Source organism: Legionella cincinnatiensis, from assembly GCF_900452415.1.
GTDB lineage: Bacteria > Pseudomonadota > Gammaproteobacteria > Legionellales > Legionellaceae > Legionella > Legionella cincinnatiensis.
On sequence record NZ_UGNX01000001.1, the window covers coordinates 3,747,476 to 3,805,146 of the forward strand.

Below are 57,671 nucleotides of genomic sequence, written 5' to 3' on the forward strand. Positions count from 1 at the left end.
CCCTAATATTTTATGAATTGCCTCTTCAGTATGGCCTTGTGCCTGTAATTTTTCATATTGCTCAATAACTTTATCTTTGGTTGGTTCAAGAACACAATCCATACGACGAAGGACAGTCATTGGCAACATGACATGACGATACTGAGGTGGTCGATAAGGGCCACGTAATTTATTTGCAATATTCCAAATAAAACCAATTAAATGATCAAAACCATTACTCATCGACAATTTCTCCCTTAGGGGCAGCCATAAATTGGCCTTTTGTTAATTTCTCAATTTCATCACGACGAAAACGCCACGCACCACCAATTTTAAAGCCTGGTATTTTACCCTCTGCCGCAAAACGATAGGCTGTTTTCTCATTAATTTTTAAATATTCAGCCAACTCTTTGATTACCAGGATCTCATCGTCTTTCATGAAAATGTATTCCATTAAAATGAATTAAATGGAAAATAATGGAAATTATGGGAAAGTTCAAGCACTTTGTAGGTTCTTGACTATTCTAAATTCTAGAATATGGAATAGATGGAACTACAAAATTAAAATTTCTTGATTGGGTTTTGATTTGATAATAAAACAAGAACGAGCGGCTATGACCTTAATAAGTAAGCACTTTTTGGAGGGACTTTATTACCTGCATATCATGTGCCTCCATTAGCCTATCAAATGTACTCCAATGCATGCCTTTTGGCTTATCTTCGTGTCCATTGAGTAAACCAGGTTCCCATCCTAATCGAGCACGAATTTTATCAACATTCTGTATCGCTCTGTCCTCAGGAGTTTGCAGTTGGCTAAAATAAACCAACCTATAACAATGTCGACAAGCAAAGAGTGTATCGCCTAAATACAACTTCGCCACTCGTCGGGAGCATTTTTTGATGGGACAGATAAACCATGGTCGACCACCCCCATAGTGGCAATCCGTCCATGTTAGTGCCACGCTATAGCGAAGCTCTTCTCCAAGCCTGTTAAAGTGGTGCAACAACAATTCATCTATTTTGGTAACAATATACACAGAAGCTATCTTTGCTTTATCAGCGTTATACCAAATTCGAGTAACACCTTGATCTGACTTGAATAGGTCCTTTCGATATAGCGTTCGTACATCCAGTTGAGGATATTTTGATGTGGTTCTTATATTTCTTCGCCAGATGCGACCGCTCCCAAAGCCACCCATATTAATTCCTCGCTGATTTAATCGAAATCATTAGTTAAATTGAACCAAATCACTCTAAAATTGCAGTGCTACTGCTACTGCTACTGTTGCTATTTCTGCTACTGTTGCTATTTCTGCTACTGTTGCTATTTCTGCTACTGTTGCTATTTCTGCTACTGATATTTCCTGCATTCTGATACCAATAGCAATAGTAGCAACATTAGCAGGTAGTGCTATTGCTGATTAGTTTTATCCAATAGCATAGGATTAATTTCAATCCATTTTTTTCTGGATGATTTCACAATTTTTGCGCGATGATATTGCTGCAGTATATTTATAGTTTCAGATAATGCTTGCTCCGTTCTCATACTAGCAGGCCCATGTTGTAAAACGATCTTAGTAGGAATTTTATCAACATTATTTTTCTGGCAATAGGCAATAAGCCACTTTTCTAGTTTGACTAAATTGGTGAGCTCAGGAGACAAGGATAGCTCGCCGAAAAATCTCTTTGACTCATTTAAATGCCACAATACAAGACAGCTTGCCTTTTCAAATAAATCTATTTGAATTTCACTATCAATTTCCTTTTCAAATCCTTGAAACAATGCTGATAGTCTAGCAGCATTATCAGCTATTTTACTCGCCACATCACGTACATCATATAAGTCTCCTGTTTGATGAAGCTGATTTTCAATCATGTCATGAAATCTAACCCAGGCATCTTTTGCTTCAGGAGAAAATGACATTAATCTTGGTGTTAATTCTGCATGACTATCAAATGGAGCCGCTTTATCAAGTATTTGAGTAATACGTTGGTGAAAGTTACCTAAGGCAGGCCATTTTTCAGGTGAGGTAGTGAAAAAACGGGTTCCTTGAGTTGATTCTGGTTTTGCCAATAAAACACGAGCAAAATAACCTATGCCACGAGCAATGCTACCTAATTTTGCTGTAAATTCCATAAGTGCAGCTTCTTGTACTTGTATCGACATAGTCAATCGTACAGCTTGCGCAGTAAATGATTCAGAACCTATTCGATCTGTTGGAATATTTTTGCCATCCCATGCCTGATTGTAGGTTGCAAAATTTCGCATAGCCGAATCTTTTTGCATCGCATGCGCTCCTAAAACAACACCACCTTCACTAGAAACAACACCTGCAGACGGCCAAATAGTTGCTAAATTACGTTTTAAAGCTTCTGGAGTTGCATCACTGTATACTAATCGAGGAACTTTAGGATGTTTAGGTTTAATGTGCTCAAGTTCAAATAATGCGCTCTCCATGTTTTCTGTACTTTCAGACTTTTTTGCTAATTTTTTAATTTCAGCTTTTATACCATCAAATTTAGACTGCCATATTGCCATGCTTACTTCATAAGACTTTATCGATGATTTTGCAGCATCTCTTTGACGCTTTTCATAGTCATAAATTGATTGCATAAAAAATCCATCGCATGTTGATTTCCTCTCTCCAGAATCGGCTATAGTCATGAAAAATAATCCTGTGGGACCACAAAGTTTTTCATCACGCTTTACATCGATATATGTTTGAATCGCAAGTGAAATAGCAGAAAGAGCCGATGAAGCGACTAATGCCATCGGTGCTTTTACAAAACGTTGTACCTCTTCCACTGCGGCACGAACAGTATCAGGTAATGCTTCATGTGGATAAGGCTTTTCTAAAATCAAAGCCGTCAGAGGTATTGGAATGGGCCAGGAAGAATCTTCTTTATCTTTCATTAGTAAGTTTAAAATATCCTGTTTGGAAGCATGTGGATTGGCTTTGAACCAATCCACAACATCACCACCATCAGGCAAACTCAACTGATTAACATCTATATATCGAAGAGAGCACCCTATAGATTGTAAAATATTGGTCACTTCTTGTGAGTATTGAAGACCAGACTCATCAAAATCGCGCCATATTACAATGCTGCGTCCACGTAATACATCCCAATTAGCATCAGTTGCGCTCGTGCTGCTGCCTGATGTGACTGCTATAAAACCAAGCGATGTTAATAAATCTGCTTTTTGCTCACCTTCTACAACCCATACATCGCGTGCTAAGTCACTACCAATATTAGATAAAAGATACAACGGCTTACCTGATTCAAATGTTGGTTCGCCAATAATCCAATCATCTTTTTCAGTATTAAAATGAAAAGGGCGAATCCATTTTCTTCCATCTGGATGTTTTAACCGGATGCGAAAATAGATCAGATTGTTTTCCTCGTCGTTATATTGATGTAAAGCGGTTGGTTGAAAACCTTCCGCTAACTCTTTTTTTGCATATTGTTCGATAAGCCATGATACGGCCTTCAATTCATTGTTATTCATTCCATGCCCCCAATTCTGTTACTGCATCAACGAAATTAAGGCCATAGCGTAATCTGTGAAAAGCCAAGACATCACAGCCTTTTGCCCCGCATCCAAAGCAACGAAAATAACTATCAACCAAATTAATATTTAAACTCGGGCTCTTATCATCATGAAAACAACATTTGACGCTGACCTGCTCTGATTTAATTTTCAAAATTTTAAATTGGTTGCTGTAGTAAGAAATAGGTGTAGGCAAGCGAGATCGATCGAATTCACGCCTATATTTTTTTCTAGTATAATTAGTGTGCTGATTCTTTGGGAAAGCCCCATTCGCACCAACGAATGGGGGATTTTTGACATCGTTCATTTATCCCCCTCCTGCTTATAGCTAGCAAGGAGGGCATGTATATCTTCGGCCCTCCACGCTGTGCATCGAGCACTCAATTTATAGGGGCGGGGGTATTTACCCGATTTGACGCCAGCCCAAAATGCTGAGCGACTGACGGGAAAAACCGCAAGGATTTTGTCAATTTTGACGTATCCAACTTCTGGGATAGTTATCATTAAGGGTCCTCCAGGACACAAGTAGTGATTAGGAGGTCCAAGTGTATTGGAGAACAAAAAGGATACGTGAACGTCTATCCTTTGGTATCAGAAAGAAATTTTTCCGGCTATAAACCAACTTTTTATTGTATGTTCTGATGGTGCGCTATTACCGTATTTTGTGATCAGATCCCCAGATGCCTTTTTATAACAGTTTTTTTTATTTTCTCCTTTAGCTCTATAGTCCCTGCATATTTTTTGTGCCTCATCCATAAAGTTCTGTTTATTCTTTTCTTCATTAACTTCGTGTGTGCGATGCCTGCCAGCAGAGTAAAGAGCATGTACCTCATCTAAAAGAAATAGACGAAAGAAATATTCTTGTATTAGCATAACGGTATCTAGAACCGCACTACATTCATTATGAATTGGAGGCCAGGCATTGAGTAACATTCTACATTTATGATCAATAAGAGCAGCAAGATATTCACCTGTTTGCCCACCTGTTACGCGATCGCGCTCTTCAATAGCGGCAAATAAAGACAACCAAACTTCATCGCTTTTCACTACCTTGCCATTAGTAATACAAAAATGCCCTGTTGTATCTTTGAAACCTTTTCTTTCTAGATAATCTTGAGCATGTTGCATATAAAAGGTTAGTCTTCGCTCGGCAAAACTCTGCTCATTAAGGTCATTATCAATTTTGGCTAGCAACTCATAAAATTTGAACAAAGTAACTTCATGTTGTTTGGTTCTACCAATATTACGAAATTTAATTTCTTTTAGCATAGTTATTCACCTTTTAACTTGTCTAAATAATCCGCCCAGCGCTGCATCATCTTGTGCCTTTCAGGTAAATGCTTTGTACGGTTATAAGCTCGACCATTTGGATCTTTCACAGCATGAGCCAATTGATGCTCTATAAGGTGGGCTGGTTCACCTAATTCCTCATCAAGAATAGTTCTTGCCATTGCTCTAAAGCCATGCCCGCTCATTTCGTCTTTACCAATGCCTAAACGACGCATAGCGGCTAGAATTGCGTTATCACTCATTGGGCGATCACTGCTGCGTGCTCCTGGAAAAACATAACGTCCCAAACCTGTTAAAGCATACAATTCTTGCAGAATTGCTACGGCTTGCGTAGCGAGCGGAACAATATGAGGTGTATCTGTTTTTGTAACGATATAACGCCATTCAGCGGTTTCGAGGTCGATATCTTTCCATTCTGCTTTACGTAATTCTCCTGGCCTGACAAAAACCAAAGGAGCTAAACGTAAAGCACAAATAACTGTTAGCGTTCCTTGATAACCATCAAGAGCACGCAATAATTCAGCAACTTTTTTAGGTTCAGTGACGGCAGCAAAATGTTCGCCTTTAACAGGTGGTAAAGCTCCTCGCAAATCAGCTGCTGTGTCACGCAGAGCACGAGATGTGGCAATTGCGTAACGAAATACTTGTCCACAATTGGCTAAGGCGCGATGTGCCGTTTCTAACGCGCCACGTTCTTCAATCCGGCGGATCACTGCAAGCAAGTCGGGCGGGGTAATATCAGCGATAGGTTTTTCACCAAGCCAAGGAAAAATATCGCGTTCAAAACGACGAATAATGCGCTCACCATGTGAGTCAACCCAAGTGGGTGAATATTTCGCGTACCATTCTCGTGCGACAACTTCAAAACTATTAGCTAATCGCTCTTGTTTTGTTGCTTTCTGAGCTTTGCGCTGCTGGCCTGGATCAACCTTGTCTGCCAGCAATTTACGGGCAGTTTCTCTGCGCTCTCTCGCTTTTTCAAGGCTTACATCAGGATAAGTACCTAGCGACAATAACTTTTCTTTTCCATCGAAAGCATAGCGAAACCGCCACCATTTTTTCCCTTTTGGGGTAACAATTAGAAATAAGCCACGCTCATCAAAAAGTTTATATTGCTTCTCACGAGGCTTGGCATTGCGAATTTGAACGTCTTTTAAGGCCATTTTGGGGTAACTCATTTTGTGCGTTATGGGGTTACCCTAAAAGTTACCCCAGTTGAACGCTGGATGTCGTTGGACGACATGGCTCTACCCCAAAAAAGGGGGCATTTTAATCAAGTTAGTTTAGACTAACTCTTTGATTTCGCGGTCAAAAGGAAGATTAAAATGCCTAAAAGAGATTGTATCCTAAATTTGCCAGGATATTCTATTAAAAGAGTAAGTGGAGAAAACCCAGTATACATAGAGGTGAGTTATCGTTGGGTAGTTCGCTGTATTCATTGCGGTAATAAGAAGCTGCGTAAAAAGGACAGTTTTATAAGACGAATCCGTCATGAATCGATTGGATTGCGTCGGAGTTATTTGTGTATCAAAGCCCATAAGTATTATTGTCCATCTTGTGGACGCTATTTTAATCAGCGATTTCCTGGGATAGGGAAACATCAAAGAGCGACGGAGAGTTTACGAAAGCAGGTGTTTCACTACCATAGCAAAGGAGTGAGTCAAAAGGATTTGGCGCGAGATTTAAAGCTGGGAAAATCGACTGTAGAGCGTTGGTATCACTATGGTTATGCACTACGTTATAAAAAGATAGCAACTCGCTCTTGTCCTCGCATCTTAGGATTGGATGAGCATTCATTTAATAGAAAGGTTGGGTATGCTACAACCTTTTGTGACTTGGCCAAGCACAAAATCTTTGATGTGGTTGAAGGGCGTAGTGCTAAAGACTTAGAGAGCTATCTCAAGTCCTTAGAGGGTCGGGATAAAGTACTTGTAGTGTGTATTGATTTAAGCAGCAGCTATCGCTTGTTAATTAAGCGTTATTTTCCTAATGCAAAGATAGTTGCCGATCGTTTCCATGTGATTCGCTTGTTGAATCAGATGAGTCTCCAGACTTATCAACAAATTGACCCTCAAATAAAGTATCAACGTGGTCTATTAGCTGCATTAAGAACGAATGAAGCCAATTTAACGATAAAACGATTAAATAAAAGAGCCAGCTATTTACAGCACCAACCAGCAATTGCGGCTATCTATCACTTTAAGCAACGTCTCCATCGACTCCTGATGAAAAAGCATCGGACAGCAAAACAGTGTCGGCGTTTACTGCCTTTGTTTCTTAAATACGTAACGCTTTTAAAAGAAAGTCCTTTTGAGTCACTAAAAACTCTAGGTAAAACATTATATCAATGGCGGGAAGAAGTGGTTAGAATGTGGCGGTTTACTAAAAACAACGGCATTACGGAGGGATTTCATCGCAAGATGAAGCTAATTCAACGACGTGCTTATGGATTTAGAAATTTTGAAAATTATAGGTTAAGGGTTAAAGTTTTGTGTTCTTGATTAATGCCCCCGGAAATGGGGATGAGCCGACGACATTATGTCCAAATGGACGTAAAGATCAATAGGAATATGGATTTTATGAGGAGTTAGAATGTTATTAGACGGTAAAAAACGATTAATTGGTGGAGGCGGCGGGAATCGAACCCGCGTCCGCAAATCCTCTGCCTTCAGCTCTACATGCGTAGCCTTGTCTTTTGAATTTAACTGTGGATTCTCCGACGGGCAGGATGATACACAGCGACTCCCTAAGTTTCGCATCTTAACCCGGGATAGATTAGGACACTAGCTTATCTCTTATGACCGTTGATTCGATACCGATAAGCGGGCTCGGTCGAACGGGATACTGGGTTTATTGGCCAGTACACAGTGATGGTTTAACTAAAGTGCTTATTAGGCAGCAATAGCTTCCCCACCAGCAAAGTTTTCATCGTTTGCATTTATATTTAGTTGAGTCTGATTTACGAGAGTCCTCATTCTCGGCATGCACCTCTGGTTTTGCAACCCACGTCGAAGCCAGGTCGCCCCCTTACATTAAAGTATACCATAAAATGTTAAAAAATAAGCCGTCTTCTATCAAATTTCGTCGCTTTCAAAAGCACTTTCCGGGTTATTCTTTTTTCTTACCCGGAATTTAATTTATCCTTGAATGCCATTATGACGTAATAAAGCATCAATAGTCGCAGCACGCCCCCTAAACGCTTTATAAGCTTCCGCAGCTTTTTTGGAACTTCCTACTTCTAAAATATTATGTAAAAAGTCACGCCCTGTTTGCGGATTTAAAACACCTTCTTCTTCAAAGCGAGAAAAGGCATCGCTGGATAAAACCTCTGCCCAACTATAACTGTAATAACCTGCAGCATATCCACCGGCAAAAATATGGCTAAAGCTCTGTGGAAAACGATTGTAAGGAACCAAAGGAACAACACAAGACTTAGAGCGCACGTCCGTTAAAATATCATTAACAAGTGAAGCTTGATTCGGAATATATTCTTTATGAATGCGAAAATCAAAAAGAGAAAACTCCATTTGTCTTAACATGGCCATTGCTGATTGAAAATTCTTTGCAGCAATGAGACGTTCGAAAAGAGAGTCAGGAAGAGGCTCGCCAGTATCTACATGAGCAGTTAAAGCAGCTAAACCACTTTTCTCCCAACACCAGTTTTCAAAAAATTGACTGGGTAACTCCACCGCATCCCACTCTACACCATTAATCCCTGAAGCACCTAAGTAATCTACTTGAGTTAAGATGTGATGAAGGCAATGGCCAAATTCGTGGAATAAAGTAATGACTTCTTCATGAGAGAGCATTGCTGGCTTATTCGCTGTTGCCTTTGCAAAGTTACACGTCAAAGTTGCAATAGGTAGTTGTACGGTACCGTCTTCCAACCTTCTGCGGCTTTGTAAAGAATCCATCCATGCCCCACTGCGTTTATTAGGTCTGGAAAACAAATCTGTATAAATATAGCCGCGTACGTTATTATGCTCATCAACGATACAATAACATTGTACATCTTTATGCCACACATCCGTGCCCTTGATTTCCTCAATGGACATCCCATACAGTTTTTCGACAAGTTCGAACAAACCGCGCATCACGATTAACTGGGGAAAATAAGGACGTAAGTCTTCTTGGGATAATGTAAATAACGCTTGTCTTCTTTTTTCAGTCAAATAACCTACGTCCCAGGGTTTTACAAGATTTAACTTAAATTGCTCCGCAGCAAATTGCTCCAATTGTTTAAACTCATTTTCACCTTGCTTATGGGCTCGCTTGACTAAATCCTGCATAAAATCCATAACTTGGTTGGTTGATTCCGCCATTTTTGTCGCTAAAGACAATTCAGCATAATTGCTAAAGCCTAAAAGCTGTGCTTCTTCATGGCGTAACGCTAAAATTTCTTGAATCAACGGTGTATTGTCATAGGTTCCAGCATTAGGTCCCTGATCTGAAGCCCTAGTGATATAAGCATGATACATTTCCTCTCGTAAACTACGATCTTCAGCATGAGTCATTACTGCATAATAACAAGGATATTCTAAGGTAAGTACAAACCCTTCAAGACCCTTCTCAACAGCCAGTTCTCTGGCTGTATTTAATGCATGCTCAGGTACACCTACTAAGCGGGTGGAATCTTCAAGGTGCAAAGTAAATGCTTGAGTTGCATCTAAGATATTATGCTCAAATTGATTAGTTATTTCATTCAAACGTGTTTGGATCACCTCAAAACGCTTTTTGCGCTCTTTATCAAGAGCAACCCCAGATAATTCAAAATTACGCAAATTATCCGCAATCAGTTTTTGCTGTACGGGATTAAGTGTATGCTTATCGATTGATTTAATGGCCTCATATAACTCATGATTATGTCCCATTGCAGTTTCGTAAGCAGAGAGCAGCGGCAAACAAGCATCATAACATTTGCGCAACTCAGGAGAATCCATGACTCCGTGTAAATGAGATAATGGAGCCCAGAAACGCTCTAGCTCATCATCCATATCCTCTAAAGGATACATTAAATTATCCCAGGTACAGTGAGGATTATCTTTGAGTAAGTGCTCTACTTGTTGTAAATGCTTTTTTAGCATCGCATCAAGATGAGACTGAAAATGAGTTACATCAATATGGTTAAACTGTGGTAATCCAACTGGTGCTGACATGCTTTACCTTCGAAAATAGATATAAAGTATTAAGCATAACATTCAATTAATCATGCCTCTATACCTATAGGAAAGATTGTCTCCTGATCGCAATATATCTTAATAATTGGCGCTAATTAGATAGAGCAACTTGATAACTGCTCTAATACCAAATCATGCTCAGACAGAAAAATGGGGTCTTTCTGTTCCTTCTTCGCAAAAAAACCTAGTTTGGGTAGTCCACCTTGTGGAATTACCAGAGCATCTTTCGGTCGGCACTCATCAATAATCTGAAATAACGCAAAATTTATAAAACAAACTGCAACCAAACAAACTGCACCAATCGCAATAACAAACGGATTAAACGCCAATATTGGTAGAGCTACTGCCATTGATAGAAAAATAGCCGTAGTTGTCATCATATGTGAACCAAGTCGTAACCATTCAAAATCGAGTTGATTCTTTATGGTGTCAAGATGTGCTTCAATTTTTTTTCGTTCTGTCGAATTGCTTGTCTGCTTGAGCATCTCTTTGTATTGTTTTTGCAATTCATACAAACGACTTAATTCAATATAAGCTCGTGTTACAGAGAGAATAATATCAATTGCAAAACAGGTAATAGAGACATATATAGCAAATGGTGCTAATGCGCCTGTTAAAACAAATCGATTAATAAGACCTGCCGTCATCCAAACACTATCATTACCTAATTCAAACCATCTGCGCTGCATTTGCGCATTAAAACGTACGCTTAAACCTAAAGACTTTTCTTCTTTGCTCATCCAAGGACCAGGCAAAGTATGTTTCACCAATAAAAAGAGATTTACTGACAGGCGGGGGATGAAAAAAAGCCATGCCAAATCCGCTAAAATGGGATCAGTATATTTATCCAGAATTTTGACAAAATTACGATAGGATTCAGAAACAGTACCAAGCGTAGCAATAACATCAAAAGCACGTTTAGAGCGAATAAATAACAACCGATATAAATTCAGAAAGACCGTTGTATTACGAACATCTTGCGAAAAAGAAGGATTGATTTTTAATTTTTTAGGATCACCAGACAAAGGTTTAATAATTTCTGCCAGTAATTCACGATATAACTTTTGTTGCTGGCGTAAACGTACTACTTCTCTTGGGACATCAAGATAGTACTGATATATATGCTCCAAGAGTTCAGCCATCATTAACGCAGTAATTAACTGCTCTTCTATTTCCTTTTGATTAACCAGTTGTTTGGATAGAAATTTTGCTCTTAGTTGTTGCCCCAATAAGCTGTACTCTAGACTAAGTACCAAATGAAGTGGGATTACTTTGCGATAAAAATCAGGGCCTAATTTTTTAATGCTTTCGGTAAAAATCCAATTTAATGGATTTTTCTCTACCTGAGAAAAAGGCAGCTCCGATAAAATATCTTGTAAGTGTCGAGTTATTGGGGTCATAATGCACTACAATGTACTTTGAAAACAAAACAAGCATTTTATCTTGATCATTATTTTTTTGTCTATAAATAAATTTAAAAGTAAAAAATTAAACCTAAGTTTACATAAATTAAGTATAAAGAGATAATAATATAAGCTATATCCTCTATATTTAATCAAAGAAATAAATAACGTGAACTCCAGAGTCGACTCAGGCCTCTAAGCCCAAACGAGCTTTGATAATAATTGCCTTCTTTTCTCAAATTCCCATTAAATAGTGATCGCTAATTTATTTAGATCAAGCAAAAAGATGCTCTTGTTTCGCGGAGCCCTCCATAAATATGCTCACAAAACAGAAAAATAGACCAATATAAATACTTTTTGCAAAATAATGGTTAAAAAATAACTTGTATTCTTGCTGATTTTTGTCTTCTGAGCGACAATAATGCTCCCAAGTTACCGACAAGAGACCCCATGAATCTTTGCAAAGAATTAGCTAACGCCATTCGCATTTTAAGTGTGGACGCAGTAGAACAAGCTCAGTCAGGCCATCCAGGAATGCCATTAGGGATGGCTGATATAGCGACTGTTTTATGGAAGAAATTTTTAAAACACAATCCACAAAATCCCCATTGGTTTAATCGTGATCGTTTCGTCTTATCCAATGGACATGGCTCCATGCTCCTTTATTCATTACTTCATCTCACGGGTTATAATCTGTCTCTGGACGATCTGAAACATTTTCGTCAATTAAACTCAAAAACCCCAGGACACCCCGAGTTTGGCCATACACCAGGAGTCGAAACGACTACAGGCCCTTTAGGACAAGGGTTAGCAAATGCGGTGGGAATGGCTTTAGCCGAACGTGTTTTAGCGACTCACTTCAATCAGGATAATTTTAATCTTGTCGACCACCATACCTATACATTTGTGGGCGATGGTTGCTTGATGGAAGGTATTTCACATGAAGCATGTTCGTTAGCAGGTACTTTAGGCTTAGGAAAACTGATCGTTTTTTACGACAACAATGGTATTTCTATTGATGGTAAAATCGACTCTTGGTTTACTGACGATACAGCAACACGATTTAAGGCCTATCATTGGCAAGTCATTGAAGCAATAAATGGCCATGATATGGATGAGATTGAACAAGCCATTCTTAAAGCTCAAGCAAATACAACACAGCCTACATTAATTATCTGCAATACAGTAATTGGGTTAGGCTCTTCTGTTGCTGGGAGTGAGAAAGCCCATGGTTCAGCATTAGGTACAAAAGATGTTGCCAATGTCCGCGAATTTTTTAACTGGAAACATGAGCCTTTTGTGATCCCTGATTCCATTTATCAGCAATGGAACAATGTAGAACAAGGGCAAAAAGTCGAACAGCAATGGCTAATGCTGCTAAATCAATACCAGCAACATTATCCTCAAAAGCACGATGAATTTTTACGCCGCATCAATGGAGATCTTCCTGATGATTGGCAAAACCAAAGCCATGCATTTTTTGAACAATGCCGCAATAATGAGAAAGCCATTGCAACACGTAAAGCGTCACAACAATGCATCGAATATTTTGCACGGTTATTACCGGAAATGCTTGGTGGCTCAGCAGATTTAACAGGTTCGAATAATACGGACTGGTCAGGCAGTAAAGCAATTGTTGCCCACGATTACTCGGGTAATTATCTCTATTATGGGGTTCGCGAGTTCGCTATGGCTGCGATTATGAATGGTATAGCAGTACACGGAGGATTTATTCCTTATGGCGGAACATTCTTAGTCTTCGCAGATTATGCACGAAATGCCGTACGTTTAAGTGCGTTAATGAAACAGCGCGTCATTTATATCTTTACACACGACTCTATTGGTTTAGGTGAGGATGGCCCAACCCATCAACCGATAGAGCATGCATCTATGTTACGAATGACTCCTGGAATGAGTGTATGGCGACCTGCAGATTTAATGGAAACTGCTGTTGCATGGCAATTTGCTTTGGAGCATCATAATGGGCCAACGTCTTTACTGCTTTCAAGACAAAACTTACCTGCATTGCCACATGGGGAAACAGCTGCTGAATTGATTAAAAAAGGTGGTTATATCATCAAAGATTGCGAGGGCACTCCTGACGCACTGTTGATCGCAACTGGATCAGAAGTTCAATTAGCGATTGCTGCTGCCGAACAAGTGCAAACACAAGGATTGAAAGTGCGCGTAGTTTCTATGCCTTGTGCGGAACGATTTCTGGAGCAAGACCAAATTTATAAAAATCAGGTATTGCCACCAAATATCCGCATACGCATAGCAATTGAGGCAGCCAGTTCTGCCTATTGGTATCAATTTGTTGGTCTAGAAGGCACAGTAATAGGCTTGGATCGTTTTGGTGTATCTGCTCCTGCAGCCCAAGCATACCAATTCTTGGAAATTACTGTTGAGCGAATCGTTAAAACTTTAAATACATTATTGTAGTCTGGGTAAAAGATAAAGCCTTCACTTAGATTGTTCTCTAACTTCAAAAGTGAGGCTTTAATATTCCAGCAACAATAAACCTCTTGGAATAAAAGTAACTAGTTATTACTAAAATATTGGAGAAGTAATATGACAATACGTGTTGCGATTAATGGCTATGGCCGCATCGGTCGTTGTGTTTTAAGAGCAATTTTTGAATCCAAAAAACAAAACGAATTTGAAATCGTAGCCATCAATGATTTATCAGCGATTGATGTTACAGCACATCTAACCCGCTATGACACCACACATGGACGCTTTGCTGCAGATGTAAGCATTGAAGGAGATATGTTAATTATCGATGGGCATGCGATTAAAATTATCGCTGAACGCAATCCTGCGAATCTTCCCTGGAAGGAGCTCAATATTGATTTAGTTTTAGAGTGTACGGGTTTCTTTACAGAACGCGAAAAAGCAATGCAACATATTGCTGCTGGTGCAAAAAAAGTATTAATTTCTGCTCCCGGAAAAAATGTTGATGCCACTATAGTATATGGAGTAAACCACCACACACTTAAATCATCTGATCTCATTGTTTCCAATGCTTCTTGCACTACCAATTGTTTGGCACCAGTAGTAAAACCTTTAAATGATGCTTTAGGAATTGAATACGGCTTATTAAATACAGTCCATGCCTATACTAACGATCAAATGCTTTTAGACGGAAGTCATGAAGACCTGCGCCGAGCACGTGCTGCAGCTCACTCAATTATTCCGACAAAAACAGGCGCTGCTGCTGCAGTAGGATTAGTATTACCTGAACTCGCTGGTAAACTCGATGGCTTTGCAATGCGTGTTCCAGTGCTTAATGTTTCAGTGATTGATTTAACCTTTACTGCAAAGCGCGAAACAACGGCAAAAGAAGTCAATGATATTGTCCGTCAAGCAAAAAATCGCATTTTGCAAATCAATGATGATCCTTTAGTATCATGCGATTTTAACCATAATCCAGCATCTGCTATTTTTGATACCACCCAAACTAAAGTGTTTGGCAATCTGGTGAAAATAGTCGCTTGGTATGATAACGAATGGGGTTTTTCTAATCGTATGCTTGATACAGCACAGCAAATGATGAGTTGCTAACCCCGATTTGGAGATAACTAATGAACCTGATACAAATGAGCGATATAGACCTGTCAGGAAAACGGGTGCTAATTCGAGAGGATCTAAATGTCCCCATTAAAGAAGGGATTATTACCAGTGACCAGCGATTACAGGCCGCTTTACCTACTTTGGAAACTGCTTTAGCTGCTGGCGCTGCAGTCATGGTTCTGTCTCATTTAGGTCGTCCTGAAGAAGGAAAATTTGAAAGACGTTTTTCCATGCAGCCCATAGCAGAATACTTAAGTGAACACTTAAATTATCCTGTTCGTTTCGAAAGTCATTATCTCAATGGTATCGATGTAAAACCAGGTGAGTTGGTTGTCTGTGAAAACGTACGCTTTAATGTTGGCGAAAAAAGTAATGATGAGCAACTTGCTAAAAAACTTGCTCATCTTTGTGACATTTTTGTGATGGATGCTTTTGGAACCGCGCATCGTGCTCAAGCATCCACATATGGAGTGGCTCAGTATGCGCCGATTGCGGTTGCAGGCCCATTACTAGTGAGAGAGCTTCACGCCATAGATAAAGCACTTGAAGCACCACAAAAACCTATTGTTGCGATTGTAGGTGGTGCTAAAGTTTCCTCCAAACTCAGCTTATTACGACAATTAGTAAATCTTGTTGATTATTTAATTCCTGGTGGAGGAATAGCAAATACATTTCTCAAAGCACAAGGATTTGAAATAGGTGTTTCTCTTTATGAAGAGAATTTACTGGATGAAGCACGCGAAATTCTCCAATTAGCCAAAGCAAAAGGTTGCCATATCCCCTTACCCACTGATGTTGTAGTAGGGAAGTCATTCAGTGAATTGTGCCCTGCCTATAACAAATCACTGCACAATGTCGCATCTGATGACATGATTCTCGATATTGGGCCTATGACGGTGAGTGAATACGTTGATATCATCAATAAAGCCAAAACCATTATTTGGAATGGACCAGTAGGCGTCTTCGAGTTTGCTCAATTTGCCTATGGTACTCGAGCGTTAGCAATAGCAATTGCTGAAAGCGACGCATTTTCCATTGCTGGTGGTGGTGATACATTGGCGGCAATTGATCTCTATGATCTCAATCAACAGATTTCCTATATTTCCACCGGAGGTGGGGCATTTCTGGAGTGTTTGGAAGGAAAAACCTTACCAGCTGTTGCCATTTTGCAGGAGCGTGCTAAAGATGTTACGCCAAACTAAAATTGTTGCTACTCTAGGACCATCCAGTAGTGATCCAACGAAACTTCGCGCTATGTTAACTGCTGGTGTTGATGTAGTCCGAATTAATTTTTCTCATGCAGATGCATCTGCGTTACAACTTATTGCCTTAGTTCGACAAATAAGTGAAGAATTACATCACCCCTTAGCAGTAATGGCCGATTTACAAGGGCCTAAAATTCGCATTGGACGTTTCAAGAATAAATCAATTACGTTGGTTGAAGGCCAAACTTTTACTTTGGATTGTAATACTCCAGAGCTATTAGGTGATACTAATGAAGTTTCTATCGCATATCCAAATCTATCTCGTGAGTTGGCTCTCGGAGATCATTTACTGCTTAATGATGGATTGGTTGAATTGGAAGTAACAACAATTACTGACTCTAAAATTCACTGTATCGTTATCGAAGGGGGAATATTAAGTGATCTAAAAGGGTTAAACAGAAAAGGTGGTGGATTGGCAGCAAGGACGATGACCGATAAAGACAAACGCGATTTACACACTGCCATAGAAGCAGAGGTAGATTACATTAGTCTATCTTTTGTAAAAGATGCCCAAGACATTAGGCATACTCGTGCACTTATGAATGAGTTTGGAAAAAAAATACCCATTATTGCAAAGATCGAGCGTACTGAGGCTTTGGAATATTTAACAGAAATTATTCAAGAAGCGGATGCAATCATGGTAGCACGAGGCGATTTAGGTGTTGAAGTAGGCGCAGCCGAAGTGCCTGCCATCCAAAAGCATATTATTGGAGAAGCACGCCGTTTGGATAAAGTGGTTATTACTGCCACGCAAATGATGGAGTCAATGATTAACAACCCGCAACCCACTCGCGCGGAAGTCTCCGATGTTGCCAATGCCATACTGGATGGAACCGATGCGGTCATGTTATCTGCAGAAACAGCTAGTGGCCAATTTCCAATCAAAGTGATATCCATGGTCAATAAAATCTGTTTAAGCGCAGAAAAGCATGCCAGTTTTTATTACCATAATAAGGAAGAATCTTGCCACTATAAACGTGCGGATCAAGCGATTGCCATGGCCACAATGCATGCCGCAAATCACTTTCCCATCCAGGCCATTATTACCTTAACCGAATCAGGGGATACCGCATTATGGATATCAAGACAACAAAGTACCGTTCCTATTATCGCTGTCTCTGCTAATAAACGAACAATCGGCCGCTTGTGTCTTGCGCATAATGTTTTTCCTGTGTTCATGAATTATCATCTGTTCTTATCCGAAACCTTAAATCAAGAAGTAATAAATGAGCTAATTAAGCGAGGACATCTTGAGAAAAAAGGATTTATTTTATTAACAAGAGGTCGAATCATTGGTACAGCTGGAGGAACAAACAGTATGGAGATTATCCAACTATAGTTTATAATAAGCTTACAATGTAATCACTTCTCTCTTGAGGTTATCATTTATTTGCGGGTGTAGTTCAATGGTAGAACTTCAGCTTCCCAAGCTGATAGCGTGGGTTCGATTCCCATCACCCGCTCAATCTTTTATTTGCACTGTAATTGCTTGAAAAAACACGCTTTGTAACTTCAAAAAATTTTTTTTGTCAATTCCTACATACCCATAGAGCCTCTTTTTTCAAGCTCAAATACCACCATTGTAAATATATTTCGCTCTGTTACACTGACAATGAGCTATGGACTTTTATGTATTACATAAAGCTCGATAATCTAGAATAATTTATGGAGAAATTAATGAAAAAATTATTAACCGGACTTTTGTTAACCTCGTTACCGATAATATCATTACCCTCTTTTGCAGAAGAAGCCAGTCTATTAGGCGTATTTAAAGGTAGTTTTGCCTATCAAATAGCTGGTGAATTTAATAGCACCGCATTTGGAGCTGGTAGGTTAACAGAAGTTGGGGTATTTTATGCTGATGGTAATGGCCATATAACAGCAAATGGCCTTGCAAATATTGTTACTGCTGACCTATCTACTACATTATCTACAGGGGAAGCTACTTATTCCTGTACCTATAACGATACTGGAGCCCCCGTTCCTAGCATAGTGGTTGTTAACTGTACTCGTCATCAAGGTGGGTTACCCGATCAACAGGCAAGCTTTGCACTATCCATGGTGAATAGCTTTGGCCTTAACAAACAAAAGACTGTAAAAATTGCCGCATTATCAGGCGGATCTTTTGGAACTGTTAATATAGTTGGCGAAGGATCTTCTAAATAAGCTCTTGGCGATTAACGGGATCCAGGGATGCACTAAAACTCTGGATTCCGCAAAAACCCTTAGCGTTAATCACAAAAAATAGCCATGGCTTTTTGCAGACTGAGATCATCTAATTAAATAGAGCCTTATACTCCTGTTAAAACATCAAGAGCATCTTCTCAATACGAACGGGGCCAGAGAGACACCGGAGGGAATAAAACCCTTATTCCCAGCTTTCGTTGCTTAATGATAATAAATCCCATTTTTTGTCATGAATCATCCACTCACATCATAAACAACACAACAAAGATAATTTAACATCTCTTGCAATTTATTTTCTCTAGTGAGAATAAATTATGATCATAATGTATTGACATATAAATATACTTCAAGTTATTTTCATGATTAATATGATTTCAAAATGGATAAATTGATTTTTTGATGGTGATTTTATAAATAAATTGAGGAGGGAGTATGAGTGATGAAGAAATGAAAAGGATACTATTGTATTGTCAAATACTTGGATTTGAAGGTTTAAGAAATGGCACTTACGCTATTATTCCCGAGCTCAAAATTAACTTTCCTCAACCAAATTCATTTATGGGTGTGAGAGGAAACCCCGCAATTTTTGTAACAGAAGTTACTTATAAAAAATTAAAACAATTTCATGAGGATTGGGTTCCTAATATAACGATCGCTATTAGTCATGCCTATTTGATTGAACCTAAAAGAAGCAATATTGATACCATTGGGATGCTCGTTCATGAAGCAGGTCATGCATTTAACGTTTATGGTAAGCTAAAAAATAATGAAGCGAATGCCTATGTATTTGAAATTGAAACCATGCTTAAACTGTTAAAAATGAATATACTCCCAAGACAGTTTGGCCTTTACAAAGAAGATTTACAATCTTATTTTAAATCACGCATGGAGCAGTATAACTTAGCGATCCCTAGTAACTCCTATTTAAAAACCTTAGTCGAAGAAATTACTAATGATTTTAATTTAGATGGGAAGGATATTAAATCCGAATCGCGGGTCAAATTTCAAATTAAACTTGGCTTTTTCAAGAAAAATGATACTACTGAGCCTACCCCAGAAAGAAATCTACCAAATCAACCAATGGTTAAAGTTTTATAGTAATGGGATAAATAATCCCTATGAACTATTTTCGATGGAGCGAAATAGGCAAACCAACTAAGCGAATAGGAATCTGATTTAGAAATAACACGTTTGAAGTTTAATGATATTGGAGATAAGTATGTATAAATGGCTGGAAAATATCGATTTGTCGAGTTTTAGTGCTCAAATTGAGGATTTTGTGAATCATCTTGTTGATCCGGCCTCTCTTATGATTCCTGATGATCCTGTTTTTGTTTCTTATCGACAATTTGAGCAATTAAGATTGATGTCAGCCAATAGCTTGCAAGAAATGTCAAAGCAAATGGAAGAAAGTCGTCAATTTATTGCCAAAGCACCACACGATAAGAGTGAGATTGCCCTGGTTGTTCAAAACAATAATACAGATAAGCCTTATGAAACAGAACTAAAGAATATTTTACGATTTCTTGTAGAGGACGGTAAAGACAAAGCTCAAATTCGCATGATTTGCAATGCCATAAACGGTGGCTTAATAATGGCACACATGGCAGCCAAACAAAATGCAGAAGCAGCAATGGCTATCATCAACAGAATTAAACAAATTGGTGACAAAAATGTAGCACCGTTGGTTGATGAGTACTGGAAAATTTTGCAATCATCTGATAAAACATCTGGATTTAAATTGCTCCCCCAATATCTGGAAGAACTAATTACACAACAAGCAGTAGAATTGGAGTCACATCGGAAAAAATTACGCGATGATGGTGGAGAAGATTTAACTAAAGAAGAAGTTATTTGTCCATTAACCCGACAGGTGATCAATGCAAGTAACTCACTGGCAACACAATCTCATGCCACCCAATTCATGATGCTTATTGTAGTTTTGGCACAATTGGCGAAAATTAAAAACAGTGAGCTGGATGAATTTATTAGCTCACAAGACAATGATTACGTTAATAAATGCTTTGAGTTGTTACAGCAATACGTAAAAGATCCGAAACAGCTTTTATTTACAGAGCAACAACATGAATTCCTAAATCAATTAGGTATGAATAAAGTATTGCAACAATGGCAAACACAAAATATTCATGAGCATTCTGCAGTAAAAACAGAGGATAAAGAACCTTCGAATCAGGAGTCAATATCATTGGCGGGTGTAAAAGATATAGAGATTGATTCAGTGGAAAAACATCAACATTCACCTAGCGCTTGTCGTTTTTTCAAACTGACACCTAAAAGCAACGAAGGTACAGAAAAAACTTTGAGCTATACTCCATAACCCAGACATTAGCCTCACTTAATGAGTGAGGCATCAATTGCAAAATTCTAAACGTTCGAAAGCTACCATGCAAGTAAACAGACATCGTGACACTAAACCATTGCCGGATAGAAATTACTCTTCAATAGCTTCTTTTTTCTCTTCAGAATTTCTGGATAATCCCAATTTCTCTTTCAAACGTGCAACAGCATCAGGATCATACTGTTTTGCTGATTTATGCTTTACCACTACAGCCGTAGTTCGAACAGGTTGTGTCGTTGCATTTAGGGCATTGTATGTACTTCGTGTTGGATAAATTGGAAAATTATCGTCCGTTGTGTTTGATAATGGACTCATTGCTTTTGAGTGATAATTCATGCCTTGTGAATTAGAATGAGAAGGATTTACAGTTTTTTCTGCGAGAACTTTACGCGCGTTACGAGCACTTTTTTCTACTCGCTTTTTGATCTTAGCAGCCGCATATTCAGCTTCCTCTGCGCTCACTTCACCAACTTCATTGCCATGCAAATCAATTCGCATTTCTCGAAGTTTAAGACAGGCTAAATAATCAAGACGCCGAGTAAATAACACCACAGCCTCTCTTAATTTGCTTTTGGAAAGACCAACTTCCACAGCTTTTTCTGCATGAAGCAAAATATCATCCATAATGCCAATTTTTAATGGGCGAATTCGTAATGAATTATCAAATGCTGCCGGAAAATTTGCAGCGAGCCATAACAAAGCATCTGCGCGTGCTTTTTTAGACTTATTTTTTTGAGCTTTATTAATAACAGCGGTGCGTGGGTGCAGCTCCTGTTTTCTCATAAGTGACCCTTGGTTAGATATTGATTGTCATATCTGAAATAAAAGCATTTATATTAAAAATGAGCGCACAATGTACAATGTTTATTGATTGTTTGCAAGTCCTCTGTGATGCTTAATCGTACGGTATAAAAACAAATAATCTAAGTAGAAAAAAAGTGAATGATAGTCCTATAATTAGACTAGAATTTGTATACTCAAGGTTTCTTGGACTTATACTTATTATTCAGGTAATAGCTCGTTAATAAATTGTCAATGCATCAACTTTTTATAACGAAATTTGTGGAGCAAATGATGGATTTCTTTAAAAAAGTGTTTATATTATTTCTTGCAACATTCTTTCCATGGCTTCTGCTTCTTTTGGATGATAATCCTGGCGGTGCAGTCATTTCATTAGTGATGCAAGTGACCATTATTGGTTGGCCTTTTGCGACAGTTTGGGCCTGGAATACTCACTACGGCACTAAAAAAGACAAAAAAAATAAAAAATAAACTTCATAAGGAGTATTATGCTAACTCGTGTTATTGTTAATGGGGCCAAAGGTAAAATGGGTTCCCTTGCTTGTGAAACACTGAACAATCACGATGAATTTGATTTAGTGGCAACACTTGGCAGAGAAGATAATTTAGCTCAGGCCATTAAAGATACCCAAGCTCAGATAGTAGTTGACTTAACTCGTGCAGATTGTGTTTACCAAAATTGCCTTACTATCATCAATCATAAAGCACACCCTGTGATTGGAACATCAGGCCTTCTTCCTGATCAAATTAACGAATTAACCACCCTTTGTGAACGCCATCATATTGGTGGAGTGATTGTCCCTAATTTCTCAATTAGTGCCGTTTTAATGATGATCTTCGCGGCCAAAGCGGCAGAATACTTTCCTGAAGTAGAAATCATTGAAGCACATCACCAACAAAAATTGGATGCTCCTTCAGGAACTGCTTTAAAAACAGCAGAAATGATTGCCGCAGCACGGAAAACCCCCAGAAATCAATTAAATCTCAAAGAACTAATCCCTGGCGCACGCGGTGGCTCTCACTATGATGTAAATATTCACTCCCTACGTATTCCTGGCGTCATTGCACGACAACAGGTTATTTTTGGCAGCATAGGTGAAACGTTAACAATTACTGATGATTGCATTGATCGTCGTTCTTTTATGCCCGGTATCGTCCTATGCTGTCAAAAAGTGTTAGGATTGACTACCTTGCTCTATGGGCTTGAACATTTATTGTAAAAGGCGCTATCAGGGAACGGTCATGTTTGACGCATCTTGAACGAAAACCTGCCCGTTCAGCCAAGCTTCACCATTCCCTCGTATGACCTCTTACCATTTTTTATTATAAAACCTTAAAACAACAGCCTGGATGATAAGACCAGGCTTTATCATCTATGATAAGACTCAGGCTCTTTAACATGTGCTTTTTTAGATTCTTCAAATAACTTAGTCCATTCCTCTACAGTTGTTGAAACAAGCCTGGGAAAAGTAGCACCTGTTTCACTATGTTTTAAAAATGAACGTAAGTGCCCATAAACTGAATTCGTTGCTTCAGTCCGGCTACCATCACTTTGAGGTCGTTCGGATACAATCTGTAATATTTTTTCAATTCGTATGATATTATCTTTACCTGATGAAGGACTCGACATTAAATCAAGAATCTGTTTAATACCATCAGGAGTCGGGCTACTCTCAGAAGTAAAGAATGAACTAGTCCAACGCGAACTTTGCTCTTGTGGCGTAAATAGATTTCTTTCATTAATCAATGAATGTAAGGAATCATAAAGTTTCGTGCAATTGCTTTCACCTAATTGCCTCGCCACTAAACGACATAACAATTTATTTTCAGGAAGTAAATATTCCCTAAGTTTTTTACTACCCCCAATAAAAATATTCTTTACTTCATTATCTGTTGCCATCCTATCATCATCTTTAAGTGCTCGCTCACTATCTAAACGTCTTCTGATTTCTGCTGCAATATCTTCTGGTAAATACCATTCAGGAGTTTTAATACCTTCAGAACCCGGTGCATTTTGTCCCGCATGTTCATGCTGATGACGGCTCATATATAAATCAGCTACTAAAGAAACAAAACGGATACGATTTTCCTTATCAGGAAGTTCATCAAACACCGGCCAGCTACCGTAGCGCTCCTTATATAAAATCATCGCATCTGTATGAATAAGTTCAATGGCTTTTCTATCTTTGCCGCTAACGCAAGAACCATAGGAATGTCCACCAACGGTCAAGATAATTAACTGCTCAAGAGAACTCAAAAATAATTCTCTACCTGCATAATCAAAAATAGTTGCTGTACCAAGTGCTGACTCTAGAACAGATTGGTATTGATCTAAGAGTTCTTGTAACCCTGAGGTAAAAGAAACATACTTTTTTGCTGTAGCTAATAGAGACAAACTGTCTTTATCATACGCCTGAGTATAATAAAGTCGCTTAGCCATATTATAGGGATGATTATTCTGAAGGATAAATTGAATGTCTTTTCGACGTTCAATGGCAGAGCGAGCCAATTTGTACAAATCCAAATCAGGCGGCAAAGTGGGTAAATAATCAGTAATCCAGTTAGGTACATAATCTGTTGCATGTATTGGGCTAATCAGTGTTTGCAATATCGCAAGTTGATCTAGTTTTGAATGCTCCATCACTTTAGCAAGATTTGAGTCACTATGCCTTTGTTGCACTGCTTTAGGCCAATTTAATCCGTCTCGAGTTGCAATATGACTTGAACGATAGCGCTTAGCCGATAATTCGCATATTTGCCCATTTTGACTCACTCCTAACAAACTGTGAGCTGCATAATTTGCAGGCAATGGCAGTGTACGATGACGACTCGATAAAAAGGAAACCGCATCCTCTACGTTATCCACTCCTTTAAGCACATGCTCTAAAAAAAACTGTTGGTGTTCAGATAATACCCAATACCACTGAGGAAGACTGGAAATCTGTGTCGCTGTATCCCAGATTTCCCACTTAAAAATATCCCCTGTGAGCAGTTTTTTAAATTGGTTTAATTTTTTATCCAATGAGGAGGGATCTGCCGCTAAAATTCGCATCATTTCGCGTTGATGTACACTTAACGTATTAAACCATGAGGGAAGTGGAGGAGAACCACTCACGATTTGCTGCAAATCCGTATTTAAGCTCAGTGCTTTTCTTTTTATTGAGGACCAATTCAGTAAAAAATTATTAAAATCCCGAATTACTTCAAGATAAGAGGTAATTCCTTGTTCCAAATTACAAAAATAGGCATGTTGATATTCCTCAAGATCACGTAACCAGTTAGGCGTTTTGGGATATTTTTTAGCTTTAATTAATGTTAATTCATCGAGTAATTGATCGTAATGGGGGGGTAGTGTTTCGTCTAACTGAAGCACATAATCTACATCGTGCCCCAACTTCATAGGGACTAGAGTGGCTAAGTCATAACGACCTTCGCGCATCAACGCATATTGTTCTGCTTCATTCAATAGCTCTATAGCCTCTTTAATATCAGAACAACCCCAATTTAAAGCAATAAGTTCAATTAATTTGGCAGTGAATCGCTCCAATTCTTTATGCAAATCATCTACAGAGCCTTTTGCATCAGCAGTGGCTAATTTACATTCATCAACATATGTCTTTAACGTTTCTTTGCTTAACGGCGTGTTTTTTGCAGAAAATGGATAAGCGTCGATAAGAAAGCAGAACGCCTTGTGCAGGCTATCGACACGACGTGCAAAACTACGGTGATAATCAGGTTTCTCGTGATAGGTTTCTAGAATATAACCTGGAAAGCGAACTTCTAAGGCACTCAGTAATTCAGATGATAATTCGATGCCATACGGCACACGTACAATAATTCCTTTTCCCATCGCTTATTTTCCTTAACTGCTTACCTCTATTTTAAAGTTACTCCACTATAGAGTGATTCAAAAAGAGGTTATTTTAGTCCTAATCTCTTCGCTATTATTGTATAAATAATTCCATGAAACAATTACAATACACAACTTAATTGCTAAAAATAATAAAAGGAGTTTGCTAATGGGCTACATTGTACAACATTATATTGATGGTCAATTACTTAATGAAACAAATACGACAGGTCACTCTATTTATAATCCCGCTTTAGGAGAAGTCATCGGCCAAGTCCATTTTGCATCAAAATCTCTTTGCGACAATGCAATCGCTGCAGCTAAAAAAGCAGGAATAGATTGGGCAAAAACTCCAGCCATTAAGCGAGCACGAATCCTTTTTAAATTCAGAGATTTACTTGAAAAAAATCAATTAGATTTAGCGCGAATTGTTACTCGTGAACATGGAAAAACTTTAGATGATGCCAAAGGTTCTGTAGCTCGAGCAATAGAAGTAGTCGAATTACATTGTGGCCTGGTGAATCAACTGAAAGGAGATTTTTCTGCTGATGTAACTACGGGTATTGACTGCCATACGTTAAGACAACCACTGGGTGTTTGTGCTGGTGTTTCCCCATTTAATTTTCCAGTTATGGTTCCAATATGGATGCTTATCCCAGCTATTGCTTGTGGCAATACATTTATCTTAAAACCTTCGGAACAAGATCCTTCCGCTCCTGTTCGTTTGCTGGAATTATTAAGCGATGCTGGATTGCCCGATGGAGTTGCTAATTGCATCCATGGAGATAAATCAACAGTAGATTATTTACTCACTCATCCTGATATTGCCACATTTACTGCTGTCGCTTCTACACCAGTAGCACAACATATTTATACTGCAGCTACCTCTTATGGAAAACGGGCTCATACTTTTGGTGGTGCAAAAAATCATTGTGTGGTCATGCCGGATGCAGATTTGGATCAAGCTGCTTCTGCTATTGTAGGCGCTGCTTATGGTTCTGCTGGTGAACGATGCATGGCAATCTCAGTCGTTGTTGCCGTGGGAGCACATACTGCTGATACACTTATTGCCAAAATGACACCACAAATTCATGCAACACGAATTAATGCCGGTGATATTCCCGAAACAGATATGGGGCCTTTAATTAGCGATGCTCATCGACAAAAAGTTTTGGCTGCCGTAGAGCAAGGAATAAATGAAGGAGCTAAATTACTCATTGATGGAAGATCATTTAAACATCCCGAGCACCCCCAAGGTTTCTTCATGGGGCCCTGTTTGTTTGATCATGTCAATGAAAATATGTCTATTTATCAGCATGAAATTTTTGGTCCAGTTCTCGTTATCGTTCGCGTAGATAGTTTTGAAGATGCTTTAGCTTTAGTAAATAGAAATCAATATGGCAATGGAACCGCAATTTTCACTCGTGATGGCTTCAGTGCTCGTGAATACAGTCAACGTGTACAAGTAGGCATGGTTGGAGTCAACATCCCGATTCCAGTCCCCGTTGCAAACCATCCTTTTGGGGGTTGGAAGCATTCTTCCTTTGGTGATACAAACATGCATGGTCAAGAAAGTATTCATTTTTACACGCGCCGAAAAACAGTTACGAGTAAATGGCCTATTAGTGAAATCAAAGACAACGCTTTTATTATGCCCACACATGATTAAAATGATTTAAAAATAATGGATAGTCTGGGTGAGGTGAGGCGAAACCCGGGTTGATTGATCCTAATCAATTTCCCGGATTTCGTCACGCATCACCTAAGCTACATAATTAATCAGATGGAGAATTCAATGGCAAAAATAGGATTTGTAGGACTTGGGCATATGGGTTTACCTATGGCCATCAACCTGATTAAAGCAGGACATCAAGTTACAGGATATGATTTACAACAAACAGCCCTGCAACATTTTTCCCAAGCTGGTGGTTTCATTGCCCCTAACATCCAGGAATTAGCTCATAATAAAGAGGTAATTATTACCATGCTGCAAACTGGACAACAAGTCTTAGGAGTTTGTCATAGCAATAATGGATTATTCCAGGCAGCTAAAAAAGATACTTTATTCATTGATTGTTCGACCATAGATGTCAATAGTTCACGTGAACTGCATCATCTGGCGACCCAACATCATCTCCAGGTAGTTGATGCACCTGTTTCAGGTGGTGTAGCCGGGGCAGCAGCCGCTACTCTAACCTTTATGGTTGGTGGCGAAGAACACGCGTTCCATATGGCAAAACCTTTTTTAGCAGCTATGGGACAAAAAATCATTTACACAGGGATTGCAGGAAGTGGCCAAGCAGCAAAAATCTGTAATAATATGATTCTGGGCATCTCAATGATTGCTATTTCGGAGGCCTTTGTTCTTGCGGAACAATTACAATTATCACCACAAAAACTTTTTGAGGTAGTAAGTAATGCTTCGGGACAATGCTGGGCAATGACTAAATATGCACCTGTTCCAGGCGTTTTAGAAAATGTTCCTGCAAATAATGATTATAAGCCAGGATTCGCTGCAGCAATGATGCTTAAAGATTTATTACTCAGTCAAGATTCGGCGCACTCCGTAAATCTGGAAACCCCTTTAGGGTCGAAAGCCACTCAAATTTACCAACATTTTGTGGATCAAGGTCTTGGTGAGGCCGATTTTTCAGCCATAATCAAATTAATCGCTCAAGGGAAAGAGGTATAACATGCATGCTCCTTTACGCACCCCTCAATTAACACCAACAGAAGACTCCTTAACTGAGTTTTGGTCCGAAATAGCACAACAAACTTTGGATTGGCTACGTCCCTGGGATACAGTATTGACTGGTGGTTTGCAACATGGCGATGTAACTTGGTTTAAAGGTGGGAAACTAAACGTCAGCTTAAATTGTCTGGATAGACATCTTCCCCATAAAGCAAATCACCCAGCAATTATTTGGGAGAGCGATGATCCAAGCCAAAATAAAACATTAACTTTTGCAAAATTACATGCTGAAGTATGCCGCATGAGCAATGTACTCAAACAATTCAATGTAAAAAAAGGGGATAAAGTCGCCATCTACTTACCGATGATTCCTGAAGCAGCAATCGCCATGCTTGCTTGCACCCGAATTGGTGCAGTACACACGGTCATATTTGCTGGTTTTTCAGCCCAAGCTTTAAGACAACGTGTACTCGCATCAGAATGCAGCTGTATTATTACTGCAAACCACTTTTATCGCGGAGGTAAATTAGTAGGATTAAAAGAACAAATTGATGAGGCATGCAAGGATTTGTCATTACCTAGGCTTGTCATTAAAACCAGTAATGATCCTATTGCTTTTGATACAAATAAAGATCATTGGTGGCATGAGTTAAAAGAGAAAGTAAGTGATCATTGTGATCCTGAACCTATGGATGCCGAAGATCCATTGTTTATTCTTTATACTTCGGGCAGCACAGGACAACCTAAGGGAGTAGTTCATACTACAGGAGGTTATCTGGTACAAACAGCTTATACTCATCAGTTGCTCTTTAATTGTCACGATAATGACGTTTTTTGGTGTACCGCTGATGTAGGTTGGGTGACTGGTCATAGCTATTTAGTGTATGGCCCTCTTTGTAATGGAATCACCACGCTTATCTTTGAAGGAATCCCTACTTGGCCTGATCCTTCCAGAAATTGGCAAATTGTGGATAAGTATCAAGTGAATGTCTTTTATACCGCACCTACTGCAATACGTGCTTTAATGCGCGCAGGAGATGACTGGCTCGCATCCAGCTCTCGCAGTTCTTTACGCTTACTAGGTTCCGTAGGTGAACCCATCAATCCCGAAGCATGGCAATGGTATTTTCAAAAAGTAGGCCAAAGTCGATGTCCAATAATCGATACCTGGTGGCAAACAGAAACTGGGGCAGTAATGATTAGTCCAAGAGTAGACGAGCCGAGCAGCAAACCTGGAGCTGCGCGCCAACCCATTCCAGGGGTTATCCCAGTGTTACTGAATGAGCATGGCCATGAAATAACCGGCGTTGGTGAAGGATATTTAGCGATAAAATATCCCTGGCCTTCTATGGCACGAACTATAGCAGGAGATCACCATCGCTATTGTACCACCTATTTGCATCATGGCTATTACATTACTGGTGATGGCGCCAAGCGTGACGCAGATGGGGATTATTGGATCACCGGCCGTGTGGATGATGTCATTAATGTTTCAGGCCATCGCTTAGGTACTGCAGAAATTGAAAGTGCATTGGTGAGTCACCCTAGTGTTGCAGAAGCAGCTGTTGTTGGTATTCCTCATGAGTTAAAGGGGCAAGGAATTTATGCTTTTGTCATTTTAAGGGACGGTTTCACTGCAAATGATGCGTTAAAAGCTCAGTTAATCAAACAAGTAAATCAAGAAATAAGCCCTATAGCCAAACCAGATGTTATTCATTTTACTCATGACTTACCAAAAACACGCTCCGGTAAAATCATGCGGCGTATTTTGCGCAAAATCGCAGCAAAAGAAATACAAAGTCTTGAAGAGTTAGGTGACATATCGACTTTAGCAAATCCTCAAATTGTTGCACAACTATGGGAAGAGTCGGCACAATTTTAACCTGGAAAAATACATTCATAGTCATGAGTGGATGAAAAACCAAGAATTCTCACCATAACGCAACAGCGCTCATGGTGAGGCCATTTTACTCTTAAAAAGACTTAACACTTAAAGTTTTAGAAATAGAGAGAGCTGAATCCTTGTTCCAAATCCAATCGTCTCTTCGTTTTCGTTTTTAATTCATTAACTGGTGTTGAGAGATTCTCTGGTTTTTTTAAATTCTAGCATGGACGTTCTGCGTATCGCAGTAAAATATGCGATATTAAAGGTCTCAATGTTATCAATTTCATCCTTTGTAAGAAAAAGAGCTTTATTTAATAAATTTATTATTTCTATTCATTAAGTTAACGTGAATTATGGATAAAGATATAATTATAACGAGTCTCTATCACGACCCGTTCTGGCTGAGGAGGCGCACCAGCGCCGTCTCGAAGCCTTGGGCATCGGGTTCGAAAGTACCTGCCAAGGCTTCGAGACGGCGCTGGTGCGCCTCCTCAGCCAGAACGGGTCGAAGTAATAACTCGATCTCTTATCCATACTCGATCTCTTATCCATACTCGATCTCTTATCCATACTCGATTTCTTATCCATACTCGATTTCTTATCCATAATTGACGTTAAGTTAGGATTAGTCAAAAAAGACTCCTATGGATTTTTTGGAGAAGAAGATTTTATTTTTTAGAAATTTTTTGACCAATTTGACAACTAAATGACAAAATTTTTATTGCTTTTTGTCAGCAATACGATTACAATTTGTTGACGTTTTAGCTGATGGTCTTTACTTAAAATGCTAGAAACACCGGATTGTTTTGATTTCTCTCAATTGTCCTTGGATGAAATAGCTCATTTACTCCAACGTTTTAACCTGCGCCTAACTCCTGATGAAGCACTCACTATTCAGAATTCTTTATTAAAACGGCCACCCACTTATGCAGAATGCGTGTTATGGTCCATTCAAGGTTCGGAACATTGTTCTTATAAAAGCAGTCGTAAGCACCTTAATCAATTCATTACTAAAGCACCTCACGTTATCCTAGGCCCCAAAGAAGATGCAGGCATTGTTGCCGTAGCTACTGATAAACAAGAACGACGCTATGGTATTGTCGTAAGCCATGAGTCACATAATCATCCCTCACAACTTGTACCCTTCGAAGGAGCAGCGACTGGAGTAGGTGGTAACGTACGTGATGTCTGTTGTATGGGAGCAGAAGTGATTGCCGTTGCAGACAGCTTACGCTTTGGAGACATTAATCGTGCGAAAACAAAATGGATTCATCAAGGGGTAGTTCAAGGTATTGCTGGATATGCGAATCCACTTGGAATTCCTAATCTCGCCGGCGACACTTATTATGATGAAGCTTATAATGAAAATTGCCTGGTAACGGTAGTGACTTTAGGTGTAGTCCGCGAGGATCACATTATTCATTCTTACGCCCCCTCTCATGCAGAAGATTATCAGTTTATCTTAGTAGGCAAACCAACCGATAACAGTGGCTTTGGCGGTGCAGCTTTTGCTTCGGCAACACTCAGTGAAGAACAACAAGAGCAAAATAAAGGAGCAGTTCAAGAACCTAATGCATTTTTACAACGGCATATTCTTAAAGCCAATTATGCTATGTTTGAATTTTTACGTGAAAATAACCTCATTGATCGGGTTGGTTTTAAAGATTTAGGTGCGGGCGGAATTGCTTGTGCCAGTGTGGAATTAGCAGAAGCAAGTGATTATGGTGCTGAAATTAATCTGGATTTGGTTCCTACCAGTATGGATAATTTACTTCCCGCAGTCATTTTATGTTCTGAAACCCAAGAACGTTTTATGTGGGTCGTGCCCCAAGAACTTGTAGATACCTTCTTAAAACATTACAACGAACGTTTTGCTCTTCCAGAAATCTGTGATGGTGCACAAGCAACGGTTGTAGGAAAAATAAGAAACGATGGTTTGTATGTAGTGAAAGCACAAGGTAAAGAGATTGTTTCTGCACAAGCCAAAGACATTACTAAAGGCATACTTTACGATAGACCTTACCAAATAAAACAACCACCCCATAATGAACCAATACCTTTTAGCATTGACAATTTCAATGAACAATTATTGCAGTTGCTTTCGCATGAAAACATTGCCTCTCGGGCTCCTATTTATGAAAGCTATGATAAGCAAGTTCAAGGTCGTTCTGTTCTTGAACCAGGATGGGCTGATGCTGGCTTGATTGCTCCATTTAATGAAGATAAATATCCTGAAGAAATTCGCCAAACAGGGGTTGCTTTATCTGTTGATCATAACCCTCGTTACAATAAAATTGACGCTTATTGGGGGGCTGTTAACGCAGTTATAGAATCAGTACGCAACATCATTGCAGTGGGCGCGTGGCCTCTTGCACTGACAGACTGTCTGTGTTTTGGCAATCCAGAAAATGAGTTTCAAATGGGGGAGTTTGTTGCTTCAGTGCAAGGAATCACCGATGCATGTAAAGCAGTGAAAATGATTCATCATGATGCTTGCCTACCCATTATCTCAGGCAATGTATCCCTTTATAATGAATCAGCTCAAGGAGCTATTCCTCCAAGTCCTATTATCAGTTGTATAGGTGCTATCAGTGACTATTCCAAAGCAATAACCTACGACTTAAAACAAACCAATTCTGTATTGCTCATGGTTGGAGAACGTAAGGATGAATGCGGTGGTAGCGTTTATTACCAATTGCACCATCAGCTCGGCAGCCAATTGCCCAAACCTGATCTTATTTCATTTGCCAACGAAATTAGTGCCGTCCATATCGCCATGCAAAAAGGGTTGATTCTTTCAGCTCACGACATTTCCGAGGGGGGTATCGCTGTTGCCCTTGCGGAAATGAGCTTTAAAAATGAAATTGGTGTGGATGTTTTTATTCCTGGCAATTTGCCTAACGATAAAAAATTATTCTCGGAAAGTGGGGGATTTATCCTCGAAGTTTCTCCACAGCATTTAAACCAAATGGAAACGCTACTTCAGGATCATTCAATAGCATTCCATACAATAGGTGAAACAACAGCAACCCCAACATTGATGATGAATTCCGTAGTTCATGTACCTATTAGTGCAGCAAAAACTGCCTGGAAAAATGGTTTAGTTGAGAGGCTCATATAAATGTCAATTATCGATTATAAAGCTGCCGGTGTGGATATAGAAGCAGGTAACGAAGCGGTTCGCAGTATTAAAAAAGCTGTAGAAAGTACTTTTTCACCCCAAGTACTTACAGGAATCGGCAGTTTTGGTGCCATGTATGACCTTAAAAGTCTTCTCCATCATTATGAACATCCTGTTCTTGTGCAAAGCATTGACGGGGTAGGCACCAAAATGATGGTGGCCAAAATGATGCAAAAATTTGACACCATCGGTATTGATCTAGTGAGTGCAACAACCAATGACATTATTGTTTTGGGTGCAAAACCACTTACCTTGCTTGATTATATTGCCAATGATAAATTAAAACCCGAAATTATCGAACACATTATTCGTGGTATGGTAAAAGCATGCCAAGAAAATCAAATTTCTTTAGTGGGTGGTGAAACAGCTGAAATGCCTGGAACCTATCTTCCTGGCGAACACGACTTAGTGGGAGTAATTACTGGAGTTGTGGAAAAAAGTAAAGCAATCGAAGGAAAAGAAATAAGTGCAGGAGATATTGTAGTCGCCTTTCCTTCAAGTGGCTTGCACACTAATGGTTATTCATTAGCAAGAAAATTACTTTTCGACGTTGCAGGTTACAAAGTAGAATCCCAATTTCAAGATTTTACCCATACTATTGGTGAAGAGCTCTTGGCTCCACATGTTAATTATACGCGCCCTATATTAAGCATTTTGGAAAAAAACATTCCGATTAAGGGAATGGCGCACATCACTGGAGGTGGGTTACTGGAGAATATTCCCCGTATCCTCCCTAAAAATTGTGCTGTTGAAATCCACAAAAGTTTGATCCCCGAGCTTCCAATATTTAATTTATTACGTAAATTAGGTCATCTTGATGATGAGCAAATGTATCGCACTTTTAATATGGGTGCCGGTTTGGTTCTTTTTATAGCACCGGAAACACTCTCTGCTATTCGCGAAGTATTACGCGATTTTCCATCTTACCCTCTTTATGAAATTGGACACGTCATAAGAGGAGAGCAAAAGGTGACGCTTTTATGATACGCATAGGCTTAATTCAATTTCCGGGATCTAATTGTGAACGTGAGACAGCGCTTGCGGTAAAACGTGCAGGAATGGAGCCAGTTGAGTTTCTGTGGAATGAGCCGCTAGAAAAATTGCGCTGTTTGGATGGTTATATTCTTGTTGGTGGTTTTTCTTATGAAGATCGTTCCCGTGCCGGAATTATTGCAGCACTTGATCCCGTAATCCAAGAAATCAGAGCCCAAAGTGAACAAGGGAAACCGGTGCTAGGAATTTGCAATGGCGCACAAATCTTGGTTGAATCAGGATTGGTACCCGGACTTGAAGATCATGAGATTCATATGGCGCTTACCGAAAATAAACGAATCGTGAATCGCAAAATCATAGGAACCGGTTTTTATAATGCTTGGGTTCATATGCGCTTGTCTGACAAGCATCAACATAATGCGTTTACTCGCCATCTTGCAAGTACTGATTTAATCCATCTTCCCATTGCACATGCCCAGGGGCGTTTTCTTATACCCGACTCTTTATTAAATCAAATCGAAGAACAAGGCTTAAATCTTTTTCAATACTGTAATGCTGAAGGCACTATTATTGATAATTTCCCCATCAATCCCAATGGTTCCGCTGGTAATATTGCAGCAATTACAAACCAAGCAGGTAATGTGATGGCAATGATGCCCCACCCTGAACGTACTGTGAATGGTGACCCTATTTTTACATCCATGCGTGATTATATAAAAGACACGCGTCATCAGAGTCCAAGTAACGTCTCCCTTCATAACGTTTCATCTCGGATGACGGATTTGTCCTCATCCAAACTCCATCATTTTAGTAAAAATCCAAGTAGTTACCTATGCCTTGTCAAGCTTATTATTACTGATAACCAAGCATTAACCGTGCAAAAAACATTAGGACACTTAGGATTCCCAGTCACAGTGAACCGCTTTGAGCATTGGGAAATTGATTGTGATTCGCTAGAAAGTTTTGAATTATTAAAAAAAACGGGACTTTTGTATTCTGATCGCAAAGAGCGAGAAATTTCCTTAAATGAGTTTCGCTCTAAAAATACTTCGGCCTATCTCGTTCGCCCTCAAGAAGACTTGAAAGGACAACAAACATTACAAACACTTAAAACCCATTATACAGTTCCAAAAATCAATAAAATAAGTCATGGTGTTTTATGGCAATTTACCAGCGATGAAGTCGATGTCGCGACGCTTACTGATCGTATTTTGTTAACTCACATTATTGGGAATCCACATGCTCATGAATACTACAACTACTCATTATAGTAATGAAATTCAAGAAGCCCTGGCTTTTTGCCTTGACCAAACAAGTTTGCCTGTAGGAGAAAAATATCAAGGAAAAGTAAGAGATGCTTATGATCTTGGTGCTTCCATCATGCTTGTGACTACGGATAGGCTCAGTGCTTTTGACAGGCATTTGGCGCTCATTCCTTATAAGGGAGCCGTACTTAATTTAACCAGCGCATGGTGGTTTGAACAAACAAAAAACCTTGTCCCTAATCATATCATTGCCGTTCCCGATCCCAATGTAGTTATTGCTAAAAAATGTACTGTTTTTCCGATTGAGTTTGTAGTAAGAGGGTATATTAGCGGCACCACAAGCACTTCTTTGTGGACCCAATATCAAAATGGCATACGCGACTACTGCGGCATTACCTTTCCAGAAGGATTAAGAAAAAACCAAAAACTGGAACACGCTGTTTTGACCCCAACTACCAAAGAAAAAATTCACGACCGCCCTATTTCTCCAGCTGAAATTATTTCTGAAGGATGGATGAGTGAAAAAGATTGGTTAGAAGTAAGTACCTTAGCACTTAAGCTCTATCAGCGAGGTGCTGAAATCGCTCGCGATCATGGCTTGATTTTAGTAGATACCAAGTATGAATTTGGTCGTGATGCTGAGGGAACAATTAGAGTCGTTGATGAAATTCATACCCCTGATTCAAGTCGATACTGGTTGGCTGACAGTTACCAAGCACGTATTGCCGCGGGATTAGAGCCTGAAAATATAGACAAAGAGTTCTTACGCTTATGGTTTGCTAAAAACTCTGATCCTTACCATGATGAAACACTCCCCCAAGCACCTCAAGAATTAGTTGAAGAGCTCTCAGCACGCTATATTCAACTTTATGAACGAATTACCGGTAAAAAATTTAATTTTACGGTGCATAAAGAACCGGCCGAGCAACGTATTATGCGCCATATTGCCAATTATTTGAGGTAAGTTCATCCATGTGTGGGATCGTAGGTATTTACAGTCATGAATCCGTAGCCTCTGAATTGTATGAGAGCCTCATTCATCTGCAACATCGAGGACAAGATGCTGCAGGCATACTCACCTGTGATCAGCGTTTTTATACAAAGCATGGATTAGGTTTGGCACGAGAAATTTTTACTCCCGAAAACCTCTTATCACTTCAAGGCAATATAGGTATTGGCCATGTTCGTTATCCCACTGCTGGGGGTTATACCACCACTGATGTTCAACCTCTATGGATTGGTAGCCCACGCGGTATCGCGCTGGCGCACAATGGCAATCTCTCTAATTATCAGGAATTAGCGGATGAAATTCGTTTAAAGCAACATCGTCATCTCAACACCTCTCTTGATTCAGAAGCTTTATTGCTTCTATTTGCAGACAAACTCGCAAGTAGTGCCTACAGTATTGACGAAGACTATGAAAGCTTTTTTGAGCTGCTCACCAAAGCAGTGTCCTATGTTTTTAAACGAATCGAAGGAGCTTATTCCATTGTCTCCGTGATCATTGGTAAAGGATTGGTTGCCTTCCGCGATCCGCATGGTATTCGCCCCTTAGTTTGGGGAACTCGACAAAATGCCGATGGCACAATAGATACAATTTTCGCCTCAGAAACCACACCTTTCTATGCATTAGGATTTGAGCCACAAGGAGATATATTACCTGGCGAAGTAGCCTATGTTGATCTTAAGGGGAAACTGCATCGTCGCGTGCTTAAAAAAGAACAATTCAGACCCTGTGTTTTTGAATATGTTTATTTTGCTCGCCCTGATGCAACATTGAATAATGTCAGCGTGTACCGAGCTCGCTTGCGCATGGGACAAAATCTAGCCCTCCAATGGAAGAAAAATCATCCCGATATGACCCCTGATGTGGTTATTCCGGCACCATTTACGGCAAATACAGCCGCGTTGTCTTTTGCACATGAGTTAAGCGTAAGATATTCCGAAGGTTTATATAAAAACCCCTTTATCGGTCGAACATTTATTATGCCTAACCAAAAGGCGAGAACGCGTAATATTCGCTACAAATTAACCCCGCAACGCACTGAAATCGAAAATAAAGTGGTGATGATTGTTGATGATAGTATTGTACGAGGAACCACCTCCCGTGAAATTGTCAAAATGGTCCGAGAATTTGGAGCAAAGAAAATTTATTTTGCTTCCACTTCTCCCCCACTTAAAAATCCCTGTTTCAGTGGCATTGATATCCCCTCACGTAAAGAACTCATTGCAGCAAATCAAACTGAGGAAGAAATTGCAAATTATCTGGGCGTCGATGTTTTAATGTATCAAACAAAGGAAGATTTGGTTGAAGCGGTCACACGTCGTGGTGAACATCAAATCAAAAAGCCATGTATGGCGTGTATGGATGGCGATTATTTCTGCAAAAGAATAACTCAAGAAAAAATGCAGCAATTGGAGCTACAACGTGAAACAGGACGACATCATAATCAGTCACAAAAAGAGGACTTGATAGAATGAATATTCTTATTATAGGCTCTGGCGCACGTGAACATGCTCTCATCAAAGCATTACATCGCTCGCCACAAAATCCATCTTTATTTTGTTATGGTACAGCGGTTAATCCAGGCATTCATCAATTAACAGTTCAATATTGTACTGGTGATATTACTGATTGTGCCGCTGTCTTATCTAAAGCAAAACTTTGGGCGATTGATTTAGCAATTATTGGTCCTGAGGCGCCTCTAGAAAAAGGAATGGCTGATGTATTATGGCAGGTTGGTATTCCTACAATTGGTCCTAAAAAAATCTTAGCACAAATTGAAACATCTAAAGAGTTTGCTCGTGACCTGATGCAGAAATACGATATTCCTGGTCTACCCCTTTATAAAAAATTCACCAACCTAAATCATATAGAATCGTTTCTTAATGAGTTGGGTGAAGGTAATTATGTGATTAAAGCAAACGGTTTAATGAGTGGTAAAGGGGTCAAAGTAGCCGGAGAGCATCTGCATTCAATCACAGAGGCTATGAATTTTTGTCAGGAAATTCTTAGTCAAAAGCAGAGCATCCTCATTGAGGAAAAACTTATTGGCCAGGAATTTTCATTGATGTGTTTCGCAGATGGCAAGCACCTCATTCCCATGCCTTTAGTTCAAGATCATAAACGTGCCTATGATGGCGATAGCGGTCCCAACACAGGAGGAATGGGTAGCTATTCAGACACCAATCATAGTTTGCCTTTTTTAACTACAGACGAAATACATGATGCTTTAGCGATTAACAATGCCGTTTTTCGTGCCTTATCTCATGAATGTAATGAGCAATACATTGGCATTTTGTATGGAAGCTTTATCGCGACTAAAAATGGAATTTACGTCATCGAATTCAATGCACGTTTTGGAGATCCCGAAGCCTTAAATGTGCTCTCGATTTTAGAATCTGATTTTGTAGCTCTTTGTCAGTCGCTAGTGAATGGTCATTTGCATGAAGATAAAGTGAAGTTTGCAAAACAAGCCACGGTCTGTAAATATACAGTTCCTGAAGGATATCCAGATTCACCCAGGAAAAATTTTGCTATTGATTTTTCAAAAATTACCTGTCAAGACCATTTATACCTGGCCTCAGTCAATCAAGTGGATGAGCAAATCATTGCTGTAGGCTCTCGCACAGCCGCTTATGTGGGTATTGCAGATTCCATTTTTGCAGCAGAAGCAAAAGCCGAGCATGAAATTTCATTAATTGAAGGTCCTTTATTTCATCGTCAGGATATAGGCACTCGGCCCTTAATTCAACAACGCATTGAACAGATGTTAAGGATACGGGCGTTATGACTCGCATCGCCGTTTTAGGTTCGACCCGAGGGACTAACCTTAATGCACTTGTTACAGCCATTAATCAAAAAAATCTGGCGGCATCGATTGAATTGGTACTAAGCAATAAGGCAGATGCGCTTATTCTAGAAAAAGCCACCCATTTTGGCATTAAATCCATGTTTGTTAATTCACAGGATTTAAGCCGAACTGAATTTGATAATTGTTTATCCGATATTCTCAAGCAACATCAAATCGAACTTATTGTACTCATTGGCTACATGCGTATCTTGTCTGCTGAATTTGTTTTAGCCTGGAAAAATAAAATTATTAATATTCACCCATCACTTTTACCAGCCTACGGTGGTCTGATGAATCTTGAGGTGCACCAAGCTGTTTTAGATGCAGAAGAAATTGAAACAGGATGTACCGTGCACTACGTTACCGAAGAAGTAGATGCAGGACCTATTATTTTACAAAAAAAATGTCCTGTCAGACTAAATGATACACCCGAACTTTTAAAAGCCAGGGTACAAGAGTTAGAAGGAATTGCTTTGGTTGAAGCAATACAAACCATTTGTCGTTGTACATCTTAAAAAACATTTAGCTATAGCAAATCACTGGGGGGATTATGTCAAATAAATTAGTATCTATATTAATGGGCTCTAAATCAGATTGGACAATTATGGAGGAAGCCAGCTTAGCTCTGGAAAAATTAAATATTCCTCATGAAGTGCGCGCTTTATCTGCCCATCGCACACCTGATGCCTTATTTGACTATTTAAAATCAGCGGAACAACGTGGTATCGAAGTATTTATCGCTGCAGCAGGTGGAGCAGCTCATTTGCCGGGTGTGGTTGCAGCAAAAACCTTATTGCCCGTTTTAGGAGTACCTATGCCATCATCTACCTTTACGAATGGCCTTGATGCCCTGCTTTCTATAGTGCAAATGCCCGCAGGTATTCCAGTAGGTACCCTTGCAGTCGGCAAAGCTGGAGCCATTAACGCCGCTCTTTTTGCAGCAACAATCCTGAGCAATAAATACCCTGAATACCGTGAAGCGATTAAAAATTATCGTGCGGCTCAAGCAGAAAAAGTATTGGAAAATGCGGAAATTAAAGGATGATATTTGTAGTGTTCTTGTGATTCAAACATCATGATAAACGTGCAGAAGCAGTCGTTGGTGGCAGCGCTTTTGCACTCTCTCTGATATTTTGTTTTATCGTAAGAGCTCGAGTTATTACACTTTAAACCATTCGGGCAGAGGACCTGCTAATGAAGAACCTGAGTTCGATATAAAAAATAAAAGTAATTTTTTACATCGAATTGATTTTATTTAGAACTGGATGCAGTACAAATGCTACGCATTTTATGAGATAACGTTCGTTTAGCAGCCCTTGTCTGATAGCGTGGGATCATTTGGAATTTGCTTAAAAACCAGATGAAAAATTGCGTCTAATTTTGGGTTACTAGGCGCCGTTCCTGAAGTTTTTTTAGGGACATTGCCTAATTTTGAACGATAATTTATGGGATCTTTTAAGTTTAACTACTCACGCTACAATGTTAAATCCATCCACTGATTTAATAGAGCAATTAACTCTCCAACTCCTTCCTTTCTCAAAGACGAAAAAGACTGAACTGTAATTAAATGTTGCGCCAACTCGTAATACTTACGAACTTTGACTACGGTATTCTTTACCTCACTTCGGCTTAATTTATCTGATTTGGTTAATAAAATGTGTACAGGTAAGCCCCGATCCAAAGCCCAATCAACCATCATTACATCTAAGTCTTTTAAAGGATGTCGGATATCCATCAATAAAATCAAACCTTTTAAACTTTTTCTGACCTCAAGATAATGCGCTAAATTTTCTTGCCAATCCATCTTCACTCGTAAAGCAACTTTGGCATAACCATAACCCGGTAAATCAACAAGACGACGTGTTTCATCCAACTGAAACAAATTAATCAACTGAGTTCGTCCAGGAGTCTTACTTGTCCGAGCTAAGTTTTTAATTCCCGTTAAACAATTTAAAGCACTAGACTTTCCTGCATTAGAACGTCCAGCAAAAGCAACCTCATAACCTGAATCATCGGGCAACTGAGATACACGTGCAGCACTTTTTAGAAATACTGCTTTAGAATAAGGGTTTTCTAACATGAAAATAATACTTTTTGGGATTTCAACCAAGACAGTGTACCATTACTTGAGAATTTATGATGAGAAATCGATGAAAAAATTTGTACTCGCTTTTATTCTGTATATCCCACTCATTCTTTTTGCTCAGGAGGATAGTTCATCTACAGCCAATAAGGCGCTTGTGTGTACTGCCTGTCATGGACAGCAAGGCAATAGTACAAATCCTGAATGGCCTAATATTGCTGGACAACATCCTAAATATTTTATAAAACAACTTAAAGACATGAAAGACCCTTCTTTGCGTAACGCACCAACAATGAGCGCCATAGTTTCCACATTGAGCAATCAAGACATGGATGACTTGGCTGCATATTATGCTAAAATGCCCCTTGCTCAAGGCAGCACACCAGAACAGTTTCTGAAACGAGGTGAGCAAATCTACCGTGGAGGAGATTTTGCAAAAAAGATCACGGCATGTATCGCTTGCCATGGTCCTAAAGGCACAGGCAACGTCCAAGCGGGTTTTCCAGTTCTTTCTGGCCAACATGCTGCTTATACTGTATTACAATTAAATGCATTTAAAGAGGGCAAACGGAAAAACGATTTGAACCATATTATGCAAGACATTAGCAGTAGAATGGGCCAAGATGACATGGAAGCTGTTGCACATTATATTGAAGGTTTACATTAGGAAACAAAATTATGTTTAAAAAATTAATTGCTTTATTTTTTCTTTTACCAGCAATGGCCTTAGCTGCATCATTTGTTGAAGGCAAAGATTATCAAATTGTGACTAATCCCAATGCTACAAATGACAAAAATAAAATCCCCGTTATTGAGGAATTTTTTAGTTATGGTTGTCCTTGGTGTTATAAAATTGAAGGACCTCTAGATGAATGGGTAAGCGAAACCGGGAAAAACATCCAATTTGAACGTGTCCCTGTAATATTTAAACCTTCCTGGGAACTCTACGCCAAAGCTTATTATACAGCGAAAACACTCGCTCTTTCAGATAAAATGAACTCTTTATTATTTAAAACCATACAAGAAGACAAAAAGCCATTAGATTCCAAACAAGCAATGATCCAGTTTTTTGTAGCACAAGGGGTAGATAGAGAAATTGCAAAAAGTGCCTTTGAGAACTCCCCAACCATTGATATGCGCGTACAAAATGGCATGAGCTTGATGGCAAGCTACCAAATTAATGCTGTTCCTGCCTTCGTGGTAAATCATAAATATAAAACTGATTTACAAATGGCAGGTAGCCCGGATCGTTTACTGGAAATATTGAGTTATCTATCACGAAAATCAGCTTAATCTTCTAACTGTGTTTTTGTAATAATGAAGGGATGCATTATGAAATCAAAGCTAAAAAGAGAGCTACAACAATTTCTGGAGCAAGAACGAATAAGTCTTAATTCAGGAATTGTTAACTACATTACTTATCAATTAGCCGATATTAAAGTCAATAAAGAGCAGCTCAAGCAAGGTTTTTCTTTTGACCATGAAGAAACAATGGAAAAAATAGCATTTTCCATTGCAGCAGGACTCGATTTTTCTCAAATCAAAAAAATACTCAACTTCTTTAAAATTCCCGAAGACAAGTACCTACATGGCAAACCGATATTACTCAACGATGACGCTATGATTGAATACTTTATTTTTAATTTTAAAAACCGTTTCCAAGCATTAAAAGAAAACTCTCCCCCAATAATTGCCCAATATAAAGCACTATCTGCCCCACTTTTAGAGACAAATGCTAAAAATATACTTAAAAAGCATCTTGACGAAGTAAAGCTGATGATAATGGCTAGTTACTCCGACACTTCACTTACAGACACGATAAAAAACCTCATTAGTTTTATCTCCACTTTATCAGGCCGTATCCATGATTTAGAGAGTTTTCCGCATTTGTATGTAGATATCTTAAATAGCAAACAAGAAATTAATCATTTTTTGCAACTGCGAGAAATGAATGGAAACCAAAAATTATGCGCCCAACTTATAATGCTGTTGGATAGTATTGCTTTATTTGAGCGTTATCATCGCAATGAATCAATACTTAGTAATACTGGACTTCATAAAGAATTTAAAGAATTTTTAATTCCTTATCGTATTAATCCAGAAAAATGTGATTTGCTCGGGCATATAATTTTATCTTTAGCTGATGTAAAAATTCACACTGCAAACCTATTTCGCCTTGCTCCCGGGGAAGATCGCGCTCGTTTGGTAATAACATTTAGAAATATTAATGCAGAACATATCAATAAAATTATTGAATGGATGCACCATCTTGGCGATGAAACAGCTTTTGCTGTTGATGAAAAAACATCTTTGAGCGCATGCTCCGTTGCCAAAAAACAAGAATATCCTTTGGATAAAAATGAACATGAAGCGCAAACAACTAAACTCTATGAAAAATGTAGTATCGAAGTTGATGGTAAATTTTTCTATACTTGTGTCTATCCTCAAATCAAAGAGAATATTGCCCAAATGACCACCCAATACCAATTAAGTAGTTATCAGGAAGCATCAAAAGAAGATTTTAAAGTCACTTCAGAAACAGCTCGAGTCAGTGAGCATAGCATGTTTGAAAAAAACCCAAACTCCTCAAGTCAATTTAATACATTCAATAAAAAAAGCTCGCGAACATGCATGTGTACCCTACTAAAAAATTAAAATTCACCTAAAAGAGAGGTCCCCAACGTCGTACGGCTTCTCTAACAGACAATTTGCTTACTGCCGCACCCTACAGAAAACCCTATCTTTATTTATCAGTTCTCTAATATCAGATAATTCAATAACTTCTGCGGGCATACTGCATAAAACATCCAATGCATGGCGCAGAATTTTAGAGAGAGGGCTATGAGTAATAATACTCCAATAAGGATTTTCATGCTCATACAATTGATCCATTCTTTCGATGAGATCTAATATTGTGATACAGAACTCATTCAAGGCAGAAGGATCAGTGGATTGAAGAAACTGTTTAAGGCTTCTGTAATACTCCTCTTTTAATAAACCTTCTTGAGTAAGATTTTGACTGCATGCTGAAAATAAACCTGAACGGTTTTTTTGCATCTTTAATAGATAATTATGGTATTGTTCTTCCAGAATAGGTTTAATTTTTTTTAATTGAGCCAAAAAGTAAATTTGCTTGGTTAATAAACTGAATCCTTCCTTAACATTAATTTCTTTAAGCGCAGAGACCTCTATATAAGTGAGACCTAATTGATTCGCCAGTGCTTGAGCCTTCTTGTAAGATACATTCCTCAACTCAATTAAATCAGATTTACAACCAACAAGAATAATAGGTGCCTGTTGATTGTTTACTCTAAAACGATCGACCAAGGCTTTGGTATTGTAAAACGATTGGAGGTTAGTAAGGTCAAAACAAATAAAGGCACCATCAGCAAGATGAAAATAGGAGGCGACGATCTTCTGAAGTCTGGGGGCTCCGGAAGCATCCCAAATGCGTAATTTTATGGTTTTATTATAAGTTCTAAGGAATTTTATTTTCTGATCAACACCCATGGTGTCGCAATAGTTATGAAAATCTGCATTGCCACAAAGACTTGCTAATAAGCAGGATTTTCCAACATAATTATCACCAAGAAGGATTATTTTTAAATGTTCATCATATTCTTCTTTATGCTCCATGCTAAATAACCTTAAGTCAATTTGAACAAATAATAATAAATAAATCACTGGGATATAAGTATTCTTTAGCAAATAAATTGGACTTTTTGGGCAATGAGCTTTAATAAGGGCTTTTATACACCTATACCTGGATTCTCCAAACTTAAAATACCCGTATTAAAATCATAAGCAAAAATCTCTGCATAGCGCCCCCAATCAATCATGGTGCGTAAAACACGTTCGGCTTCCTTTTCACTTAAGTAATCTTCAAGTTTACTTAAAAATCGCTCTTCAGAAACTCTATGACCTACTTTTTCATCTAAAATTCTGCGAATGTAACGTGCAAGAGGCACTTTTTCCAATAATCTTTGTGCAAATAATTGCTTACGTTCTTGGAGATCAGCCTCTGAAAATTGCTTTCCTAAATCACTTAATTGAATATCTCCCGCAGAAACTTTAGCAAAGCCTAATATTTCTAATGTTTCAAGTATAGGAAACAGATCATCAATATTCATCATGAGCTCATCAGCAAGCTCTGGTAAGTCAATACGCTCTTCAAAAGAAGTCATTGTTTCAATCAAACCCGTCAATTCTGAGGGCTCTACTTCAGGTAAACGATAACCTAAACCAATTTGTCGTTCTCTTTGTGCACGTTTCGCCTTTTCTTTAGGGCCAGTAGTCATTAAGGTATAAATTTTATCAACTAAAGCTCGAAATTCAGAAGATTCAGGATCACGAGGTTGTGGTAAAGTTACAGGTAACTCAGCACGAATATATCCAGGATCATTACCAAAAATAACGATTCTGTCCGCCAAAGTAGCGGCTTCTTCAATATTGTGGGTTACCAATAAAATTCCATTCGTATTTGTTTTCTTCTCTTTCCATAATTCCAACAAGTCTGATTTTAAGTTTTCCGCAGTGAGCACATCAAGTGCGGAAAAAGGCTCATCCATTAACAAAACATCAGGGTTAATCACTAACGCACGCGCAAAACCAACACGTTGGCGCATGCCCCCAGACAATTCTTTGGGGAAAGCAGATTCAAAACCATCAAGACCAATAATATCAATTGCTTCAATAGCACGATGTCTTCGCTCTTCTCGACTAACGCCTTGTGCTTCAAGACCAAGCTCTACATTTTCCAATACCGTGAGCCACGGCATCAACGCAAAAGACTGAAAAACCATCGCAATACCATCAACAGGTCGGAAAACTGGTTTTCCTCTGTAAGTCACTGAACCGCTTGTTGGAGCGACTAGACCGGCAATAATACGCAGCAACGTCGATTTTCCTGAACCAGACTTACCTAATAAAGCAACAATTTCACCTTCTTGTAATTTAAAATTCACATCCTCAAGTACAAGCAAATTTTGCTCTGATGATTTTTTAAACGACTTACTTAAACTTTCTATAGAAATAATGGTTTCAGACATGATGATTTATTAATTAAAATTAAAACGTTCTTCCGCTAATCGATATAACGGACGCCAAATCAAGTGGTTAAAAGCAAGCACATACAAACACATCATCGCTGTACCTAAAGCAATTTTTGGGAAATCTCCTGTTGCGGTACTGGCTTGAATGTATTCACCTAAGCCAGTGGCTCTGAGCGTAGTATTTCCCCAACTTACAAATTCTGCCACGATGCTGGCATTCCATGCACCACCTGCTGCAGTTATGGCACCAGTAATATAAAAAGGGAAAATCCCTGGCGCTGCTAATCTTTTCCACCACAGCCATCCTTTCAACCCAAAATTATCTGCCGCCAGATAAAGTTCACGCGGAATTGCCGATGCACCAGCAATCACATTAAATAAAATATACCATTGAGTGCCAAGGATCATTAGTGGAGTGACCCAAATTTCTACATTTAAATGAAATTTAACTATAGCAATCACAAATAAAGGATAGAATAAATTGGCTGGAAAGGCTGCAACGAATTGAATCACTGGCTGTATTTTTTGTGCAATTCTTGGTCTCAACCCTATCCATACACCTACTGGAATCCAAATTAATGAACTCAGGATAATTAAGCATATGACACGTGTCCCAGTTGCGGCACCCAGCAAAAATACATGGACAATATCAGCAATTTTCAACTCTGCAAGAATAAAGCGCAGCAAAAACCATGCTCCAGAAAACACACATAACAAAACAAAAGCCCCCCAAAACCTATCAATGCGCCTTTGTTTTTTAAAATCAATTTCCTTAATTGCTTTGGCCTCATTAAGGCGCAACCAGCGTGCATTCACAAAATGATCCGTAAAAACTCTAATAATTTCAGCAAATTGCTTCATTAAACGACTACCACGCATCCAATCTACCAACCAAGATTGATATTCCGCTTCATCATGTGAGGCTTCTGCTTTAAATTTTTCTGACCATGCAATTAAAGGGCGAAAGAAAATCTGATCGTACAAAAAAATAACAACAACCATCGTTAAAATTGCATAGCCCACAGCATGTAAATCACGTTGCTGGATGGCTAAAGCGATATAAGAGCCTACTCCAGGTAAGCGGATATTTTGATGTGCAACAGAAATCGCTTCCGATAAGACCACAAAAAACCAACTGGCAGACATAGAAACCATCATATTCCATAATAAACTCGACATAGAAAAAGGTACTTCCAGTTTCCAAAAACGCTGCCATGCCGATAAGCGAAACATAGAAGCTACTTCTTTTAAATCATGAGGCAGCATTTTTATGGATTGATAAAAACCAAAAGTCATATTCCATACCTGAGCACAAAAAATAGCGAAAATAGAAGCACACTCAGGACCTAATAAGCTATTAGGAAACAAGTGAATAAACCCAGTTACGGTAATCGATAAAAAGCTTAAGACGGGTATGGATTGTAAAATATCAATCGCAGGAATAATTATCTGTTCTGCACGTCGATTTTTAGCGGCCCAAAGACCGATAGTAAAAGTAAAAATTATGGAAAAAAATAATGCGATAAACATACGTAACACGGTACGCAACGCGTAAAAAGGAAGATTGGAAGGATCTAAAGAAATAGGGATCTGCTCTCCTAATTGATAGGGAGTAGCCATTTGCGAGCCAGCCCAACCTAAAAAAAATAAGATAGAAAAAATAAGAATAAGAAGCAGTAAATCCCAACGATTTATATATCGACCGACTCTATCAGGATTAGCAAAGTAGAACCGACTTTCCCGCACTATGCCTCCTTAATAATCTTTGGCTGATATACCGAAATACACTTTGCAGAATCAAACAAACAGTATACACTAAAAATGCAGTTACAGTTATTTCGATATCCGTTTAATTGCTTCATAAAATACCATAAAGAAAGCTTAATCAATAGATAAAAGCCTATGAACACCCATCCACCATGACTCGTTATCATGATTAATTAGATTAAAAATTGAACTTTCCTGGAATTTAGGTGTCTAATATAGTGAGCATTTCCCCCGAATGCTTAACTTCGCTTTACCCCCTCTTAAGCGAAGAAATGTTTAGGTTCATGATCTAAACATTCGATTTACCCCGGCTCAAGCCGGGGATTTTTTTAGTATCCGCGCCAAGATCCACTGCCATTACCCTAAAATACTTTATGACCTATCTTGTCCAAAAGAAATCTTTTTCCCAAGATTCAAGCATGTTCAGGCACTAATACTTTTTCATTGGAGGTGGTGAATGTCAGTAAAAATGATTAAAATCAATCTATTCCATTGACAACCGAGGCATGATTCATGAACAAAAAATTAACAACTTTCCTGGGGATATTCTTGTCTTTTTCTCAATTCACTTATGCACAACCTGATCCAGTGCAATTATCAGTCTGGGTCAATGAAGCCATTGTCGCCACATACACGTACAGTTATAAAAATTATTTAGAAGATCAAAAAAGAATAGCTAAATACTTTACAGCAGATGGCTGGATAGCATACAGCAATGCATTAAATGCTTCGAAATTACCTGAGGTGGTACAAAAAAATCTTTATTATGTAAGTGCTGTAGCTACTGAACCACCGGCCATTTCTAATATTGACTCCACCCATTGGAAAGCCACTATGGGTTTATTAGTTGCATACCAAAATCCTCAATACCAACAAAAACAGCAATTAAAAGTGACCATTAATTTTATGGTTGCTCCCTCAGGCCAAGGTGTAAGAGGTTACAGTATCACCAATCTACAAGCTGTGATCAACAAAGCTCCTTGTAAATGTGATATTGAAGAAGAAAGCCCCCCAGCACCGCAGACTAAAACGAACCAAAATAACGCCAAACCATAAGCCCTAGATGCAAAACAATGAATACGCCAATCAAAATTAAAATGATATTTAATTTGGTTGGCACAGTGACATCCAAAGCGGATTGCTCAGGATTATTGGGATTATAATAAACATCAATTTCTTTATCCTCTTTAAAAGCAACTGCCGCCTTATAAGCAATACTTCGAGAATAGTTACTATTTGGATTATTATGAGCTGTATCTAAAAATAAATACTCTCCAGTCAGATTTTTATCATAAACTTGATAAGAATATTCAATTTTAGGCCAAACGCTATGGCCAACTTCCGTCCATTCACAAGAGGTAATGCGGCCCTTGGTGATTAACCAAGATTTCGCACGCACTAATACCTGCCTATCTTGCCAAAAGTGTCGAAACAGAATCAAAAGAAAAAATAACCATCCTAAATCGAGCATCCATCGCCAAAAAATTAGCCAAGTCATTCAAGTAGTCCTAAGAAATATGCTTTATGCAATATACAGTATATACCGCAATAGGTATAATCATTGGCGTCAAGGTTCTATTTATAAGGATATGCAATGATTGCTAAAACTCCTCTTCATGCCGCACACGTAGAGTGTGGTGCAAAAATGGTTGATTTTCATGGTTGGGAAATGCCGTTGCATTATGGATCTCAGATCACAGAACATCAGTATGTTCGCAAAGATGCGGGCATGTTTGATGTCTCGCACATGACCATCGTAGATGTACTTGGTGCTGGTTGTCGTCAATTTTTACGCAAGCTTCTAACGAATGATGTTGACTTATTGGAACATAACGGAAAAGCGCTTTACAGCTGTATGTGCAATGAGCATGGCGGAATTATTGATGACCTTATCGTTTATCAGCGTGCTTCAGATAATTATCGGATTATTCTAAACTCAGCAACCCGAGAAAATGATTTAGCCTGGATTCGCAAAAAAAGTGAGGGATTTGCTGTTGGCTTGCAAGAGCGAAGAGAATTAGCCATGCTTGCCGTACAAGGCCCTAATGCAGTAGAAAAAGTGTTAAAAACACTTAATCCTGCACAAATTGATGCAGTTTCTACATTAACCCACTTCGAATGTGTTGATGTAGAAAATTGGTTCTTTGCACGCACAGGGTATACTGGGGAAGACGGTTTAGAAATTATTGTTCCGCAAGAAATCATCGCTCAATTATGGCATGATTTGATGAAAGCAGGAATTCACCCTTGTGGCTTAGGTGCTCGAGATACTTTAAGATTAGAAGCCGGCATGCTTCTTTATGGCCAAGATATGGATGAAACCACCAGTCCATTGGAATCAGGCTTAGCCTGGACTATTAAGTGGGAACCCGAAGATCGCGATTTTATTGGCATGGGAGCTTTATTTTCACAAAAACAAATAGGTGTTAAACGCAAAATGGTAGGGCTTACTCTATTAGATAAAGGAATCATGCGCCAGGGTCAAAGAATAGTTATTCCTGGTTGTGCCGATGGAATTATTACTAGTGGAAGTTACTCTCCTACACTAGAACAGTCCATCGCCCTAGCACGCGTTCCTGTTGAAACAGGTGAGGAAGTAATGATAGATATTCGTGGTAAATTAGTTCCCGCAAAAGTAGGTAAGCCACGTTTTGTCAAATTGGGAAAAGCACTTTAACATCACATTATCATAAGCAGTTGGGTTTATAGCGAGCAAAAACAGGGAGCTAAGGATGCTAAATTTTAGTGGTACAAACTTCTGAAGTCCCGCCTCGCTTCATTTAAGCTACACTAAAAATGAGGATAAATATAATGAATGATTTAAAATTCACAATGACGCATGAATGGCTAAAAAAAGGAAATGAAGAGGTAACTATAGGTATTACGGATCATGCTCAAGAACTTTTGGGAGATATGGTTTTTGTTGAGCTTCCAGAAATAGGTGATCAAGTAAGTGCTGGTGAAGAATTAGGTGTGGTTGAATCTGTAAAAGCTGCCTCTGATTTTTACGCCCCAGTTAGTGGTATTGTCACTGCAGTTAATGAAATGGTTGTTGAAAATCCAGCACTCGTTAATAGCGACCCCTATGCAGCTGGCTGGCTCGTTAAACTAAAACCAAGCCATCCTGATGAACTAAATAGCTTGTTAAACGCCGAACAATATCAAAATGAGATTGCTGAGGAACATTAATTATGCCTTATATCCCACATACCCCTGAAGACATCAAGGCCATGTTGAGTGCTATTGGAGCACAAGAAACACAAGCCTTGTTTGATGAGATCCCATTAGCTTTGCAATATACAGGCTTTCAAAACATACCTGCTGGCATCAACGAAATGGATGTGTTGAAAGAAGCACAAAACTTAGCGAATAAAAACCGTAATGGAATTTGCTTCATAGGGGCAGGATGTTATGAACATCATATTCCTGCCGCAGTGTGGGATATTGCTTCTCGTGGAGAGTTCTTAACCGCTTATACGCCATATCAAGCTGAAGCCAGTCAGGGCACCTTACAGTTACTCTATGAATATCAAACCATGATCTGTGAACTCACTGGTATGGATGTCTCTAATGCATCGATGTATGATGGCGCCACGTCTTTGGCAGAAGCCATTTTAATGGCAGTGCGCATCAACAAACGCAGTAAAACAAATCGTGTGTTAATTGCTGGCACTATTCATCCTTTTTATCGTGAAACGATTGAAACAATCCTACGTAACCAACATATCGAAGCCATTACTTTACCGTTTGATGAAAAGCAAGGCATTATCGCTCTTTCTGCATTAGAGCAATATTCTGGCGAAGATATTACTGCACTCGTGATTGCACAACCTAACTTCTTTGGCTGCCTTGAACGAGTCGATGAACTGAGTGATTGGGCGCATCAAAACAACGTCATTAGTATTGCCTGTGTTAATCCAGTATCACTTGCATTATTAAAACCACCGGGTTTATGGGGTCACCATGGAGTAGATATTGTTTGCGGTGAGGGACAACCTTTAGGCTCGCCTATGGCATCTGGCGGTCCTTATTTTGGTTTTTTAAGCACCCGTATGGGACATGTCCGGCAACTTCCGGGAAGACTGATTGGCTGTACTTTAGATAAAGACGGTAAAAGGGGATTTACTTTAACATTACAAGCGCGAGAACAACATATTCGTCGCGCTAAAGCGACTTCAAACATTTGTACGAATCAAGGATTACTGGTTACCGCAGCGACCATCCACATGAGTCTTTTAGGAGCAGAAGGATTACGCCAGGTAGCTAGCCAATGCCATCAGAATACACATGTATTAGCTGAAGTTTTAACTCAAATTGATGGTGTAGAGTTAGTTTTTGATGCTCCTTATTTTCATGAAGTATTGCTTCAATTAAATCAGCCCGTTGATCAAGTACTAAAAGAATTAGCAAATGCAGGCATTACTGGCGGTTATGCTCCAGGAATCCATTATCCTCAATTAGCAAATACTCTTTTGGTTTGTGCTACCGAAATGCGCACAGATGAGGATATCGAGCTCTATGCAAAAACATTAAAAGCCATCATGTCTCAACGAGGTGCCCAATGTTCGTAATTCAATTAACTTATCTAGTACCTCTTAATGAAGTAGATAAATATTTACAGTCACACAGAGAGTTTCTTGATTACTATTACAAACAAGGATTATTGGTAGCTTCTGGCCCAATGAAACCACGTACAGGCGGGATCATCATTGCGGCTACCAATGATCGCGCTTATCTTGAATCCATATTCAAAAATGACCCCTATTATTTAGCAGAAATAGCGGAGTATCAATTTATTGAATTTACCCCTGTCAATCATCGAGCTGAACTCAAAGAGCTTATTCAGAAAACGGAAGGCAAATTATGTTGATTTTTGAATTATCCCAAAAAAACCGTCAAGCTACGGCCCAAGCACCGAAAATTTCAAAGAGTAAATACGCCATTCCTGCCGAATTAGAGCGAAAAATACCACCTAAATTACCTGCGTGTTCTGAATTACAAGTAGTGCGGCATTTCACGCGTCTTTCTCATAAAAATTTTGCCATAGACAGCAATTTTTATCCCTTAGGTTCATGTACCATGAAATATAATCCGCGTGGGGTCCATAAAGCAGCATCCAGCGCGAATTTCCTCAACCGCCATCCACTTGCTACCGAACAAGACAGCCAAGGTTTTTTAGAACCGCTTTATCGCTTGCAAGAATATATAGCTGAAATGACAGGGATGGCGGGTGTGTCTTTGACACCTATGGCGGGTTCCCAAGGTGAGTTTGCAGGTGTTGCAATGATTAAGGCGTATCACCAATCTCGAGGTGATACTGCACGTGATGAAATGTTGATTCCTGATGCCGCCCATGGCACAAATCCAGCTTCTGCGGTCATGTGCGGATTTAAAATTGTTGAAATAGCTACCGCTGCGGACGGCGATATTGATCTGGAAGAGTTAAAGAGCAAACTAGGCCCAAAAACAGCAGGCATCATGCTAACTAATCCCTCTACACTCGGATTGTTTATGCGGCAAATTAAAGAAATAGCCGCCTTAGTGCATCAAGCTGGTGGATTATTGTATTACGATGGCGCTAATCTTAATGCCATTTTAGGAAAAGTAAGGCCTGGTGATATGGGCTTTGATGTCATGCATCTAAATCTTCATAAAACCTTCGCTACCCCTCATGGTGGTGGTGGACCTGGGGCAGGTCCTGTGGCTGTAGGTAAACGTTTACTACCATTCATGCCATTACCAATTGTGAAAAAGACAAATTCAGAATATCAATGGGCAACTCGCCAGGATTATCCCCAGAGTATAGGGCGTTTGTCTTGCTTTATGGGAAATGCGGGTATATTACTGCGTGCTTATTTTTATATACGTCTACTTGGTAAAGAAGGTTTATTGCGTGTTTCGGAATACGCGACCTTGAACGCAAATTATCTGCTTAAAGAATTAAGTAAAGCAGGATTCACTCCAGCCTATCCCAACAGACGCGCTTCGCATGAATTTATCTTGACCCTAAGTCCAGAAAAAAAATCTTATGGTATTACCGCCATGGACTTTGCCAAAAGATTATTAGATTATGGCATTCACGCCCCAACCACCTATTTTCCTTTGCTGATTCCTGAATGCTTGCTTATTGAGCCTACAGAAACTGAAAGCAAAGAGGAGCTGGATCAGTTTGTACAGGTAATGAAATCTATTAAAGAAGAAGCAGCTACAACTCCTAACATAGTTAAAGAAGCGCCACACTCATTACCTGTTAAACGACTGGATGATGTTAAAGCTGCTCGAGAACTGGATTTAAATTATTTTGCACATGAAGACACCTCAGCAGGATAGCCCCTCTTCTAATTGTTTCTCTCTAGATCCAGCTTCACCCTCCGCAAAAACGCAGAGGGAGACGCTTTCCTAAACGTCACCTTCCGCAAAAGCGGAAGGTCTAAAAAGCACCCCACCTTGCTAGAACCTTCACCTTGCTGCATACCCTTTGATCATCTGCGTTGCAGAAGGCCATGATCGTTCAAAAAGCCTATTTCCTGTAGTAATTAGCTTGTACATAAATAGTATTAAGTCTATAAATATAATACATATACGCAAAAAATATTTTATTTAAGGAAGATCCTACAATGTCAATCAAGAACATCACTGTTCTCCATTTTCTTTTGCAAGACATCCGTGCTTGTATTGAATTGCGATATGTGGCTAAAGTACTTCCTTTACCTTTGCTTGAAATAGTTCCATCTTGCCCGGTCTATTGTGCAGGATTGATGAATCTTAAAAGTAAATGTATTCCTGTTCTTGATTTAGCTATTAGTATTGGTTTACTACGTGAGCAAACATATCCTTTAAATATACCTGTTCTTCTTTGCGATAACGGAGCACATCAAATAGGCTTAATTGTTGATAACGTACTTGGCATCAATGAAATTGATGAAAAAAAGATCGAGGTTCATGAAGAATTTACAAATAACAGCTCGCCATTTTTGGGTGTCGTGACTCTAGAGACAGGAGTTTCGCTATTAATCAATATTGATTGGGTATTTACGTTAAAACTTACCCAAGAAATAAATCAAGTAACTAATTATGAGCAACGATACTAATACAATAATAAATGAGATAAAAAAACTCGAACCCGAGTTTATCGAGCTCATCCACAAACGATTTGGTCTTGTTATCCGCATCCATCAAGCGACAGAACTCACAAAAACAATTATTGCTGCATGTATTAAATTTAATTACTCACCTCAAGAATATCTAAATCACCTAAAAAATTGTTCCTATAATTCTTCTTTGTTAGCTGATTTACTTGCATCGATTACGGTAGGTGAAAGTTATTTTTTCCGCGATAAGAATCAAATGATTCTCCTTGAAAAAATTCTTTTACCTCAATTAATCAAAAAAAAGTTGAATGACTTTAGCTTAAAAATTTGGAGTGCTGGTTGTTCTTCTGGCGAAGAAATATATACAGTTGCCATGTTATTAGCAGAATTGCTTCCCAAAATGGATATGTGGGACCTCTATTTATTAGGAACCGATATAAATACCAGCGCACTCCAAAAAGCAAACTCTGGTACTTATGGGCAATGGTCGATGCGCTCTATTCCGGAGAAATACATAAGGCGATATTTCAAAACAAATAATCGCTCCTACCAGCTTTCCCCAGAAATTTGTAACTTAGTACAATTTAAATACCTTAATCTATGTGATAATAGCTATCCATCTATAATTAATGGAATATTCGATGTTGATTTAATATTATGCCGTAATGTGCTAATTTATTTTGATAATGAACTTGTTACAAAAATTATGAAAAAATTAAGCGCCTGTATGACCGAACACGGTTATCTTGTACTCGGCGCATCAGATCCAATTGTTACATCAGGAACTAATCTTATTTTTCATCATAATGATGCAATCTATTTCTCTCTAAATAAAGATGATGAAACAAAAAAGGATTTTAAATGACGATAAAAGAACAAAAGCACGCTTCTGAACTGATGCCAAAAAGTGAAGATGCATTATACATACTGCAAGCGCGGGCCAAGCAACTTGCGCAACAAGAAGTGGATAAAACTCAAAATAATGGTGTTGCTTTTGTTCATTTCAGTCTTAGCAACAATGAACATTATGGAGTTCCCTATCACTATGTTCAAGAAATTTTACATCATGTGGTTTTAGTAAAAGCTCCTTTCATCCCCCCTTTTATTGCTGGGATCATTAATTGGCGAGGAGCATTAATTACTGTGATCGATCTATTCCAATTTTTTCATCCCCAGCCATCGCCACATCATTTGAAACAAAAAAACGAATTTATTATTGTTATTAATGCCGACAACATCACTCTTGCCTTACTTACTCCTCAAATCGAAGGGAGTGCTATTTATCAGCCAAATCAATTGGCCATTCCTTTATCTTCGATAAATACAGCAAAGCCTGAATATATTCTAGGATTGCATCATGCGGTTACAGCAATTATTCATGTTGAAGCTCTAATATCGAGTTTATGTTTAGAGATTAAAAAAAGTTTATATAGGAGAGGAGAGATTCATGGAAACCGCTAATAATCGAGGCTTTGTTATTACTGTTCGTGCTCGCTTAATCATTGGGTTTATGACTCTTAGCCTTCCTTTATTGCTGTTAATTATGCTTTTAATACCCAAGGTGAACTTTGTAGTCCAATTAAGTCAAAAAATACGCAGTGAAAATTTGCCACAAATTCTTGATAGCCAAATTTATGAGGTTCAAGACATACTGGAACATTGGGCCATGACAGGTGACCCTGAGGATAAAGAACATTTTGAGCGCATCTGGGGCCAAATTACTAATATTAGAAACGAATGGAACCAAGCCATGCATTCTATAGGTAACTCCAGACTTAGAACAGAATGGGATAAGCTGGAAGAACTCTATTTACCTCTTTACGAGATCCAAAGCTCGATATTCAATACGCCAAGAGATCCTAATAATCCTGATAATGTAGAAACGGCTAGGAATAAAACAAGAAATATTGAAGATGCGATGATTAAAATTATCGACGGTACTTATTCTTCGGAAACAGGAAAAAGAACGGGAGGCATATTTTATTTGTTATCTCAAGAAATCGAAAAGAATACGGCGAAAATTAATAAGAGTTTGATTTCTATAAAGAACTCTGCTTATTGGCTACTAATTTTGGCGATTATTTTAACCATTATTGTTCCCTATATCACATCGCGAGCGATGTCCATTCCAATCGATAAAGCAATTGATATTGCGGAACAAATTGCCGCAGGTGAACGCGATATCGTTATCCAAATTCCAACGAGAGATAAATTAGGGAAACTGCTTTTATCATTAAAAGCGATGCAAGAAGCAATTAAGAAGAATGAAGAGACTCTTCGTACTAAAGAAGAAGAATCTCGAATATTATTTGAAAAATTAGTCAACTCATCAAAGAAATTTCGTGAACATAGCAGCAAAGTTGCCGCAGGCG

General features: G+C 38.9%; 50 protein-coding genes, 1 tRNA gene and 1 other RNA gene (2 of these 52 running past the window's edge). 35 read left to right on the forward strand and 17 right to left on the reverse strand.

The window, feature by feature from the left end:
* The 7 genes from DYH34_RS16360 to DYH34_RS16395 form a co-directional block, all read right to left on the reverse strand.
* Positions 1-222: the 5' portion of a type I restriction-modification system subunit M gene (locus DYH34_RS16360; RefSeq protein ID WP_058463652.1), read on the reverse strand. 1,947 nt of this gene lie to the left of the window's left edge; the window shows 222 of its 2,169 coding nt (coding positions 1-222); it begins with the start codon at positions 220-222; its stop codon lies off the left edge, out of view.
* The gene (locus tag DYH34_RS16365; protein WP_058463651.1) at positions 215-418 is read right to left on the reverse strand and encodes a helix-turn-helix domain-containing protein; all 204 of its coding nucleotides are present in this window, start codon (positions 416-418) and stop codon (positions 215-217) included. The genes DYH34_RS16360 and DYH34_RS16365 overlap by 8 nt, the downstream gene beginning before the upstream one ends.
* Before the next feature lie 181 nt (positions 419-599).
* Positions 600-1,178 (reverse strand): hypothetical protein, encoded by a 579-nt coding sequence (locus DYH34_RS16370; RefSeq protein ID WP_058463650.1) that lies wholly within the window; start codon positions 1,176-1,178, stop codon positions 600-602.
* A gap of 212 nt (positions 1,179-1,390) precedes the next feature.
* A complete protein-coding gene (locus tag DYH34_RS16375) occupies positions 1,391-3,490 on the reverse strand; it encodes a YfjI family protein (RefSeq protein ID WP_058463649.1) in 2,100 nt (699 codons plus the stop codon).
* Positions 3,483-3,839: a CHC2 zinc finger domain-containing protein gene (locus DYH34_RS16380; protein ID WP_058463648.1), complete on the reverse strand. Its 357-nt coding sequence runs from the start codon at positions 3,837-3,839 to the stop codon at positions 3,483-3,485. Before DYH34_RS16380 ends, DYH34_RS16375 begins: the two co-directional genes overlap by 8 nt.
* A 284-nt stretch (positions 3,840-4,123) precedes the next feature.
* Positions 4,124-4,801, reverse strand: coding sequence for a hypothetical protein (locus DYH34_RS16390; RefSeq protein ID WP_058463646.1), 678 nt, complete (start codon positions 4,799-4,801; stop codon positions 4,124-4,126).
* A gap of 2 nt (positions 4,802-4,803) precedes the next feature.
* A complete protein-coding gene (locus DYH34_RS16395) occupies positions 4,804-5,985 on the reverse strand; it encodes a tyrosine-type recombinase/integrase (protein WP_058463645.1) in 1,182 nt (393 codons plus the stop codon).
* 162 nt (positions 5,986-6,147) lie between these two features.
* On the opposite strand from DYH34_RS16395, the gene DYH34_RS16400 reads away from it, so the two are divergent.
* On the forward strand, positions 6,148-7,323 hold the full coding sequence (locus tag DYH34_RS16400; protein ID WP_058463644.1) for an ISL3 family transposase: 1,176 nt from the start codon (positions 6,148-6,150) through the stop codon (positions 7,321-7,323).
* Between the two features lie 120 nt (positions 7,324-7,443).
* On the opposite strand, the gene ssrA is transcribed toward DYH34_RS16400, so the two are convergent.
* From ssrA to DYH34_RS16415, 3 genes are all read right to left on the reverse strand, one after another.
* Positions 7,444-7,849, reverse strand: a transfer-messenger RNA (tmRNA) gene (gene ssrA / locus DYH34_RS16405).
* 110 nt (positions 7,850-7,959) lie between these two features.
* Positions 7,960-9,978, reverse strand: a complete 2,019-nt coding sequence (locus tag DYH34_RS16410; protein WP_058463371.1) for a M3 family metallopeptidase — start codon at positions 9,976-9,978, stop codon at positions 7,960-7,962.
* A 116-nt stretch (positions 9,979-10,094) separates the two neighbouring features.
* On the reverse strand, positions 10,095-11,399 hold the full coding sequence (locus DYH34_RS16415; protein WP_058463370.1) for a hypothetical protein: 1,305 nt from the start codon (positions 11,397-11,399) through the stop codon (positions 10,095-10,097).
* 453 nt (positions 11,400-11,852) lie between these two features.
* Between DYH34_RS16415 and tkt the strand changes: the two genes are divergently transcribed.
* The 8 genes from tkt (at position 11,853) to DYH34_RS16455 (ending at position 20,765) form a co-directional block, all read left to right on the forward strand.
* Positions 11,853-13,844, forward strand: a complete 1,992-nt coding sequence (gene tkt, locus DYH34_RS16420) for a transketolase (protein WP_058463369.1) — start codon at positions 11,853-11,855, stop codon at positions 13,842-13,844.
* 129 nt (positions 13,845-13,973) lie between these two features.
* A complete protein-coding gene (gene gap, locus DYH34_RS16425) occupies positions 13,974-14,966 on the forward strand; it encodes a type I glyceraldehyde-3-phosphate dehydrogenase (RefSeq protein WP_058463368.1) in 993 nt (330 codons plus the stop codon).
* Between the two features lie 20 nt (positions 14,967-14,986).
* Positions 14,987-16,177 (forward strand): phosphoglycerate kinase, encoded by a 1,191-nt coding sequence (locus DYH34_RS16430; protein ID WP_058463367.1) that lies wholly within the window; start codon positions 14,987-14,989, stop codon positions 16,175-16,177.
* The gene (pyk, locus tag DYH34_RS16435; protein ID WP_058463366.1) at positions 16,161-17,579 is read left to right on the forward strand and encodes a pyruvate kinase; all 1,419 of its coding nucleotides are present in this window, start codon (positions 16,161-16,163) and stop codon (positions 17,577-17,579) included. Before DYH34_RS16430 ends, pyk begins: the two co-directional genes overlap by 17 nt.
* 53 nt (positions 17,580-17,632) lie before the next feature.
* Positions 17,633-17,703, forward strand: a tRNA-Gly gene (locus tag DYH34_RS16440).
* A gap of 214 nt (positions 17,704-17,917) precedes the next feature.
* Positions 17,918-18,406 carry a hypothetical protein gene (locus DYH34_RS16445; RefSeq protein WP_058463365.1) on the forward strand — a complete coding sequence of 163 codons (489 nt, stop codon included), beginning with the start codon at positions 17,918-17,920 and terminating at the stop codon, positions 18,404-18,406.
* 453 nt (positions 18,407-18,859) lie between these two features.
* Positions 18,860-19,525, forward strand: a complete 666-nt coding sequence (locus DYH34_RS16450) for a hypothetical protein (RefSeq protein WP_058463364.1) — start codon at positions 18,860-18,862, stop codon at positions 19,523-19,525.
* Positions 19,526-19,646: 121 nt separating this feature from the next.
* Entirely contained in the window at positions 19,647-20,765 is a 1,119-nt protein-coding gene (locus DYH34_RS16455) for a hypothetical protein (protein ID WP_058463363.1), read from the forward strand.
* Positions 20,766-20,879: 114 nt separating this feature from the next.
* Here the strand turns inward: DYH34_RS16455 and DYH34_RS16460 are convergent, their stop codons facing one another.
* The gene (locus DYH34_RS16460) at positions 20,880-21,569 is read right to left on the reverse strand and encodes a ProQ/FinO family protein (protein ID WP_058463362.1); all 690 of its coding nucleotides are present in this window, start codon (positions 21,567-21,569) and stop codon (positions 20,880-20,882) included.
* A gap of 291 nt (positions 21,570-21,860) precedes the next feature.
* Between DYH34_RS16460 and DYH34_RS16465 the strand changes: the two genes are divergently transcribed.
* Positions 21,861-22,058: a hypothetical protein gene (locus DYH34_RS16465; protein ID WP_058463361.1), complete on the forward strand. Its 198-nt coding sequence runs from the start codon at positions 21,861-21,863 to the stop codon at positions 22,056-22,058.
* A 17-nt stretch (positions 22,059-22,075) separates the two neighbouring features.
* Complete coding sequence (gene dapB / locus DYH34_RS16470) at positions 22,076-22,807, forward strand: 4-hydroxy-tetrahydrodipicolinate reductase (protein WP_058463360.1); 732 nt, start codon at positions 22,076-22,078, stop codon at positions 22,805-22,807.
* A gap of 149 nt (positions 22,808-22,956) precedes the next feature.
* On the opposite strand, the gene DYH34_RS16475 is transcribed toward dapB, so the two are convergent.
* Positions 22,957-25,437 carry a hypothetical protein gene (locus tag DYH34_RS16475; protein ID WP_058463359.1) on the reverse strand — a complete coding sequence of 827 codons (2,481 nt, stop codon included), beginning with the start codon at positions 25,435-25,437 and terminating at the stop codon, positions 22,957-22,959.
* 169 nt (positions 25,438-25,606) lie between these two features.
* Here DYH34_RS16475 and DYH34_RS16480 point away from each other — a divergent pair, with 169 nt between their 5' ends.
* The 11 genes from DYH34_RS16480 (at position 25,607) to purE (ending at position 40,352) form a co-directional block, all read left to right on the forward strand.
* Positions 25,607-27,106, forward strand: coding sequence for a CoA-acylating methylmalonate-semialdehyde dehydrogenase (locus tag DYH34_RS16480; protein WP_058463358.1), 1,500 nt, complete (start codon positions 25,607-25,609; stop codon positions 27,104-27,106).
* Between the two features lie 126 nt (positions 27,107-27,232).
* Positions 27,233-28,129: a 3-hydroxyisobutyrate dehydrogenase gene (mmsB, locus tag DYH34_RS16485; RefSeq protein WP_058463357.1), complete on the forward strand. Its 897-nt coding sequence runs from the start codon at positions 27,233-27,235 to the stop codon at positions 28,127-28,129.
* A 1-nt stretch (position 28,130) separates the two neighbouring features.
* Positions 28,131-30,011, forward strand: a complete 1,881-nt coding sequence (gene acs / locus DYH34_RS16490; RefSeq protein ID WP_058463356.1) for an acetate--CoA ligase — start codon at positions 28,131-28,133, stop codon at positions 30,009-30,011.
* Positions 30,012-30,798: 787 nt separating this feature from the next.
* Complete coding sequence (purL, locus tag DYH34_RS16495) at positions 30,799-33,135, forward strand: phosphoribosylformylglycinamidine synthase subunit PurL (RefSeq protein WP_058465727.1); 2,337 nt, start codon at positions 30,799-30,801, stop codon at positions 33,133-33,135.
* On the forward strand, positions 33,136-34,179 hold the full coding sequence (purM, locus tag DYH34_RS16500; protein WP_058465728.1) for a phosphoribosylformylglycinamidine cyclo-ligase: 1,044 nt from the start codon (positions 33,136-33,138) through the stop codon (positions 34,177-34,179).
* Complete coding sequence (purQ, locus tag DYH34_RS16505) at positions 34,176-35,459, forward strand: phosphoribosylformylglycinamidine synthase I (protein WP_058465729.1); 1,284 nt, start codon at positions 34,176-34,178, stop codon at positions 35,457-35,459. Before purM ends, purQ begins: the two co-directional genes overlap by 4 nt.
* Positions 35,428-36,417, forward strand: a complete 990-nt coding sequence (locus DYH34_RS16510; protein WP_058465730.1) for a phosphoribosylaminoimidazolesuccinocarboxamide synthase — start codon at positions 35,428-35,430, stop codon at positions 36,415-36,417. The genes purQ and DYH34_RS16510 overlap by 32 nt, the downstream gene beginning before the upstream one ends.
* 8 nt (positions 36,418-36,425) lie before the next feature.
* Complete coding sequence (purF, locus tag DYH34_RS16515; protein WP_058465731.1) at positions 36,426-37,934, forward strand: amidophosphoribosyltransferase; 1,509 nt, start codon at positions 36,426-36,428, stop codon at positions 37,932-37,934.
* The gene (purD, locus tag DYH34_RS16520; RefSeq protein WP_058465732.1) at positions 37,931-39,247 is read left to right on the forward strand and encodes a phosphoribosylamine--glycine ligase; all 1,317 of its coding nucleotides are present in this window, start codon (positions 37,931-37,933) and stop codon (positions 39,245-39,247) included. The genes purF and purD overlap by 4 nt, the downstream gene beginning before the upstream one ends.
* Positions 39,244-39,822, forward strand: a complete 579-nt coding sequence (purN, locus tag DYH34_RS16525) for a phosphoribosylglycinamide formyltransferase (RefSeq protein WP_058465733.1) — start codon at positions 39,244-39,246, stop codon at positions 39,820-39,822. The genes purD and purN overlap by 4 nt, the downstream gene beginning before the upstream one ends.
* A gap of 35 nt (positions 39,823-39,857) precedes the next feature.
* Positions 39,858-40,352 carry a 5-(carboxyamino)imidazole ribonucleotide mutase gene (gene purE / locus DYH34_RS16530; RefSeq protein ID WP_058465734.1) on the forward strand — a complete coding sequence of 165 codons (495 nt, stop codon included), beginning with the start codon at positions 39,858-39,860 and terminating at the stop codon, positions 40,350-40,352.
* A gap of 429 nt (positions 40,353-40,781) precedes the next feature.
* Here the strand turns inward: purE and yihA are convergent, their stop codons facing one another.
* Positions 40,782-41,387, reverse strand: coding sequence for a ribosome biogenesis GTP-binding protein YihA/YsxC (gene yihA / locus DYH34_RS16535; RefSeq protein WP_058465735.1), 606 nt, complete (start codon positions 41,385-41,387; stop codon positions 40,782-40,784).
* 70 nt (positions 41,388-41,457) lie between these two features.
* Between yihA and DYH34_RS16540 the strand changes: the two genes are divergently transcribed.
* From DYH34_RS16540 to DYH34_RS16550, 3 genes are read left to right on the forward strand one after another with little or no spacing between them, the layout of a single operon-like run.
* On the forward strand, positions 41,458-42,057 hold the full coding sequence (locus DYH34_RS16540; RefSeq protein WP_058465736.1) for a c-type cytochrome: 600 nt from the start codon (positions 41,458-41,460) through the stop codon (positions 42,055-42,057).
* Positions 42,058-42,068: 11 nt separating this feature from the next.
* Positions 42,069-42,683 carry a thiol:disulfide interchange protein DsbA/DsbL gene (locus DYH34_RS16545; protein WP_058465737.1) on the forward strand — a complete coding sequence of 205 codons (615 nt, stop codon included), beginning with the start codon at positions 42,069-42,071 and terminating at the stop codon, positions 42,681-42,683.
* Positions 42,684-42,722: 39 nt separating this feature from the next.
* Positions 42,723-44,045 carry a hypothetical protein gene (locus DYH34_RS16550; RefSeq protein WP_058465738.1) on the forward strand — a complete coding sequence of 441 codons (1,323 nt, stop codon included), beginning with the start codon at positions 42,723-42,725 and terminating at the stop codon, positions 44,043-44,045.
* A gap of 57 nt (positions 44,046-44,102) precedes the next feature.
* Here DYH34_RS16550 and DYH34_RS16555 read toward each other — a convergent pair whose 3' ends face one another.
* The 3 genes from DYH34_RS16555 to DYH34_RS16565 form a co-directional block, all read right to left on the reverse strand.
* Entirely contained in the window at positions 44,103-45,026 is a 924-nt protein-coding gene (locus DYH34_RS16555) for a Rab family GTPase (protein ID WP_058465739.1), read from the reverse strand.
* 113 nt (positions 45,027-45,139) lie between these two features.
* Positions 45,140-46,438: an ABC transporter ATP-binding protein gene (locus DYH34_RS16560; protein ID WP_058465740.1), complete on the reverse strand. Its 1,299-nt coding sequence runs from the start codon at positions 46,436-46,438 to the stop codon at positions 45,140-45,142.
* Positions 46,439-46,447: 9 nt separating this feature from the next.
* The gene (locus DYH34_RS16565) at positions 46,448-48,187 is read right to left on the reverse strand and encodes an ABC transporter permease (RefSeq protein ID WP_115342640.1); all 1,740 of its coding nucleotides are present in this window, start codon (positions 48,185-48,187) and stop codon (positions 46,448-46,450) included.
* A gap of 534 nt (positions 48,188-48,721) precedes the next feature.
* Here DYH34_RS16565 and DYH34_RS16570 point away from each other — a divergent pair.
* On the forward strand, positions 48,722-49,264 hold the full coding sequence (locus DYH34_RS16570) for a DotI/IcmL family type IV secretion protein (RefSeq protein WP_058465742.1): 543 nt from the start codon (positions 48,722-48,724) through the stop codon (positions 49,262-49,264).
* Here DYH34_RS16570 and DYH34_RS16575 read toward each other — a convergent pair.
* Complete coding sequence (locus DYH34_RS16575; protein WP_058465743.1) at positions 49,233-49,706, reverse strand: DUF3592 domain-containing protein; 474 nt, start codon at positions 49,704-49,706, stop codon at positions 49,233-49,235. The two genes, DYH34_RS16570 and DYH34_RS16575, sit on opposite strands and share 32 nt — an antisense overlap.
* A 96-nt stretch (positions 49,707-49,802) precedes the next feature.
* On the opposite strand from DYH34_RS16575, the gene gcvT reads away from it, so the two are divergent.
* The 9 genes from gcvT to DYH34_RS16620 form a co-directional block, all read left to right on the forward strand.
* On the forward strand, positions 49,803-50,885 hold the full coding sequence (gene gcvT, locus DYH34_RS16580) for a glycine cleavage system aminomethyltransferase GcvT (protein WP_058465744.1): 1,083 nt from the start codon (positions 49,803-49,805) through the stop codon (positions 50,883-50,885).
* A gap of 134 nt (positions 50,886-51,019) precedes the next feature.
* A complete protein-coding gene (gene gcvH / locus DYH34_RS16585; RefSeq protein ID WP_058465745.1) occupies positions 51,020-51,397 on the forward strand; it encodes a glycine cleavage system protein GcvH in 378 nt (125 codons plus the stop codon).
* 2 nt (positions 51,398-51,399) lie between these two features.
* Positions 51,400-52,779, forward strand: a complete 1,380-nt coding sequence (gcvPA, locus tag DYH34_RS16590) for an aminomethyl-transferring glycine dehydrogenase subunit GcvPA (RefSeq protein WP_058465746.1) — start codon at positions 51,400-51,402, stop codon at positions 52,777-52,779.
* Positions 52,770-53,078: a YciI family protein gene (locus tag DYH34_RS16595; protein ID WP_003634175.1), complete on the forward strand. Its 309-nt coding sequence runs from the start codon at positions 52,770-52,772 to the stop codon at positions 53,076-53,078. The genes gcvPA and DYH34_RS16595 overlap by 10 nt, the downstream gene beginning before the upstream one ends.
* On the forward strand, positions 53,072-54,538 hold the full coding sequence (gcvPB, locus tag DYH34_RS16600) for an aminomethyl-transferring glycine dehydrogenase subunit GcvPB (RefSeq protein ID WP_058465747.1): 1,467 nt from the start codon (positions 53,072-53,074) through the stop codon (positions 54,536-54,538). The genes DYH34_RS16595 and gcvPB overlap by 7 nt, the downstream gene beginning before the upstream one ends.
* A gap of 287 nt (positions 54,539-54,825) precedes the next feature.
* The gene (locus DYH34_RS16605; RefSeq protein ID WP_058465748.1) at positions 54,826-55,299 is read left to right on the forward strand and encodes a chemotaxis protein CheW; all 474 of its coding nucleotides are present in this window, start codon (positions 54,826-54,828) and stop codon (positions 55,297-55,299) included.
* Positions 55,283-56,164, forward strand: a complete 882-nt coding sequence (locus DYH34_RS16610; protein WP_058465749.1) for a CheR family methyltransferase — start codon at positions 55,283-55,285, stop codon at positions 56,162-56,164. Before DYH34_RS16605 ends, DYH34_RS16610 begins: the two co-directional genes overlap by 17 nt.
* Positions 56,161-56,760 (forward strand): chemotaxis protein CheW, encoded by a 600-nt coding sequence (locus DYH34_RS16615; RefSeq protein WP_058465750.1) that lies wholly within the window; start codon positions 56,161-56,163, stop codon positions 56,758-56,760. The genes DYH34_RS16610 and DYH34_RS16615 overlap by 4 nt, the downstream gene beginning before the upstream one ends.
* Positions 56,747-57,671, forward strand: the 5' end (the start) of a protein-coding gene (locus DYH34_RS16620; protein ID WP_058465751.1) for a methyl-accepting chemotaxis protein. Its footprint extends 932 nt past the window's final position; 925 of the gene's 1,857 nt are visible here — the first part of the coding sequence; the start codon lies at positions 56,747-56,749; the stop codon falls past the right edge of the window. Before DYH34_RS16615 ends, DYH34_RS16620 begins: the two co-directional genes overlap by 14 nt.

Coding starts and splice junctions, on each gene's coding strand:
- DYH34_RS16365 (WP_058463651.1), bottom strand. CDS start 418: ATGAAAGACGATGAGATCCTGGTAATCAAAGAGTTGGCTGAATATTTA.
- DYH34_RS16370 (WP_058463650.1), bottom strand. CDS start 1,178: ATGGGTGGCTTTGGGAGCGGTCGCATCTGGCGAAGAAATATAAGAACC.
- DYH34_RS16375 (WP_058463649.1), bottom strand. CDS start 3,490: ATGAATAACAATGAATTGAAGGCCGTATCATGGCTTATCGAACAATAT.
- DYH34_RS16380 (WP_058463648.1), bottom strand. CDS start 3,839: ATGAACGATGTCAAAAATCCCCCATTCGTTGGTGCGAATGGGGCTTTC.
- DYH34_RS16390 (WP_058463646.1), bottom strand. CDS start 4,801: ATGCTAAAAGAAATTAAATTTCGTAATATTGGTAGAACCAAACAACAT.
- DYH34_RS16395 (WP_058463645.1), bottom strand. CDS start 5,985: ATGGCCTTAAAAGACGTTCAAATTCGCAATGCCAAGCCTCGTGAGAAG.
- DYH34_RS16400 (WP_058463644.1), top strand. CDS start 6,148: ATGCCTAAAAGAGATTGTATCCTAAATTTGCCAGGATATTCTATTAAA.
- DYH34_RS16410 (WP_058463371.1), bottom strand. CDS start 9,978: ATGTCAGCACCAGTTGGATTACCACAGTTTAACCATATTGATGTAACT.
- DYH34_RS16415 (WP_058463370.1), bottom strand. CDS start 11,399: ATGACCCCAATAACTCGACACTTACAAGATATTTTATCGGAGCTGCCT.
- tkt (WP_058463369.1), top strand. CDS start 11,853: ATGAATCTTTGCAAAGAATTAGCTAACGCCATTCGCATTTTAAGTGTG.
- gap (WP_058463368.1), top strand. CDS start 13,974: ATGACAATACGTGTTGCGATTAATGGCTATGGCCGCATCGGTCGTTGT.
- DYH34_RS16430 (WP_058463367.1), top strand. CDS start 14,987: ATGAACCTGATACAAATGAGCGATATAGACCTGTCAGGAAAACGGGTG.
- pyk (WP_058463366.1), top strand. CDS start 16,161: ATGTTACGCCAAACTAAAATTGTTGCTACTCTAGGACCATCCAGTAGT.
- DYH34_RS16445 (WP_058463365.1), top strand. CDS start 17,918: ATGAAAAAATTATTAACCGGACTTTTGTTAACCTCGTTACCGATAATA.
- DYH34_RS16450 (WP_058463364.1), top strand. CDS start 18,860: ATGAGTGATGAAGAAATGAAAAGGATACTATTGTATTGTCAAATACTT.
- DYH34_RS16455 (WP_058463363.1), top strand. CDS start 19,647: ATGTATAAATGGCTGGAAAATATCGATTTGTCGAGTTTTAGTGCTCAA.
- DYH34_RS16460 (WP_058463362.1), bottom strand. CDS start 21,569: ATGAGAAAACAGGAGCTGCACCCACGCACCGCTGTTATTAATAAAGCT.
- DYH34_RS16465 (WP_058463361.1), top strand. CDS start 21,861: ATGGATTTCTTTAAAAAAGTGTTTATATTATTTCTTGCAACATTCTTT.
- dapB (WP_058463360.1), top strand. CDS start 22,076: ATGCTAACTCGTGTTATTGTTAATGGGGCCAAAGGTAAAATGGGTTCC.
- DYH34_RS16475 (WP_058463359.1), bottom strand. CDS start 25,437: ATGGGAAAAGGAATTATTGTACGTGTGCCGTATGGCATCGAATTATCA.
- DYH34_RS16480 (WP_058463358.1), top strand. CDS start 25,607: ATGGGCTACATTGTACAACATTATATTGATGGTCAATTACTTAATGAA.
- mmsB (WP_058463357.1), top strand. CDS start 27,233: ATGGCAAAAATAGGATTTGTAGGACTTGGGCATATGGGTTTACCTATG.
- acs (WP_058463356.1), top strand. CDS start 28,131: ATGCATGCTCCTTTACGCACCCCTCAATTAACACCAACAGAAGACTCC.
- purL (WP_058465727.1), top strand. CDS start 30,799: ATGCTAGAAACACCGGATTGTTTTGATTTCTCTCAATTGTCCTTGGAT.
- purM (WP_058465728.1), top strand. CDS start 33,136: ATGTCAATTATCGATTATAAAGCTGCCGGTGTGGATATAGAAGCAGGT.
- purQ (WP_058465729.1), top strand. CDS start 34,176: ATGATACGCATAGGCTTAATTCAATTTCCGGGATCTAATTGTGAACGT.
- DYH34_RS16510 (WP_058465730.1), top strand. CDS start 35,428: ATGCTCATGAATACTACAACTACTCATTATAGTAATGAAATTCAAGAA.
- purF (WP_058465731.1), top strand. CDS start 36,426: ATGTGTGGGATCGTAGGTATTTACAGTCATGAATCCGTAGCCTCTGAA.
- purD (WP_058465732.1), top strand. CDS start 37,931: ATGAATATTCTTATTATAGGCTCTGGCGCACGTGAACATGCTCTCATC.
- purN (WP_058465733.1), top strand. CDS start 39,244: ATGACTCGCATCGCCGTTTTAGGTTCGACCCGAGGGACTAACCTTAAT.
- purE (WP_058465734.1), top strand. CDS start 39,858: ATGTCAAATAAATTAGTATCTATATTAATGGGCTCTAAATCAGATTGG.
- yihA (WP_058465735.1), bottom strand. CDS start 41,387: ATGTTAGAAAACCCTTATTCTAAAGCAGTATTTCTAAAAAGTGCTGCA.
- DYH34_RS16540 (WP_058465736.1), top strand. CDS start 41,458: ATGAAAAAATTTGTACTCGCTTTTATTCTGTATATCCCACTCATTCTT.
- DYH34_RS16545 (WP_058465737.1), top strand. CDS start 42,069: ATGTTTAAAAAATTAATTGCTTTATTTTTTCTTTTACCAGCAATGGCC.
- DYH34_RS16550 (WP_058465738.1), top strand. CDS start 42,723: ATGAAATCAAAGCTAAAAAGAGAGCTACAACAATTTCTGGAGCAAGAA.
- DYH34_RS16555 (WP_058465739.1), bottom strand. CDS start 45,026: ATGGAGCATAAAGAAGAATATGATGAACATTTAAAAATAATCCTTCTT.
- DYH34_RS16560 (WP_058465740.1), bottom strand. CDS start 46,438: ATGTCTGAAACCATTATTTCTATAGAAAGTTTAAGTAAGTCGTTTAAA.
- DYH34_RS16570 (WP_058465742.1), top strand. CDS start 48,722: ATGAACAAAAAATTAACAACTTTCCTGGGGATATTCTTGTCTTTTTCT.
- DYH34_RS16575 (WP_058465743.1), bottom strand. CDS start 49,706: ATGACTTGGCTAATTTTTTGGCGATGGATGCTCGATTTAGGATGGTTA.
- gcvT (WP_058465744.1), top strand. CDS start 49,803: ATGATTGCTAAAACTCCTCTTCATGCCGCACACGTAGAGTGTGGTGCA.
- gcvH (WP_058465745.1), top strand. CDS start 51,020: ATGAATGATTTAAAATTCACAATGACGCATGAATGGCTAAAAAAAGGA.
- gcvPA (WP_058465746.1), top strand. CDS start 51,400: ATGCCTTATATCCCACATACCCCTGAAGACATCAAGGCCATGTTGAGT.
- DYH34_RS16595 (WP_003634175.1), top strand. CDS start 52,770: ATGTTCGTAATTCAATTAACTTATCTAGTACCTCTTAATGAAGTAGAT.
- gcvPB (WP_058465747.1), top strand. CDS start 53,072: ATGTTGATTTTTGAATTATCCCAAAAAAACCGTCAAGCTACGGCCCAA.
- DYH34_RS16605 (WP_058465748.1), top strand. CDS start 54,826: ATGTCAATCAAGAACATCACTGTTCTCCATTTTCTTTTGCAAGACATC.
- DYH34_RS16610 (WP_058465749.1), top strand. CDS start 55,283: ATGAGCAACGATACTAATACAATAATAAATGAGATAAAAAAACTCGAA.
- DYH34_RS16615 (WP_058465750.1), top strand. CDS start 56,161: ATGACGATAAAAGAACAAAAGCACGCTTCTGAACTGATGCCAAAAAGT.